The following is a 56050-nucleotide window of genomic DNA, read 5'->3' on the forward strand; positions in this document are numbered from 1 at the left end:
CCGGGTGCTCCTCGCCAGCGTCGGTGACGAGGCGGACATCATATACATAGAAGCGGAAGTCCTGCGGGGTGCCGCCGCTGCCGTCGCTGCCGAGGGCGGTGTAATTCTGGCCGCAGGCGAAGGGGAGCTCGGCGACGCGGGCCTCAAAGGCGATCTCGACCGGCTCGTCGACGAAGCCGCCGCCATGATCGTCCTCGCAGGCGAGGAGGGCGAGGGTGGAGAGGGCGAGGAGGCGGAGCGGGTGCTGCATGGCGTGCAAGGTATCGATGTTGTGTGTGGGCGTCGCTGCGACCGAGTGTCGCGCGACAATTGATACGAGGTCAGACGCAGGCGCCGCCGCCGATGGCGCTGTCGCAGGCGCCGGCCACGGCGCGGCCGAGCTCGCAGTAATGTTGGCGACACTCGAGCGATTGCCGCGGGTCGCCGGCATGCCGACGCTCGGCAGGGCCGCGGCCGCGGCGGCGCACATGGCCTCGGCGATCTCGTGGTCCTCGCCCCAGGTGCCGTGGTACTGGTCGTGGCAATTCTCGAGCATGCAGGCGCAATAGGCGTCGAGTGGCGAGGGGTCGCCGGTGGTGGCGGTGCTCGTGTGGTCGGTGGCGTGGCCCGTCGTGGCGGTGCTCGTGTGGTCGTGGGTGGCGTGGCCGGTGGTCTCGCCGCTGGTGGTCCCGGCCGACGCGTCGGTGCCGCTCGTGGGCTCGCTGGGGGAGGCGCGGGAGGCGGTGGGTTCGCTGGTGGCGTGTCCGTGCTCGCGTGCCCCGTGCTCGCGTGGTCCGTGCTCGCGTGGTCCGTGGTGTTGCAGGCCAAAGGGAGGCCGAGGAGGAGGCTGACGAGGGGCGCGGGAGGGGCATGGGACAGCGGGCGAGGTGAGCAGCCCATCGAAGCGCCCGGAGGGTGTCGCTGCGGCAGTGTGTCGCAGCGGGCCCTGCGTGGCGGAGTGTCGCAGTCGCGATTGGCGGCACCAGCCGGCCCATGGATCGGCGATCATGGGGCTGCGTCCGTGGCCGGGTTCGAGTCCAATGGTGGACTTCTGGGTTGCAAGCATCAGGTTCGGACACGGGCGCGTTTGCTGGCAGGGTATGTGATGACTTGCTCGCGGGTATCCCCGGTTATCCACGGTTATCCACGGGGTCGACGGCGGGAAGGGGTTGGGGGCCACGGGTCTCTGGCTTGTGGTCCCGGCCGGAGCCACGTATCGTGCGAGGATGCGTGCACTCGCAATTGCTCTCCTCGGCCTCGCCGCCTGCGGCGACGACGGTGCGCGCGGCACCGCGTCGGATGGCAGCAGCGTCACCCAGCAGACGGGCATCTTGACCATGTCGGGGGGGCCAGGGGGGACGGAGATGACCGGGGCCGGCACGGACGCGGGCACGGCGACCGAGGCCACGCCGACCACGGGGGCGAGCGGGGGCAGCGAGAGCGGGGTGGACCCGTCGAACGGGCCCAAGTTCGACCTGCCGCCGACGCCGGACGCGGGGATGATGATGCCCGACACCGGGTGCACCAAGGTCGACCTGCTGTTTGTGATCGACGACTCGGGGAGCATGCTCGACGAGCAGCAGACGCTGGTCCAGAGCTTCCCGGAGTTCGTGGCGGCGATGCAGGCCCAGCTGGCGGACGCAGAGAGCTACCACGTCGGCGTCGTGACCAGCGACGCGTACCCGTTCAACGAGGCGCAGTGCGTGCTCGACGGGGCGCTGGTGACCCAGACCGCGGGCGAGGGCGCGAGCAACAAGTCGTGTCTGCCGTTCACGAGCGGCAAGCGGTGGATGGACGAGACGGAGGATCTGGCGAGCAAGTTCGCGTGCGCGGGGCAGGTGGGGACCTCGGGCGACGGCGACGAGCGGCCGATGTACACCATGCTGCGGGCGGTGAACCCGGAGCTCGGCGCCCCGGGGGCCTGCAACGACGGCTTCATCCGCGAGGACGCGCTGCTGGTGGTCGTCGTGATCACCGATGAGGAGGACGATCACGAGCTGATGGCGTGTGGGTTGCCCGCGCAGCCGGGCTCCGCGGGTGAGCCTATGGACTGGTACAACGGGCTCGTGTTCGCCAAGGGCGGGGTCGAGACCAACGTCGTCGTGCTCTCGCTGGTCGGCCCGGTGAACCCGCAGTGCCCGGCGCTCGACAAGTGTAATGGTGGGATCAACGGCGCCGAGACGGCCAGCCGCATCGTTCAATTCGCCGAGATGTTCACATATGGCAGCATCGGCCAGATCTGCGCCCAGTCGTACAAGCAATTCTTCGCGGACGCGATCTCGGTGATCGACAGCGCCTGCGAGAACTTCATGCCGCCGGGCTGAGCTCGTCAGGCGCGCTCCGACCCGCGCTGCGGGCGCCTGATCGCGGTCGCCGACGATCGCAGGCTGAGATGTCGCGGCGTTCAGACCGCCGAAACGCCCGTGGGCGCCGTCCGATGCCGCCGAGACGCAGCCGGGCGATCGGCCAGCAGCCGCGGCCTTGCAAACGCAACGAACCCGTTTACAGAAGGGCCGCGCCGCCCCTTGGGCGCGCGTTTCTTCACCTCGAGCTGCCCGAACATCATGCATAACCATTGCCTCCCCTGGGTCTCCGCTGTCGCGCTCCTCGTCACCTCGGGCACCGCTCGCGCCGTGGAGCCGACGCCGGCCCCCGCGACCGACGCGCCCCCGGACAAGGCGTCGACGGGCGACCCGGCGACCGGTGGTGGTGGTATTCAGCTGGCGGATTCGTCGGTGGGCGGCAAGGTCGACACCGGTCCGAAGGCCGACAATACCCGCACCGAGCACGAGACCAGCGAGCCGTGGATCAAGCGTTATCGGCCGACCGCGCATCAGCTGGAGGGCGGCATCTATGGCGGCGTGTTGTTGGCCAACCCGAACCACGAGCTGTACGATCCGTACAAGCCGTGGGAGCCGTACAAAAAGGTCGCGGCCGATATCGGCCTGCGCCTCGGCTACTATCCCCTGTCCTTCCTCGGCCTCGAGGTCGAGGGCGGGGTGATGCCGACCAAGCTGCGTGACAGCAGCTCCAGGGCGCTGCTCGGCGCGTTCCGCGGATACGGCGTACTGCAGCTCCCCTATCGCGTCGCGCCCTTCGTCCTCGCCGGCTTCGGCATGATGGCGACCACCGGCAGCAGCCTGGGCGGGGACGCCGATGCGGCGATGCACTTCGGCGGCGGCGTGAAGTTCTACATCAACCGCCTGCTGGCTGTCCGCCTCGACGTCCGCGACAACGTGACTGCCCGGCACCTGGTCGACAGCGGTCGCACGCACCACGTCGAGGTGCTGCTCGGCTCTCGCTCCTGCTCAACCGCAAGAAGCCGATCCCCACGCTGGACGTCGATAGCGACGGCGACGGCTTCTTCGATCGCCTCGACCGCTGCGTGCAGGTCCCGGGCGTCCATCCCGACGGCTGCCCGCCCCCCCCGCCGATCGACAGCGACGGCGACGGCTTTATCGACGCCGAGGACAATTGCATCGATGTCCCCGGTACCGCGCCTGACGGCTGCCCGGACAGCGACGGCGACGGCTTCAAGGACCCGGTCGACAAGTGCCCACAGGTGCCGGGGATCGTCCCCGACGGCTGCCCGTCGCCCGACACGGACGGCGACGGCATCCTCGACAACAAGGACAAGTGCATCGAGCTCCCCGAGACGAGGAACGGCTACAAGGACAAGGACGGCTGCCCCGACGAGGTCCCGAAGGCCGTCGCCAAGTTCGCCGGTGTCATCAAGGGCATCTACTTCGACGTCGACAAGGACACGATCAAGCCCAACTCGCGGGCCACGCTCGACGCCGCCGTCAAGGTGCTCAAGGAGTTCGACGACGTGCACCTCGAGATCAGCGGGCACACGGACAGCGACGGCGACCGCGCGCACAACTCCGAGCTCTCGCGTGCCCGCGCCGAGTCCGTGCGCAACTACCTGGTCGAGAAGGGCGTCGCCCCGGGTCGCCTGGTCACCCGCGGCGCCGGTCCGGACGAGCCGATCGCGCCCAACGACACCAAGAAGAACAAGTCGCTGAACCGCCGCATCGAGTTCAAGCTGATGAACAGCCCGGGCGAGTGACGAGCCCCCCCCCGCGGGCGGGCGCCCGGGGCGCGGGGCCGCCCGCCCGCCGCCTGGGGCGCCCCCGGGCCGGGCGGCGCCCCCCCCCGGGGGGGGCCCCCGGGGCGGCCCCGCGGGCCCCGGCCCGGCGCCCGCCCGCCCGCGGCGCCCCGGGGCCCCGCGCGCCCCCGCCCCGCCCCCGCCGGCCCGCGCCCCCCCCCGGGCCGCCGCCCCCGCCCCCCCGGGCCCCGCCCCCCCCGGCCGGCCGCCGGGGGGGGGGCGGCGGGGGGGCCCCGGGCCGGCCGCCCCCCCGCCGCCCCCCGGGGCGGGGCGCCCCCGGGGCCGCCCGGGGGGCCGGGCCGCGGGCGGCGGGGCGGGCCCCGGGGCGCGGCCGGGCGCGGGCCGCGGGGCCCCCCCGGGCCCCCGGCCCGGGGGGGCCCCGGCCCCCCGCCCCCGGGGGGGGGGCCCGGGGCCCCGGCGGCCGGCCGGGCCCCCCCCCCCCCGGGGCGGGGCCCCGGGGGCCCCCCGGGCCCGGCCCCCGCCCCCCGGGCCCCGGGGGGGGCCCCCGGGCGGCCCCCCGCCGGCGGCCCCCGCCCCCCCCGGCGCCCGGCCGCCCCCCCCCGCCCCCCCCCCCCCCCCCCCGGGGCCCCGCGCCCCCCCCCGCCCCCCGCCCCCCCCCCCCCCGCCCCCCCCCCCCCCGCGGGCCCCCGCCCCCCGCGCCGGCCCCCCGGCCCCCCCCCGCCCGCCCCCCGCCGCCCCGGGCCCGGCCCCCCCCGCCCCCCCGGGGGCCCCCCCCGGGCCCCCCCCGCCCGCGGCGCCCCCGGCGCCGGGGCCCCCGGGGGGGGGGCCCCCCCGCGGGGGGGGCCGCGGGGGGGCCGGCGGGGGCCCCCCCCCGGGGGGGCCCCCCCCGGGGGCCCCCCCCGGGGGGGGGCGGGGGCCCCCCCCCCCCCCCCCCCCAGCCTGTTTGGGACGATGATCCGGCACGGGGGTTGTCGCCCACGGCGCTCGGGGCGTCCGCGGGCCGCAGGCTCCGTCCGCGCTGATCACTGAGGGATGACGGCGTTCTTGAGGCCCCAGCCGGTCATGTCGCTATAGCTATAGGGGTCGTTCAGGCCGGCGTAGGTCTGGAAGGCCTTGGTGGCGGGGTCGAGGCGTACGGCGGTGTTGCCGGCGTCGCTGACGATCCACACATAGCCGTAGAAGTCGATGCTGACGCCCTTCGACTGGCCGGTGGTCGGCACGGCGGTGGTGCTCAGGACCTGCAGGGTGTCGCCGTCGATCCGATCACCGCGTTCGACCCGTAGGCGCCGAGCCACAGCCGGCCCTTGGCGTCCTCCTGGATCCCGAGGCCCTGGGCCTGGACCAGGTCCCAGCCCTTGGAGACGGGGTCGTAGCGGCCGCTGTAGGTCTGGTAGCCGCCGATCCACACGTAGCCGCCGGAGTCGACGGCGATGCCGTAGGGGCAGACCTCGGCCGGCACGTTGATCGTCTCGTAGGTCATGTCCTGGTGGACCTCGATCATGGTGCCGCCGCAGTATGCGTTGACCATCCACACGTCATTCTCGGCGTCGACGGCGGCGCCGTAGGGGCTGCGCGTCATGTAGCCCGTGGTCCCGGGGATGACGACCGAGGCGTCCTCCTTGCCGTCGTCGCCGCCCAGGAGCATGACCTTCAGGTTGATCGCGTCCGCCGTTGCGCCGATCCATACCTTGGGGTCGGTGAATTCACAGGTCTGCAGGTCGAGGTCGCCGGTGGTCCAGGCGACCGCGCGCTCGCTGGTGAAGCTGTAATCGGTGTACCAGGCGATGCACTCTTCGACGCCCCACGCGAGCACGTCGTTCTTGCCGGTCGAGGTCTGGATCCCCGGCATGCCGTTGCTCTCCTTGCAGTCCTCGGGGCGGGCGAAGATCTTGGTGACGCCGCCGAGGCGGCTGCCGATCACGACGTCGCCGCGCAGGTTGACCGAGGTCCGCGAGGGGTCGCCGCCGCCCTGCGGGCGGACCCGGTAGCGCGCGACCTCCTTGAGGGTCTGGGTGTCGATCTTTGAGACAGTGCCCTCGGGGCTGTTGGCGATCCAGATGAAGGAGAACTCGACGTCGCCGCCGCCGATGTCGGGGCAGCCCTCGCCGGTCGTGCCGGTGCCGGTGTCGGGGTCGCCGGTGGTGTCGGGGCCGGTGGTGGTGGTGGTGGTGGTCTCGGCGTCGGTGGCGGTGACGGGCGCGGTGGTCCCGGTGGCGCTGGCGGTGGTCGCCGCGGTCCCGGTGGTCGCGCTGCCGCTGCCTGTGCCCTCGGGGCCGGTCGCCGTGGTGGTCGGCGTGTCGGTGGCGGAGCTCGTGGGCGAGCCCGTGGATGGGCCCGTGGACGGGCCCGTGGACGGGCCAGTGAGCGAGGTCGTGGACCCGCCCGACATGCTCGCCGACTCCGTGCCCGCATCGCCGCACGCGAGGGACACGGCGCACACCCACAGCCCATGATGAGGACGGATCATGGGCCCTTGTAGCATGGCGGGCGCGCCGGGTGCGAGGGTCGCCTGGTCAACGCTGGCGCAGGACCCCGCAAGTCCGTATCTCGGCATCAGGTTGATGCGGGCTTTCATCTGCAGCTTGTGTCTGGGCGAGCGCTCGAAGCGAATTTGCGGGCGATGGTCGCCAGGAGGATCTTCGCCTCCATCATGGCGAACGACTTGCCGATGCACACACGCGGGCCGGCGCCGAAGGGGAGGTACGCCGTGCGTGGCAGCTGGGCCTCGGCGCCGGCGGCGAAGCGCTCGGGGTGGAAGGCCTCCGGCTCGGGGAACCACCGCGGATCATGCTGGGTCATGTAGATCCACATGATGACCTCGGCGCCTCTGGGGACGGCATAGCCGCCGATCTCCGTATCCTCGCTGGCTCGCCGGGCGACGCTGTACGCCGGCGGATAGAGGCGCATCGACTCTGCGAGCACCTGCTCGGTGTATTTGAGGCGGGGGAGGTCGTCGTGGGTCGCGGCGCGGGCGGAGCCGTCGCTCGTCAACACCTCGCTGAGCTCCGCGGCGAGCCTGGCCTCGACCTCCGGGTGCTGCGCGAGCAGGGCGAAGGTCCAGGTGAGCATATGGGAGGTGGTATCGTGGCCGGCGAGGAACAGCGTGACGAGCTGGTCGCGGACCTCTTGCTTCGTCATGCCCTGATGGTCGCCCTCGTCGTCGACCGCGGTGACCAGCATGTGCAGAAGATCGCGTGAGCGCTCGGCTTCGCCAGCTGGGTCGCGGACCGAGGCCTCGCGCCGGCGATCGATGATCCCGTACATCATGCGGTCCATCGCGGCGATCCCGTCGCGGAGGCGCCGTCGCTGCGGCGTCGGCAGCCACCGCGGCAGGATCTCGGACGCCACGCCGAGGCTCTCCTGGAAGGCCGACATTGCGATAGCCACGGTCTCGATGTCCGCCGTGGGGTCGTGCCCGAAGAGCGTGCGGCTGACGACGCGCAGCGTGAGCGCCATCATCGCCTTGCCGAGCTCGAGCTGCTGGCCGTCCTGCCATTGCGCCGTCAGCAGCGCGGCCTCCTCCGTCATGACCGCGGCGTACGCGGCCAGACGCGCCGGGGCGAAGGCCGGCTGCAGCATTCGCCGCTGCCGCCTCCACACCTCTCCGTCGCTGTTGAACAAGCCGTCGCCGAGGAATTGTGCGATCTGCCGGAGCGCGGAGTGTTGCTTGGTGAACGAGGACGCGCGGGTGACCAGGACCTCGCGAATGTGATCGGGGTGGCGCAGGACGTAGAGCCCGGCGTCGGCGCCGGTCCGGCTCGGTACGAAATAGATGTCACCGTAGCGCTCGAAGCGACCGCGGACGAAGGCGATCGGGTCGGTGAGGAAGCCGTAGGCGTAGCGCAGCTGGTCGAGCGCTCCGTTGCTCGGGGGCCCGGGCGGACGTCCTGGTCGGGTGGGGCTCATCGAGCGCCAGGGTAGCGCGAAGCGGCCCTCTGGGGCCTCGGAGTTGATGCACCCGCCCGTCTTCCAGCGCATCGGCAGCCCTCACGGCCGCGATGGGCCCCAGGCGCTCACTATCGGGTCGAGATCGCCCGCCTTGTTCAAGGATGTGGTCCGTCACCCGCGCCTCGACGTCCTCAGGACAGCCCGACCAGGCGAGTCCACTTCCGATACACTCGCCGGATGGACACCAGCCCCGAGGCCAGCGTGGTTCTTGACTGTACGGGCCTCAATTGCCCGATGCCGATCGTCCGTCTCAGCCAGGCGATGCGCGGGCTCCCGTCGGGGGCGCAGATCGTGATCGAGGCCAACGACCCGGCGTTTCGCGCGGATCTCGAGGCGTGGGTCAGGCGCTTCGGCCACGTCATCCTCTCCTTCGACCAGGGCGCGACCAGTCGCGCCACGTTGCTCAAGAAGTGAGGGACTGACGATGAGTGATGGCACTCCACCGCCCCTCGATCCCACGCTCACGGCGATGATCGAACGAATGGTCGACGCGAGGGTCGACGCTCGCCTCGCCGGCTTTAGTGCCCAGGTAGAGGAGGCCCTCGCTCGCCTACGCGCCCAGGAGGGGCCGCAGCGCGACCAGGCGAGCATCCTCGTCTTCAGCGGTGATTTCGACCGCCTGATCTCGGCCTTCATCATCGCAACCGGCGCGGTGGCAATGGGGATCGAGGTGTCGATGTATTTCACCTTCTGGGGCCTCGTGGCGCTCAAGAAGCAGACGACCTTCGCTGGCAAGACGATCGAGGAGAAGATGCTCTCGGCGATGTTGCCCGGGGGCCCCGCGAACACGGGCACATCGAAGATGAACATGCTCGGGATGGGCCCGATCATGTTCAAGCGGGTCATGGCCCAGAACAATGTGGAGACCCTCCCCGGGTTGATCAAGCTCGCCCAGGACCTGGGAGTCAAGCTGATCGCCTGTCGCATGGCGATGGGGGTGATGGGGATCAAGGACGAGGAATTGATCGACGGCGTGCAGTACGGTGGCGTCGCCACCTACCTGGGGGACGCGATCGAGTCGAAGATCACCCTCTTTATCTGAACCGAGAGCGAGGCGTGGGGATGGCCGTGGAGGTGGAGGGTGAGCGGACGGACGAGAGCGCGGAGAACGCGGGCTTGCGTCGTCGCGTCGCCGTCCTCGAGGCCCAGGTCGCGGCCCTGGCGGACGCGAACGCCGTGGCCGCCGAGCTGATGGCCGAGCTCGATGAGGCTCATGCGGTCGAGGCTGCGCTCCGGCGGCGTACTGAGGAGCTCAGCGTCCAGCACTCGATCGATCATATCCTGGTCGGCAGCGACAACGCCGAGGAGCTCGCCCTCGCGCTCCTGCGCGGGCTCACCGGCACCGGCGCGCTCGACCTGACCGGTGAGGCCCTTCTCCTCCTTCGCGACGGCGATCGGCTCCGCGAGTGCGCCTCCATCGGCGACCCGAGCTGTTGCCGCGAGCACGTCGATGTGTGCTGGCGAGTCCTCAACAGCGAGGCGCCCGGCGAGTGGTCGGAGGACGGCCGGGTGCTCATTGTGCTCCGCGGGAGCGACCGGCGGCTCGGCGTTCTCTGCCTCAAGTGTCGCCCCGGCCTGGCCTGGCGGGACCGCTGGCTCGGCCTCCTCCTCTCATTCGGCGCCCAGATCGGCGTGGCGCTCGAGCGCCTCCAGGTCGAGGCCCACAACCGGCGCCTGGTGGTCGAGCTCGCCGCGGCCTGTGATCGCGTCGTGGCGGCGACGCGGGCGAAGGACCACTTCCTCTCGACGATGAGCCACGAGATCCGCACGCCGCTGAACGCGATCATCGGCTACGGCGAGCTGCTCCTCGAGGACCGGACCGACATTGAGGCGGATGCCCGGCGGATCATCCGCTCGGGCAGGTACCTCCTCACGCTGGTCAGCGAGGTCCTGGACCTCGCCAAGATCGAGGCCGGCAAGGTCGAGCTGTGCTGGGAGCGTTTCACGATCAGCTCGGTGATCCGTGAGATCGCCGAGATGACACAGCCGATGGTGGACAGCAGCAGCAGCGTGCTGGAGGTCGTGGTCGACGACGCGGTCGGCGCCATGGAGGCCGACGTCGGTAAGCTCCGCCAGATCCTCCTCAATTTGCTGAGCAACGCGGCGAAGTTCACGGAGCGCGGGGTGATCCGGCTCATCGTCGCGGCGCGGTCCGACGACCGCGACTCGCCCATCGTGTTCAGGGTCAGCGACACCGGCATCGGCATGACCGAGGAGCAGCTCGCGCGGGTGTTTGAGCCCTTCGTTCAGGCCGATCCGACGACCACGCGTCGCTATGGCGGCACCGGCCTCGGCCTCGCGATCTGCGGCCACTTCGCCGACCTGATGGGCGGGACGATCGCGGTCCAGTCGGTCCCTGGGCGAGGGACGACCTTCGAGCTCGTGATGCCACGATGGCGAGGCGACGGCCCCGCGATCGGGGCTGGCGAGCCGGGCCTGCCGTAGACGGATCGACCCGCTCGGCGTCATCATTCATGACCGGTCCGAGTCGCTGTCGGCGGCGATCGCCGCGAGCAGCTCGTCGTGGCGGGCGCGGCGGTCGGGGCGGGCCTTGTTGCGGGCGTGGGTGAGGGCGTCGCCGGCGAGCGGGCCGAGGCGGCGCAGGGCGGCGACGACCTCGCGGTGGAGCGGGTCGTGGTCGCGGGCGAGGCGCTCGACCAGGGGGGCGACGGCGGGGAGGTGGCCGGCGTGGGCCAGGGAGCGCATCGCCATGCGCTGGATGTCGGGCTTGGGGTCGTTGAGGAGGCGGCAGGTGCAGGCGAGGTAGCGCTCGCGCTCGCCGCTGGCGCGGAGCAGTCGATGGGCGTGCAGGCGGACCCGCGGGCTCGGGTGGTCGATGAGCTCGTCCAGGAGGTTGAGCCAGTCGGGACCTGGCGCATGGGACATGTCCGTGAGGGCATGTCGTACGGTCTCGGGGTCGGCGTGGTGGAGGCGCTCGCGCAGGGCGGTGGGGGAGCTTGAGATCGCGAGCGGCGGTGGTGCGGGCAGGGGGCGGCGCAGCTCGGCGAGGGCGGCGAGGGCGAGGTCGTGCTGTTCGGGGCCGGCGAGCGGGCCGGGGACGGTGCGGGCGTGCAGGGCGGCGGCGAGGGCCGGCGGGGCCTGGCCGAGCAGCGCGGGCCAGCCGGGGGTGGCGAGCAGTGGGCCGGTGAGCAGGCTGGCGTGGCCCCACTCGCCAGCGCGCAGCAGCGGCTCGAGGTGGGGCAGCAGGCGCATGGCGGGGAGCGTGCGCAGGGCGGCGTCGAGGTCGGGGCGGGCGGCGACGGGGCCGTGCGACCACCAGCGCAGCAGGGTCGGGGCGTGGTCGAGGCGGTCGTCGACGGGGAAGTGGCGGACCAGGGCGGCGATGCGGATCAGCAACTTCGGGTCGTGGTCGGCGCTGCTGAAGTGATGACGTGGGTTCTCGGCCAGGGCGGCGGCGAGCGGGCCCTTGAGCTCGTTGCTGAGGTACAGCCCGCCGGCGAGGTAGGTGGCGAGGACAGTGGGGCGGGCGCTGAGGTCAGGTGAACGGAGCAGCGCCTCGGCGGCGCGCTGGCGATCGCGGGGCTCGGGGAGCTCGAGGCGGGCGAGCAGGCGGCGCAGCTCGATGCGCTCGTCGGGTGGGGGGCTGTGGCGAGGCGGGGTGCTCGGTGGTGGGGGCAGGCCGAGCGGACGCAGGCGCAGGAGCAGGTCGAGCCAGGCGCCGCGCTGGGCGGTGGGGAGCTCGGGGTAGAGCTCGCAGCGGAGGGCGGGGCTGAGGTCGTGGCGGTGCAGCAGGGGCTGGCCCTCGCGCAGGGCGGTGGACAGCGGGTGGAGGAGCGCCTGCTCGTCGGCGGAGAGTGGTGCGAGCGCGAGGGCGTCGCGGACGATCTCGCGGGCGAGGCCGGCGGGGTCGGGGGTGGCGGCGCAGTCGTGGAGGGCGCGGTCGAGGTCGGCGCGGGTGAGCAGGACGCCGCAGCGGCGCAGGCGGGTCAGCCACGAGGTGCCGCCGAGGTTGGGGCGCGGCTCGCTGCTGCGGAGGCGGTCGGCGAGGCGCCAGGCGGCGAGCGGGGGGAGGCGCGGGAGGAGGAGGTCGATCAGGGCGAGGAGGGGCTCGCGGGGGCCGTCGTCCAGGCGCGCGGCGAGGGCGTCGATCGCGTCGGCGGCGAGGGCTTGCTCGGGCGCGTCGAGGCCGGCGGCGGCGAGCTCGAGGATCAGCGCGAGGGCGCCGGCGTGGGGCGAGGGCGGGGTGTGGAGATTGTCGGTAGGTGGGGTGTGGAGATTATCGGTGGGTGATGGGGTGTGGAGATTGTCGGTGGGCGGGGTGTGGAGATTGTGGGCGGGCGATGGGGTGTGGAGATTGTGGGCGGGCGATGGGTCGGAGAGGGCGGCGAGCCACTCGCGGAGGTAGGGGCGAATGGCGTGCAGCTCGTGGGGGTCGAGGTGGTGCGGGTCGGCGAGGAGCTCGGCGGCGAGGTCGTGGTCGAAGCCGTGGGCGAGGAGGCGGGCGATCGCGGGGCGCGGGGCGGGTGGTGGCTCTGGCGTGATGGTTGGGGTGGGGAGGATCGCGGCGAGGTCGGTGAGGCTGCCGCTGCGCAGGGAGATCGTTGTGTCGGCGAGGGCGGTGAGGAGGGTTGGGAGCCACGGGGCTTCGCGGCGGGCGGCGGCCAGCACGGCGGCGGGGGTGAGGGCGTGGTCGAGGGCGGCGACGAGCAGGCGGCGGCGGCGGGCGGCGTCGGGGTCGTCGCCGGGGATGGCGTCGAGGGCGGCGATCAGCGTGGTGGTGGTGGCGTCGCCGAGGATCGCGGCGAGGGCGGCCGAGAGCGCGGAGCGCAGGCCGGGGTTGTCGTGCTGGGCGAGCCAGCGGACGATCGCCGGGGTGACCTCGGGGGTGCCGGCCCGGCGCAGCGCCTCGGCGGCGGTCTTTTTTAAATTCATGTTGGGGTGGTCGAGGAAGCCGGCGATCGTGGCGGCGGCTGCGGTGGCGCCGACCTCTCCGAGGGCGTGGAGGGCCTGGCGCGCGCCGGGGAGGTCGTCGCTGTGGGCGAGGCGGGTGAGCGTGGCGCACAGGTCGTCGACGCCGTGGCGGGCGAGGCAGACGATCGCGGCGGCGCGGACCTGGGGGTCGTCGTGGCGCAGGTAGGCGTGGACGCGGCGGCCGATCTGGCGGCCGATCTGCGGGTCGTCGATCGGGGCGAGGGCGTGCAGGGCGATGGCGATGGTCTCGGGGTCATCGGCGTCGGCGGCGAGCGCGAGCAGGAGCTCGGCGAGCAGGAGGACGCCGGCTTGCGCCGGGGTGACCGCGGCGAGCAGGCAGGCGGGGCGGATCGCGTTGCGCTCGCGCAGGCGCCCGCCGAGCTGGCGGATCGCGGCGAGGGCGGGCTCGGGGATGCGTCGCTCGGCCTCGCTGGCGCGCGGGGCGGTGGGTGCACGGCGGGTGGCGACGCCGTGGTGATCGATGAGCGTGCCGGCGACGACCTCGGAGGCGATGCGGCGCAGGAGGTCGCGGACGATCGGGAGGGCGAGGCGGGAGCCGGTGTTGGCGAGGCGGGCGAGCGCGGTGACGGCGGTGGGTTCGCCGGCGTGGGTGAGGAGCAGCGGGAGCTCGGCGAGCGCGAGCTGGTGGCCGAGGTCGCGGACGATCAGTGTGGGGCAGGTGTCGTGGCGCAGGCGGACGCGCAGGTCGTTGCGCGTCGGGTCGTCCTCGGGGAGCAGCTGCCACAGCACGATGACGGCGCCGTCGAGATCGGCGCGGAGGTGGGGGCGTGGGCCGAGCTCGTCGTCGAGGCCGAGGTCGCGGCGCAGGCAGGCGATCGTGGCGGGGCCGCCGATCCACTGCAGGGTCGTGAGGCAGGCGGCGGGCTCGCGGGGGAGGAGGGCGAGGACGATCGGCTCGCTGGTGGGGTCGCGCAGGGGGCCGAGGTGGTGCAGGAGCTCGCGGCGCAGGCGGGGCGGCGGGTCGGCGGCGAGCAGCTCGCGCAGGCAGGTCGGGACCTCGGGGCTGTCGAGGGCGGCGAGCAGCGGGAGCCAGCGGTGCCAGCGGGGGTCGTCGACGGGCACGGCGCGGAGGCGGCGGACGAGCGCGTGGCGGCTGGTGAAGCACACGGCGGCGAGCGCTGCGTGGTCGATCGCGGGGTCGACCGCGGTGAGCTCGAGGATCGCGGGGAGGTCGCTGTCGCGGATGAAGATGCCGCGGCGGTGGAGGGCGCGGAGGGTCGGGAGCAGGGCCGGGCCGAACAGCGGAGCGTCGTGCACCGCGAGGGCCAGCCAGTCGGGCAGGGCGTCGCGCTCGCAGCGGGCGGCGGCGGCGATGAAGGCGGCCTGGCGCAGGCGCGGGTCGATGCTGTCGTCGCTGGCGAGGGCGCGGAGGTCGGCGTCGAGGTCGCGCAGGGCGGCGAGGTCGATCGCGGCGAGGGCTCGCTCGCGGCGGGCGGCGGGGGTGTCCTCGTCGTCGGTCGGAGGGGGGCGCGGGCCGGGGATATCGGTGTTGTGGAGATTGGTGTTAGGGAGATTGGTGTTGTGGAGATTGGTGATATCGAGTGGGGTTCGGGGGTGTCGTCGATCGCGTCGTGGAGGAGGTGGAGGAGCAGGCCGCGGGGGCAGGGGAAGCTGCGGGCCCACGGCTCGGCGAGGTGGCGGAGGGCGGCGGCCTGGGTCGTGGGGTCGCGGTGGGTGGGTTGGGGCTCGCGTGGGGTGAGCAGATCGAGGAGCAGGGCGGCGGCGCGGGCGGGGGCGAGGAGGGCGGCGTGGAGCGCCTCGACGAGCAGGCGCAGGGCTTCGCGCTGCAGCGCGGGCTCGGGGGCGGCGCAGAGGAGCGCGAGCAGGGTTTCGGGGGTGGCGAGCTGGTCGCCGTGCAGGCTGTGGAGGGCCGCGAGGGTGATCGGGTCGGGGTCGACGCGGGTGGGGGCGACGCGCAGCTCGAGCTGTTGCCAGGCGAGGGCGACGGCGGGCAGGAGGTCGGCGGGACGCCAGTCTGGAAGGACATGTCCCGGGAGCCATGTCGCGACGGACAGGTGCATGTCGGCCAGGCGGAGCTGCAGCTCGGGGCGGAGGTCCGCCAGGTCGGTCGGGAGGAGCTCGGCGAGGGCGCGGCGCTCGCTGTCGCTGGCGCGGGTGAGGCGGTCTTGCAGGTGCAGGAGCGCCGCGGTGCGGGTGGCCTTGTGTGCGAGCAGGCTGCGCAGGCGCGGGGGTGCGGGTGGATCGTGCATGTTCAGGGGCAGAAGGTGATCTCGTAGTCGACGTTCTTCTCGGGGCGGCCCTGGCAGGTGAAGGTGCTGGTCGGGTCGTCGTAGGGGAAGCTGTAGGCCGTCGGGCAGGCGTCCTTGAACACCCTGGCGTACTTCTCGGGGCTCGCGGGCAGCTGCCACTTGGGGTTGTTGTTGGTGCACGCGCCGGGCGGCGACCAGCCCGGGCAGCCGCAGCAGGTGGGCGCGGCGTTGTTTGAATAGCAGGAGCCCTGGACGTCGTTGGGGCCGCCGCCGGTGCAGCCGTAGAGGTCGTTGGTGGCGGCGCAGGCGAGGGGGGGGTTGTTCGGGTCGATCGCGCAGGCCTGGCCGGCGCTGCGGCAGCCGACCTGCTGGTTGTTCACCAGCTGCTGCAGCTCCGGTGGGCAGGTGCTGTCGATGTTCCACGGGCAAGGCGCGAGGGCGCCGCAGTCCTGCGTGCAGCCGGGGCTGGTGCAGTAGTAGGGGATGTTCGCGGCGGGCGGCGGGTCGGCGGCGAAGCTGCCGGCGACGGGGTCGATGCGCATGGCGAGGTTGGTGCCGTCGACGGCGCTGATGTCGTAGAAGTCGAGGCCGACTGGTTGGTCGGGTGGGATGAGGGTGAACTCGGCGAGGGTGGCGGGTGGCGAGCCGCCGACGCCAGCGGGGCAGCCGAGGTGACCGCCGCAGTCGCCGGTCTGGCAGGCGGGCACGCCGTTGGCGTTGAAGTCGACGCAGCCGGTGCGGCCCCAGAAGCGGCCGCCCCAGGCGGGAGGGAGCACGCTGGCGTGGGTCTGGCCGGCGGGGAGCTCGAAGCCGCCGGCGTCGGGGGCGGCCCAGGTGCACAGCATATTGCCGGGGTTGCAGACCTGGTCGGGGCCGCAGCTCTCGTCGCCGTCGCAGTTTTGGGGCGGGGCGACGGGGTTGCCGATCGACGCGACCCAGATTGTTTGCGCGCAGTTGTTGGTGAAGCGGAAGCGGCGGGCGCCGGGCGGGAGTGGGTCGCCGGTGGTCGCGGTGTCGCTGGTATCGCTGGTACTTGGGGCGGTGGTGGTGCCCGGGTCGGTGGAGTTGCTCGTGGTGGAGTTGCTCGTGGTGGCGTTGCTCGTCGTGGGGTTGCTCGTGCTGGTGGCGGCGGAGCTGCTGCTCGTCGGGGTGGCGGTGGTCTCGCCCTGGCTGGTGAGGCTGGTGCCCTGGCTGGTGTCGCCGGTGGTATTGCCGTTGCAGGCTGCGAGGGAGAGGGCGAGCGCGAGGCGGCGAGGCGCGTGCATCGTTAATGCTTGTACCAGTCCTCGAAGGGCGCGAGCGACCACAGGACGGTCTTCCAGGTGGTGTAGGTATCGACGGCCTGGGGCCCGCAGTCGCGCCCGAAGCCGGAGGACTTGACGCCGCCGAAGGGGACCTCGACCGGGGTGGGGTTGTAGTTGTTGATCCACACGTAGCCGGAGCGGAGCTCCTGCGTGCAGCGGAGGGCTCGCTTCACGTCCGCGGTCCAGACGCCCGCGGCGAGGCCGAACTCGGTGGCGTTGGCGAGCTCGATCGCCTCGTCGTCGCTGGAGAACTTGGTGACGGTGATGACCGGGCCGAAGATCTCCTCGTGGAAGGCGCGGTGGGTCGGGGCGACGTCGGTGAGCACGGTCGGGAGGAACCAGTGGCCGCGCTCGAAGTGGCCCTGACGCGGCGCAGGGCCGCCGCAGCGCAGGCTGGCGCCCTCGGCGATCGCGGCCTCGACGTGGCCGGCGACCTTGCGCGCGTGGGCGGCGGAGATGAGGGCGCCCATCTGGCTCTGCTCGTCGAGCGGGGGCAGCACGCGGATCGCCTGGGCGCGGGCGACCAGGCCGGCGACGACCTCGTCGTGGATGTCGGCGTGCACGAGCAGGCGCGAGCCGGCGTTGCAGTTCTCGCCCTGATTGTAAAAGATGCCGAACGCGGCGCCGGCGATGGCCTGGACGCGGTCGGCGTCGGCGAAGATGATGTTGGGCGACTTGCCGCCGAGCTCGAGCTGGGTCGGGCGCAGCAGGTCGGCGCGGGCGTGGAGGACCTTGCGGCCGGTGACGACGCCGCCGGTGAAGGCGAGGATGTCGACGTCGGGGTGGCTCGCGAGCGCGGCGCCAGCGGAGGCGCCGGTGCCGGAGACGACGTTGAAGACGCCGGGTGGGACGCCGGCGGCGAGGGCCAGCTCGGCGGCGGCGAGGAGGGTGAGGCTGGTGAGCTCGCTGGGCTTGAGGACGACGCTGCAGCCGCAGCACAGGGCGGGGGCGAACTTCCAGGCGCCGACGTAGAGCGGGAAGTTCCACGGGGTGATCTGGCCGACGACGCCGGCGGGCTCGCGCAGGACCATGCCGAGGTTGTTGCCGGGGACGCGGGTGGTCTGGCCGAAGAGCTGGGAGGCGAGGCCGGCGTAGTACTCGAGGATCTCGGCGGTGCCGGTGATGTCGGCGCGGGCCTCGGCGATCGGCTTGCCGCTGTCGCGGGTCTCGAGCCAGGCGAGCGCCTCGGCCTCGTCGCGGATCGATCGGGCGAGGGCCCACAGCACGCGGCCGCGGTGGGCCGGGTCGGCGCGCGACCAGGTGCCGGCGTTGAAGCTGGCGCGCGCGGCCTGGACGGCGCGGGCGACGTCGCCGGCGTCGCCCGCGGGGATGTGGCTGAAGATCTCGCCGGTCGATGGGTCCTCGACCGGCAAGGTGTCGCCGCCGATCGGCGGGACGACGCGGCCGTCGATGACGTGGCCACGCGGGCGGAGGAAGCGAGCGGCGCCGGGGGGGACGGGTGCGGTGGTCATGCGGGCGGGCGGGAGTGTAGCGGGGACGAGGCGGCGGGAGGGGATGGTGGAGGTCTTGCGAGATGGCCGTGCGCACGGCGCTGCGGCGCGATGGCCTTATGCCTGGGATGCGGCCAGCAGCGCCGCGGCCTGCTCATGCACCAATTCGAGGCCGAGCAGGCGCGCCTGCGAGGCGGTGAAGTAGCGAAACTGGGCGATGACGGCGATCAGCAGCTGGCCGGGTGTTGTCACGACGGTGACACGGCTGGCACCCAGCGGATCGGCATCCGCGAGGGTATCGAGCAACGCCCGTCGATCCGACAGGAGCGGCGGTCCGCTGGCTCTCGCGTAGGCGTCGAGCTGAAGGAGGATCCACGGTTCACCGGGCACATTGCGGGCATGGCGCGCCGCGATCTCCAGTTCATGGCGGCCCAGGAACGGCTGCAGCGTGGTGCGCAGGACCTCGAGGTATGTGGTCAGTGCGAGCTCGGTGGGCCGCTGCTGCGCGCGCTTCCTGGCGGCGGAGAACGGTGAAGCCACCGCGAGCGTGTCATGCACGACCTGCAGATCCTTGTTGCTCAGGCCATAGACCTTACAGACCCAGGCGTCGACGGAGGCCCGGGCACGAGCGGGGTCGGCGAGGAGGGCGTCGGAGAGCGGCACGATCTGGGCGGAGGCGGCTGTGGAGAGCGACTCGAGCGGGCGCAGGGGGAAATTGCGGAGGTCGTCGGCCTCGTAGATATCGCGTTCGACGCCGAATTTGCCGCTCGTGAGCAAGGCGCGATATACGGGGAGACAGCTGCCGAAGATAAGAAATATGTAGCGCGCCAGGAGCTCACTTTGGGCGTGCCAGGCGCAGCTGAAGCCGCGAAACGATTGATTGTAGGCGATGTCCTCCTCGAGCGCGAGGTACACGTTGAGCTCATCCGGGTCGCTCGCGGGCGTCTCGGCGATGAGCAGCAGCGGTGCGGTATAGATCGTTCGCTTGCGCGGGTGCTGGCAGGCGAAGCCTCTCCGGATCCGTGGCAGTTTGAGGTCGTCCAGCGCCTGTGCGGAGGGGCGCTCACGCAGCGCACGCATGCCCCACAGCTCGCGCGCTGGCTCCTGCGGCCGCGACGTGGGCGTGGTGCCGCCCACCTTGAAGCCCTGGCCGTGGTGCTGCTTGCCGCCGTGGCGATCCCAGATCTCGACGAGGGTATCGAGGTTGAGGCTCTCGATGCGCCCGAGGATCTGGGCGTCGAGCTGGGTCCCGCGAAACAGGGTCTTGAGCAGGGTGGGGCGGGCGTCCAGCTCGGCGAGTTGAACACAGCGCGTGGGGTCTCCATCGATGCGCCAGCGTGCTTTTGCGTGGAGTTGGTCCTCCAGCGTCGGGCTCACGAACCAGAACGACGAGTCCTCGGCCGCGGGCTGGTTCTGGGCGAAGAGGATGCAGAACGGCGCGGCGACGTTGGGCCAGAATTGCGACTGGCGGACCGCGGCGCCGTTCACGATGCCGGTGCAGGTCGCGGCGTGCATGAGGTCGCTGCGGCTGCGCTGGCCGGCCTCCGACTGCTTGAACAGGAACCTCCCGTGGACCACGAATGCGATGCGTCCACCCGGCCGGGCCCAGTCGAGCGCGCGCCACACGAAGGGCAGGTCGGGGACCTTGTCGAGCATTGTGTAGCGCTGCCCGGCGGCCTCGCCGAGGCGCTCGCGAACGATCGGTCGGATGGTGGCCTCGACCTCGCGGACCTGCGCGTCCACGGCCTCCGGGGGGACCTCCCGGGTCGCGCTCCAGGTGCTCCACGGCGGATTGCCGATGACGATGTCGTAGGCGTGGCGGTGCTGCGAACCGACCGTCGTGCCGAGGCTGCCGATGTATGGGTGGCGTGCGTCGGTGCTGCGGACATTGTGGAGCACGCTGCCCAGCAGCGGCTGGTCGAAGCGGCGCGAGAGGGGCTGCGGGCCGGGGTCGAGCTCGAGCGCGGTCAGGTACAGGCCGAACGAGCACAGGCGCAGGGCGGGCTCGCTGATGTCGAGGCCGCAGAGCTGGTTGTGGAGGATGCTGCGGAGCTTCGTCGTGTCAGGCGGCGCGCCGTCGGTCTGCCAGCGCGCCGCCGCGATGCGACGAAATGCCTCGACCAGGAACACCCCGCCGCCCGCGGCCGGGTCGAGGATGCGGGCGTGGGCCGCGGAGCCGTCGAGCGCGGCGAACACCTCGTCGATCATGTATGCGGCGATATGCCTGGGCGTGTAAAGCACGCTGGTCCGCCTGGCGCCGTCTGGATCGAAGTGATGTGCGTGGTGCTCGTAGACCTGGCTCAGGAGGCTCACCGGGATGTGGTCGAAGAGCAGGTCGCTCCAGCCGAGCTGCGGTGGGTCGCCCGTCGGGCTGCGTCGCAAGACCTGGCCGAGCTCGTGGAAGACGCGGTCGTCGAGCCCGCGAAACCATGCGCGCGAGCCCTTGCGCGGGAGGGGCAGGAAGTCGCCGTTGAAGGTGTCGTCGAGCCAGCGGGAGGTCCTGGTCGCGGACGCGGACGAATCGAGGCAGGTCTCGACGGGCCCGATGGTGACCGCGTCGCGGTCGCCCAGGATCTGGCGATCCGCCAGGAAGCGAATGAACAGCGCCCGACCGACCAGTGAGAGGGCATCGAGGTGGGCGATGCCATAGTTGGTGAGGGTCTCGGTCGTGCGTGTCAGCAGGCCGATGAGCAGGTCGTGCACCGCGGTCGCGGCCGATACTGGCCGGCTCGGCAGGCCCGGGTAGGGATCCGAGGGGGCGGCGATCGCGGGTATCAGTCCGGGGGCGGCCGGATCGTCGCGCTCGATCGTCCATGGGTTGGGGCGCTCCGCCGAGAGCGCGAGCGGATAGATCGTGATTCGACCGGGCTCGAGCAACGCGAGGTGATCGGCGCCGGCGCGAAGCGCCAGTACGCGGCACAGCCTGGCCAGCGGGGGCCCGTCCGGGCGAGCCTGCGAGGCGTCGACGACGTGGAGGACTGGCTGACCTGCGGCCTCGACGACGGCGTTCGGCCAGGCGAGCTCGGCATGCCGGCCACGCGTCAGATCGAGGTAGCGGAGCTGCTCCACGGGCGTGGCGGAGCCGTCGAGGAGCACGATGTCGGCGGAGCGTGCCCCGTACGGTCGGAGCTGCGCCCGAAGATCGAGGGAGTCTGTCGCCATGGCTCGGTCACGGGCGCAGGAGCGTATAGACGAGTACGTCGTCCCAGCTGTGGGTGTTGAGGTTGAGCTCGTGTTCGCGGAAGTGGGACTCCTTGATGAAGCCCAGTTTGGCGAGCACGCGGATCGAGGCGTGGTTGTCGGGGTGGACCCAGGCCTCGATGGCGTGGAGGCTCATGCGTTCGAAGCCGAATTGGAGGATCGGGGTCAGGGCCTCGGGGACCAGGCCTTGACCCCAGCGGGCGGGGTCGAGGACGTAGCCGAGCTCGGCGCGGGCGTTGAGCTGGTCCCAGTGCCACAGGCAGGCGTAACCGAGGAAGGCGCCGGTGGTGGCGTCGGCGAGGACCCAGGCGACGGCGTCGGTGTTGTCGACCATGCCGGCGACCTTCGCCTCCGTGACGGCGAGCGAGCTCGGCGGGGGCCTGCTGAGGTAGCGGCGGACCTGCAGGTCGGTGTCGTGGCGGTGGAAGTCGGGGGCGTCGGCGAGGCAGGGGGCGCGCAGGTGGAGGCGCGGGGTGTGGAGGACCGGGAAGGGGTCGAAGAGGGGCATCGCGGTGCGACGGTATCAGGTGAGGGTGAGCGTGACGGGGGCGGAGCGGGGGGCGTCGGCGGCCGGGCTCTGGACGACGATGAGGGGGAGGTCGCCGGGTTCGAGGCCGGCGGGGATGATGACGCCGAGGTTGCCGTCGGCGTCGCGGGCGGCGGCGAGGGGCTGGTCGTCGAGGAGGACCTGGGCCGTGGCGCTGAACTCCTTGCCGACGATCTTGAGCGGGCCGCCCTCGGCGGCGGGCAGGGAGCTGGGGTCGAGGGTGTCGATCACCGGGGGTTTGGGCGCGTGGAGCTTGCCGGTGAACTCGGTCTCGCGGGCGGTGCGAAACAGGATATCGAACACCTCGGCGAGCTTATCGGTGGCCTTCTTGGAGAACCATCCGGCGAGGCTGGCGATGGCGATGACGCCGTAGGGGTTGATCGCGGTGCTGGCGTCGTTGACGTTGAGGGAGAGCACGCCGCCGCGGGTCGCGACGTAGATCAGGAAGCCGAGGATCGCGCCGACGGGGGCGCGCAGGACGTACCACCAGAACCAGCTGGGCTCGAGCTTGCGGTCGCCGGCGAAGGCGGCGAAGGACTGCATCGTGTGCAGGGTGCTGCCGAGGGCGCCGGAGAACAGCGCGAGCAGCAGGAGGTTGCGGTCGAGCGACTGGGGGTCGGCGCCGATGAGCCAGCCGAAGCCGGGCGGGGCGACGTAGGCGGGCATCTGCGGGAACAGGTAGATCAGCGCGATCGCGGAGCTGACCGCCTCGAAGAGCAGGAAGGCGCCGAGCATGCGGACGAACCACGGGGAGGTGGGCTGGGGCGTGGTCATGGCTGTGCTGGTAGTGTCGGCGAGCGGGCGCTCGGTGCCCAGGGGTCGAGGGTGTTTACGGGGTGGGGTCGCGGTGCTTGCGGTGCTTGCGGCGGGGCGAGTTCGCCCGCTCGACGCCAGCGGCAGGGGGACGACGCCGGCGTTCGACGGCGGTGTGGTTGGAGGGGTACGATGCCCGCCGTTCGATGGCTGCGCAGACGCCGGACATCAGCAGCGTGGGGGATGCGCTCGAGGGGCTGGTCCACCAGTTCGCGGATCCCTGGGCCTTCTTGCGCGAGCTGATCCAGAACGCGATCGACGCGGGGAGCGAGCAGATCGACGTGCGCATCGAGCACGACGCGGAGCGCGGGCTGATGGTGATCGAGGTGGCGGACGCGGGCGAGGGGATGACGCGGGAGATCATCGACACCCGGCTGACGCGGCTGTTCTCGTCGGCGAAGGAGGGTGACTATACGAAGATCGGTCGCTTCGGCATCGGCTTCGTGTCGGTGTTTGCGATCGACCCGGAATTGGTCTGCGTCGACACCGGGCGCGCGGGCGAGTGGTGGCGGGTGGTGTTTCGCCGCGACCGCAGCTTCGAGCGCATCCGCCTGGCGAGCCCGGTGGAGGGGACGACGGTGCGGCTGTACAAGCCGGCCAGCGCGGCGGAGGTGGCGGCGGCGCGGGAGAAGGCGCGCGAGACGCTCGAGTACTGGTGTAAGCACGTGCGCATCGAGCTGCGCCTCGATGGTGAGCTGATGAGCGGGGCGATGGACGTCGCGGGGCTGTGCAAGGTGGAGCACGCGGAGGAGGGGACGCGGCTGGTGATGGCGCTGGTGCCGGAGCTCGCGGGGCTACGCGGCTACTATCACGGCGGGCTGACGCTGCACGAGGAGCACGACGAGTCGCTGCCGCACGTGGCCTTCAAGCTCGACTCGCGGTTCCTCGAGCACTCGATGACGCGGGACAACGTGATCCGCGACGAGAACTACGCGAAGGCGATGGCGATCGTCGGCGAGGTGGCGCGCACGCGGCTGGCGGGGGAGATCGTGGCGGCGCTCGAGCGCTGCGCGGCGGGTGAGGCGATCGAGGCGGAGGCGCGGGCGCTGCTGTATCGCGGCGCGGCGCGGCAGCTCGGGCGCGGGGTGGTGCAGCCGGAGTGGCTGCGGGCGGCGCTGGTGCCGATGCTGGGCGGGCCGCCGGCGTCGCTCGGGGAGCTGCGCGGGCGGCCGCGGGGGAGCAAGCTGTGGCGGGCGCGGGTGATGTCGCCGGTGGTCGAGCGGCTGGTGGCGGAGGGGCAGCGGGTGGTCGCGTGCGCTGGTGATGACGAGGTCGAGGCGCTGGTGATCGCGGGGGTGGGTGAGCGGCCGGTGGGGATCGAGGGATTTTGTACGGCGGTGGCGATCGACGCGGCGGCGGTGGCGGGCTGGGCGGCGCTGCGTGAGGCGATGGCGCGGCTGATCAAGGCGGCGGGGTGGAAAGTGCGGGAGGTCGCTGTGGGGTCGCTAAACTATGCGGATTCGGTGGTGGCCGATCGCCTGGCGATCTCGCAGGCGAGCTTCGGCGAGGTGACGCCGGTGGCCGAGGTGGGGCTGATGGTGAGCGGGTGGTTGACGAGCGCGCGGGTGCTGGTGCTGTCGGCGGAGCACCCGACCTTGCTGCACCTGCGGGCGGTGGCGGAGCGCGAGCCGGAGCTGGCGGCGTACCTGGCGATCAAGGCGTTCTTCTTACACGGCGAGCTCGGGCTGGCGACGGACGCCCGGCTGGCGACGGCGGCCGCGGAGGCGCGATGGCGACGGACGGCGACCTGAGCGACCTCCTGGGCGAGCTGCGGGCGGGGGGGGAGCTCGACTCGCGCGGGCGCTTCACGCTCGACCGGGCCCAGGCGCGGGTCAAGATGCAGAAATTTCAGCTGGTCGACGCGCGGCGCTACGTGCTCGAGCTGGTCCAGGCGGCGGTGCTGCGCGGGGCGACGGAGGTGGTGTTCGACATCGACGCGGACGACATGCGGATGCGCTTCGATGGTGCGGGCTTCGCCGCGGAGGAGCTCGGTGAGCTGTGGGCTTCGATCTTCGCGGACGGCGACGAGGCGCTGCTGCGCGGGCAGCGGCAGCTGGCGCTGGGGTTGAACGCGGCGCTGGGGCTCGGGCCGCGGCGGATCACGGTGCGCAGCGGGGGGCATCAGCTGGTGCTGCGGCCGGGGGCGGAGGAGGTGGTGACGGCGATCGAGGCGGTCGTGGGGACGACGATCCACGTCGAGCTGCGGGTGCGGCTCGGGCTGATCGTGGACTTCATGCGCAACCTCAGCGGGCGACTCGGAGAGGAGCTGCACCTGCGCGAGCGCTGCGCTCATTCGCCGCTGCCGGTCTCGCTCGATGGGGTGGCGATCTCCGCCGGGTTGAAGATTGCGGGGGCGATCGCGGCGCATGAATTTGCGACCAGCGAGATGCGCGGGGTGGTCGCGTTGACCCGCAGCGAGGGGCCGGCGAGCTTGCGGCTGATCAAGGACGGGGTGTGGATCGACACGCTGCCGCTCGAGCAGTGCGGGCCGGGGATCGTGGCGGTGGTGGCGGGGGAGCGGCTGCGCAAGGACGTGTCGCTGGCGAAGATCGTGGCCGACGAGGCGCTGGCGCAGGTGGTCGGGCAGGTCCGGGTAGAGCGCTGGGGGCTGATGGCGCGGCTGGTTGAGGCGACGCGCAGCGGGGCGCTGCCGGTGGAGCCGACGCTGGCGCGGGTGCGGGCGGAGGTGCTGCAGTTTCTTCGGCTTCGTGACCTGCGCAAGCGGCCGGACGTGATGGTGGTGGCGGAGGCGCTTCGCTGGCCGGAGGCGCGGACGGGCGGGCGCGAGGCGGCTTTCGTGTCGCTGGCGATGTTGGCGGCGGCGGCGGAGCAGCAGCGGGCGGGGGACGGCGAGGCGCGGGGGATGCTTGCGTATGCGCTGAAGGAGTATCCGGAGCTGGCGCCGGAGGGGTCGCCGGTGGCTCGCATCGACGCGGAGGCGGCGGGGCAGCTGGGGCGGATCGTCGGCTGTGCGCCGGTGGTGTGCGACGCGGAGCTCATGCAGCAGAGCGCGCGGGTGGCCGGGCACCGGAGCTGGCAGCGGCGGCGGATGCCGCTGCGTCTGCCCGACGCTCGGCGTTATCTGCTGCGGGCGCAGATCGCCGGCGAGGGGCTGCAGGGGGAGCTCGGGGTCGGCGTCGAGGCGAGCGACGTGGCGCCGCGGGCGGAGGGGACGCTGTGGTTGGTGCGCGAGGGTTGTCTGCTGACGAAGGTCGAGGTTGCGTGGGGCGTGCCGGCGCTCGACGTGGTGCTCGAAGGGGACTTCACGCCGGGGGAGCTGTACGACGACGCGGTCCGCGACGCGACGCTGGTGCGGGCGGCGTTGCAGGTGATCGCGGCGCTGCAGCTGCCGCTGGCGGCGCTGGTGGAGGGGTCGCGTGATGGGGCGCTGGCGCCGGCGGTGCGCGGGCTGGTGAAGGCGTGGTTGTTGCTGGTGCTGGACGGGCAGGCGCGCGACGAGTTGTGGGCGGCGCTTGGGGTGGCTGCGGAGGCGCGTCCGGACGCGGCGGCGGTGCTGGCGGTGTTGCCGTCGCCGGGGCAGCTGCGGGCGGGCGGCGGGGCGCTCGACGTGTTGTTGCAGATGCCGCTGTTCGAGGACTTCGACGGGACGCAGCGGTCGCTGGACGAGCTGGCGCGGCGGCAGGCGCAGGTGGGTCGGCTGGATGAGATCGATCGATCGGTGGCGCCAGACCCGTCGCTGGGTCGCGAGATCGCGTGGCTCGGTCGCGGCGATCGGAAGATCCTCGCGGGGCTGCTGGGTGGTGAGGGGGCGCTGCGCTCGTGGGTGCCGTCGCTGGCGGTGCGGCGGCGCGAGCGGAAGTTCTGGTCGGCGCCGCCGCAGACGATCGCGGAGCTGGCGGCGAGCATGCAGGTCGAGCTGCAGGCGGCGGGGCTCGAGCCGGCGCTGTGGTCTCGCACGCTGCGCGTGGGGGCGGTCGAGGCGGCGATCATGATGGCGCACGGGAGCGTGCCGCCGGGGGTCGAGCCGCGGCTCGGGCAGATCGAGCTGCGCTATCAGGAGCGGCCGCTGGTGACGCGGGCGATCGATCTGGGGATCTGGCCGATCGTGGGGGTGGCGACCTCGACGGGGCTGGAGCCGACGCCGGAGTGGAATGATGTGATCGAGGGGGAGGTGGTGACGGCGATCGTGGCGGCGCTGCGCGAGGGGGCGTGGGCGCTGGTGGCGGGGCTGCTGGCGCATCATCACGACGACCTGACGCGCTGGCGCTGGGTCGCGGCGCCGCTGCTGCTGCGGCTGGCGGAGTCGGATGGGGAGCTGTTCGCGGCGCGGCTGCCGGGGCTGACGGGGCTGGAGTTGTTGCACACGCTCGATGGTGGGGCGCTGTCGATCGACGCGGTGGAGGCGGTGCTCGCGGAGCATGGGCGCATCGAGTGGGTGCCGCCGACGACGCCGACGATGAGGCTGGCGGGGCCGCCGGTGCTGCGCGAGACGGCGCCGGTGGTTGCGGCGTTGCGGCGGCGCTTCGGTGCGGAGAGCGTCGTGGATGGTGGCGAGCGGCTGCGTGAGCGCGGGCGCGAGGAGAAGCTGGCGGGGCTGCCGGCGGTGGAGTTGGCGGAGCTCGATGCATCGCGGGTGTGGGCGACGGTGTCGCTGGCGAGCGGACAGCCGGGGGTGACGGGTGAGATCGGTCTGGCGCGCGAGGGCGAGGCCGGGCTGTCGCTGGTGCTGTGCACGCGGGGGCGGCGGGTCGGGGAGTTCACGCAGGCGGATGTGGCGGCGCCGGTGCTGGCGATCGTGGCGGATGACGAGCTGCCGATCGACGCGCAGGGGGTGGTCGACGTGAAGAGCAAGCGGTACGGGCAGCACCTGCGCCGCTGTCGGCGGGCGGTGCCGGGGCTGATCGTGGAGCTGTGTGAGCGCTTCGCGGCGCTCGGGCCGGAGGCGCAGGCGTCGGCGCGGACGCTGCTGCTTGGTTATGCGAGTGAGCTGCTGCAGCGGGTCGCGCAGGGGAGTGTGACGACGGATCGCGGGCTCGCGGCGGTGCGCGGGGTGCCGCTGTTTCGTGATGTCTGGGGGCGGGCGCACACGCTGGCGGAGATCGAGGTCGGTGGTGGCAGCGTCGACGCGGTCGGGGTGGACGCAGAGGCGCCGGAGCCGGGCCTCGAGCTCGAGCAGACGATCGTTCGCGTCGACGCGGCGGCGGAGCGTTGCCTCGCGGGGGCGGTGAAGCTGCGGCGGCTCGACGATCGCTGGGCCGCGGAGCTGGCGGCGCTGCGCGAGCTGGCGCGGGCGCCGAGCTTCGTGTTGCCCGATCTGCGGCGGGTGGCGTGGGCCCTGCGCGAGGCGACGATCGCGGGGGGCTTGCAGGCGCAGCTGTGGATCGCGCGGGCGCCCGAGGAGGCGGAGGCGCTGGTGTTCACGCGCGCGGGTCGCGAGGTCGGGCGGGTCGCGCTGCTGGCCGCGATGCCGTGCTGCGGGGTGGTGCACGGCAAGGGGCTGACGATCGGGGCGGGCGGGGTGGAGCTCGACGCGCGGCAGCGCGGCAGCCTGGCCAAGCAGATCTGCGGGCTGTACGAGGCGCTGGTGAAGCAGCTGCGGGCGGGGCGGCTGGCTGCGGGTGAGCGCGAGCGGGCGCTGGCGCGGCTCGTCGAGGTCGACGCGGCGCTGGCCGCTGCGAGCGAGCCGGAGCTGGCGGGGCTCGGGAAGCCGCTCGAGCAGCTGCGGGCGGCGCTGGTGGGGATCATTTCGCCGGCGATGCGGCAGGCGCGGGCGCAGCTCGTTGGGGCGTCGGCTGGGATATCGTCGACGACACGACCGGCGACATCGTCGGCGAAATCGTCCGCGGTACCGTCGGGTATATCGTCGGAGATACCGTCGACCGGGGCACGACCGGTGGATTCGTCGACTGGGGCCCTGCTGGCGACATCACCGGCGATATCGTCGGCGGGGGCGTCATCGGCGATATCGTCTGCGATATCGTCGGTGGATTCGTTGGCTGGGGCGTCATCGGCGATACTGTCTGCGACACCGCTGGTGGCGCCGATGGTGCCGGTGGTCGAGCGCACGGCGGAGCAGCGATTGTTGGCGGCGCTGCGGGCCGAGCTCGCGTGGGCGCGGGAGCGGCATGGTTCGCTGCTCGACGCGCTCGGGCTCGATCGCCTGATGGTCGGTGACGCGCGGGGCGGTGGGCTGGTCGCGTTCGAGCGGGGGATCGTGGTGCAGCGATCGCATCCCCTGGTGGCTCGCATGCTCGAGCGGCTGGCCGCGGGGGGAGCGGTCGATCCGATCGAGCTGTGCTTCGTGGTGTCGGCGGCGTACACCGTGATGAACGAGATCGCGGAGGAGATCGACGCCGAGGACGAGCGGGCGTTCGTGGCGCGGCTGGCCGAGAGCCTGGCGCACGGGCTCGGCGTGGGGCCACCGCCTCATCGCGTCGGCTCGGGGCCCGACGCGCCCAGTGTGATCAAGGATAGTCGCAGTTGACGATCAGCCAGTCCCCTGCATCCATGCACCCGCAGATCGGGTCGGTCTTCGGGACACAGTCGCAGGTCGGGTCATCGCCGCAGGCCTGCGGATAGAGCACACATCCGTAGTCGTAGACGCCGGCCTGGATAAATGGGCACATCCCTGACGGATGTTCGGGGGGTGGATCCATCGTGTTGCTCCATGCCACCTGGCAATAGCTGACCGCCGGATCACAGGTACATCCGTTGCACTCAATCAGCATTGTGCCGCCTGTGGTCGAGCCTGCCCCCGTGCTGCCATTCGTGGTCGTGGTCGTGTCGACCGAGTCCGTGCCCCCGGGTTCGCTCGAGCCCGAATTACCGCTGTCCGTGGCCGGCGCCCCGGTGGTTGCCGTTCCGGTCACCGGGCCTCCGCTCGGGTCGCTCCCGCTCGTGCTGTCCAACGAGCTCGTCGCGCCAGTGCTGCCGGGGCTGGTCGTGGCGCCGGTGCTCCCGACGCTGGTTGCGGCGCTGGTGCTCCCGTCGCTGGTGGTTGTGTCGCTCTCGCCGTCCTTGGTCGAGTGGCACGCCGCGAGCGTTCCGAGGACGAATATCATGCTGGTGACGGTTCGCATACTGCTGTCTCCTTATCAATCATACGATCCGGCGCGGATTGTGTTCAGAACACAGGCACATAGGCCGGTGGCATCTCGCCCGGACCGTCGCCGATGTTCTGGTAATTGCCATACCCGAGGTTGCCACCCTTGCCGAGACCCCAGCAGCGCACTTTGGTCCCGGCGAAGGTCGCGCAGCTGTATGAGTAGGCGACGGCGAGATCGAGCGCCGGGCCGCCGAGGTCGAGGTTTGGTGTGGGCATCTCGCCAGGTTCGTCGCCCAGGTTGTCGGTATGGCCATAGCCGAGGGATCCCGACGAATTCTCGCCCCAGCAGCGCACGTCGCCGGCGGCGAGGATCGCGCAGGTATGTGCGTCGCCGGGGATCAGGCGCTTCACTGCGCCGCCGACGGGGATGTCGCCGGCCTTGATCGCGTCACCGACATAGTTGGTATGGCCATATCCCTTCTGTCCATAATCATTGTAGCCGGTGCAGCGGATCGCGCCGCCAGCGAGGCGCGCGCAGACCTCGCCCGAGACCTCGACGACGAAGCCGCCGAAGTACACGCCATAGGGCAGATGGTCCGTCCCCCAGCACGCGACGGTGCCGTTCTCCCGCAGGACGCACGATTGATCGCGGTTCCCGTGGATCTGTACGACCTTGCCCGCCAGTGGGATGTCGTTCGGCGGCATCTCCCCCGGTCCGTCGCCGATCGAGGCGGGGGAGTGCGCGCCCCAGCAGCGGACCTTGCCGTTCATGAGCAGCGCGCAGGTGTTAAACTCGCCGGCGGCGATCTGTATCACCGCGCCGCCGACATCGACGTCGGGCGGCGGCATCTCGCCGGGCTCGTCGCCGATGTTCTCGGTGTTCCCATAGCCGAGGGCTCCGACCGCGCCGTAGCCCCAGCAGCGGACCGTCCCGCCCGCGAGCAACGCGCAGGTGTGCACGTCGCCGGCCGTGAGCTGCACGACGGTGCCGCCGACGTTGACATCGGGTGGTGGCATTTCGCCGGGGGCGTTGCCGATCTGCTGGGTCGACCCGTACCCGAGCTCCCCGTGTTTGGCCGAGCCGCCCCAGCAGCGGACCTTGCCCGCTGGCGACAGCGCGCACATATGCGTGGAGCCGGCGACGATCTTCGGCGGGGTGTAGGTGAAGGGATTGCCGCAGTGGTTGGGGCATTCGTCTGCGGGGTTGTCGTTCCCGTCGTCGCAGTCCTCGACGCCGACGTGGAGCAGACCGTCGCCACAGGCCGCTGCGCGACACTGGGTGGTGCATGGGCCGCCATCGTTGTTGTCCTGGCCGAGGTCGCACTGCTCGCTGCAATTGGGGTCGTCGACGAGATCGAGCACGCCGTCCCCGCAGCTCGGAGGTCCGCCGGTCGTCTCCCATCCGCACGAGTCGGCCCCGGTCGTGTCGCTCGTCGTCCCGCCCGAGCAGGTACCGGAGTCCGGGCACGTATCGGAGCCCGAGTTTGCCCCGCTGGTGGTCGCGTCCGAGGTGGCCGAGATCGCGGTCGTCGACGAGCTCCCGCCCTCCGTCGTGGCGCTTGTCGTCTCGGTCGTGGTGCTGGTCGTGCCGGTGATCGAGGTGCTCGCCGATGTCGTCACGGCGCCTGCTGTGCCGCTCATCGAGGGATCTGCCGTCGCATCGGAGGTTGTCGGGCCCGTCGTGCTCTCTCCACCGGTCCCGGGCGCATCCGAGCAGGCGGTCAGCAGCGCGATGCACAGGGACATTCGGACGATGGCGGGAGCGTGCATCCATCGCAGAATGCTGCGCGAGCCAGGTTTGCCAATGCGCAGAGATTTCGACGGCCAGCGGCGCCGCCGGCAGCAATTTCCGAGGCGATCGACTTCGAGGAAGCGCCCCGGTGCTTGCACCTTCGCGGGGTCGGGGCGGCTTGCGCGGGCGGGTGTCGATCGGGAGGCTTGCGGTGGCGATGGGGGTTGCGCTGGTGCTCGCGGGCGGGTGGCCGCGGGTCGCGGAGCGGGTTGATCGTCACCGATCGGCGCGGGTCGTGGCAGGATGAGCGGGTGGAGCAGCGCCGGTCAGGTACCCCGCGACGAGCACGTTGGCGCTGCCACGCGTCCGCTGCGGCGCGCGTTGGTCTCGTGCTCGTGGCTGGTGTGGCGCCGTGTCGGGTCGAGGCGGGGGAGGCGGTGGCGAGCGGCCCGGAGGGGCGGGCGATCGATGCGGCGGTGCCGATGGCTGTGCCATGGCGTCCGCGACCGCCATCTCCTCCGCCGCGGAGCTCGCCCGCGGAGGACGCGATTGCGCAGGTCATGGAGCGGCGGGCAGCGGAGCGGCGGGCCAGCGCGACACCCACGGCGCCCGAGGGTCCTCGGCGAGGTATTGGCATGATGATCACCGGTGGCGCGCTCATCTTCCCGGGCGGGCTCGCGTTGATCAGCTTTGGACTGCTGGTCCGGGGCTTTTCGGGCTTCGGGTGTTTTACCGAGTGTGACGGGAGCGACGCGCCCAGCGGCGACGGCGGCGGCGGGGTTGGATTGATCGCCGTCGGGGGGCTCAGCATCGCCACCGGGATCGGGCTTATCGCGCTCGGCGCCCACCGAAATTCGCAGTGGCGCAGCTGGAAGAAGCAGCAGACCGCGGCGCCGACGGTGACCCGGACGGCGCTCGGGACCTGGAGCGTCGGCGTCGCGCTGCGCTTCTGACGGCGCCTTCGCGCAAGCCTGGATTGTTCGTACATGTCCTTCAGGACATGTGGTCGGCCGCGCGGAGCTCGTGGGCGATCGCGGTGATGATGGCGAGGCGTTGTTCGGCGCGATCGGGGCCGGTGGGCAGCATGCTGCGTTTGCCGAGGGCCTCGCGGCGGAGGGCGCGGAGGTCGAGGAGGGGGGCGTGGGCCCAGCCGGGGGCGCCGCGCAGGCGGTTCAGGCCGTTGTATCCCCAGCCGCCGAGCACGGCGTCAGCGCCGAGGAAGTCGCGCCAGGCGGCCTGGGCGTGGCCGCGTTCGTCGTCGTTGCGGGCGTGGACGTGGAGGCGTTCGCCGGTGGCGGGGCGCAATGCGAGCAGCTCGACCAGGACGGGTTCACCGCCGTCCTGGGGAGATTCGTGCTCGACATAAAAGACGACGAGGCGGGGCCAGGCGGCGCGTAGGGGGGCGAGGAGGTGGGCGAGGAGGTCGGGTTTATCGCGGGTGGGGTGGCGCTTGTGGTGGCGAGATTGGCCGTGGTTGTGGGCGCGGAACTCGAGCTGGGTGTCGACCATGCGGGTGAAGGCGGCGAGCATCGGGGTGTAGCGGCCGGGTGCGTGCTCGAGGTGCTCGAGGGCGTGGGCGGTGGCCTCGATGGTGGACAGGCAGTGCTCGGCGGGTTCGCGGCGGATGCGATAGTTGCTGGTGAAGTCGGGGTGGAAGGCGACGCGCGGGAGGGCCTGCAGCAGCGCGCTGCGCTGGACGATCTTCCTGGCGTTACTCCACGTGCCGTCGACCACGACCAGGGTGCGTGGGGGTGTGGGCAGGGTCGCGATGTCGACGGCGTCGGCGGCGGGGAACAGGATGAAGGTGTCGGGGTCAGCGAGCTCGGCGGCGAACTCGGGCGATTGGTCGGGCGACCACAGCACGTGCATGCTCGAGTTGGGGAGCGAGAGGTGGGCCATGCGGCAGGTGCTGACGCCGACGCGGGCCTCGCGGGGGTGCTGCAGGAAGACCACGCGGGTGCGGCTCGGGACCGGCACGAGCTCGGCGCACCAGCACACGGAGCTGGGTCGGCGGCAGCGGGGGCAGAGCTCGCGGGTGGGGGTGTCGATGGGCGTGCTCATGGGATGGTGGGGCACGAGCCCGTGCGGGTGACGTGGTCGCGGCGAGCGGGCGGTCGCATGGGCGCGGATGGTATCAGGCCGGGGCGCGGCGCAGCGGGCGATCCCGGCGTCTGGACAGGGCTCAGGTGCGCGGCGAGACTCGAGGTCATGGCCGAGGTCGACTGGTGGCTGGGCGGCCGACTCGCAGTCCGCTGAGCTCGCCGGCGCTGTCGCTCGATCGGCTGCACACTCGCTTCGGCGAGGGGTTCTTCAAGGCGGCGATGATTTCTCGATCCTCGAGTCCGGGTCGGGGCATGGTCACCTGGTACCGGGGTATGCGTTCCTGGCCAACGCCGGGGCCGTCGTCCTCCTGGCGCATGGTGTGCACATAAAAGCCCGGCCCACGCGAACGACGGGAGTGGGGTGCGGGACCATGTTTCGCGGGTGCACGCCCGGGCAGAAGCGAGTAGCTTGGCGGAGGTGACCTCGACGAGCAGCGACGAGCAGCTGTTGACGGCCTGGCGCGCGGGCGATCGCGGCGCGGGCGAGCAGCTGTTCGAACGCTACTACGAGCCGGTCGCGCGCTTCTTCCTCAACAAGACCGACGCCGGGGCCGAGCTGATCCAGCAGACCTTCCTGGCCTGCATCGAGGGCGCGGCCAGCTTCCGCGGCGAGGGCAGCTTCCGCAGCTACGTGTTTGCGATCGCGTATCGCCAGCTGTGCCGGCACTACCGCGACCGCAAGGGCGAGCCCATCGACCTCAGCGAGGTCTCGGTCGCCGCGCTGCAGCCCTCGCCGAGCCAGGTGATGATCGCGGGCGAGGAGCTCAGGCTCCTGCTCGCCGGCCTGCGCCAGATCCCGGTCGACTGCCAGGTCGCGCTCGAACTGCTGTACTGGGAGCAGCTGACCACCGCCGAGATGGCCGCGGTGCTCGCCATCCCCGAGGGCACGGTGAAATCGCGGCTGCGACGCGGCCGCGCGCTGCTGCGCGCCGCGATCGAGACCCTGGCACGAAACCCCGAGCTGGCCGGCAGCACCCTGCTCGGCATCGAGACCTGGGCCCGCGCCCTGCGGGCCCGCGTGGGCCTCCCGCAAGAAAAGTGACGCACGAGTGATCCGGATGCGACCGGTTGGAACCACTGCGGACAGAAGGAAGCCCACCGCATGTCCCGCATCCAGGAGCACGCCATGAAGATCGTCGACATCGACGCCACCCAGCCCGATCGATCGCCGGGGACGCTCGACGTGTCGATCGGCGCCGACACCTTCGCCTCGCCCGGGCTGCGGCCCGAGGTGCTCGGCGACGCGGCCCAGCGGCAGACCAAGGCGATGATCCACGCGGCCCTCTTCAAGGCCACCGGCGAGGCCTCGCGCATCGGCCCTTACCAGGTCCAGCGCTTGCTCGGTGAGGGCGGGATGGGGGTCGTGTACGCGGCCTACGACGACAAGCTCGAGCGCACGGTCGCCCTGAAGCTGATCCGCGGCGCCGCGATGCGTCGCCCCGATGGCCGGGCCCGGACCCTGCGTGAGGCACGAGCCCTGGCGCGCGTGTCCCATCCCAACGTGGTCCACGTGTACCAGGTCGGCGAGGTCGACGACGAGATCTACGTGGCGATGGAATTGCTCACCGGCCCGACGCTGCGCGCCTGGCTCGCCGCGAGGCCGCGGGCCTGGCGCGAGGTGCTCGCGGTGTTTCGTCAGGCCGGCGAGGGGCTCGCCGCGGCCCATCGCCAGGGCGTGGTCCACCGCGACTTCAAGCCCGCCAACGTGATCGTCGGCGACGACGGGCGCGTGCGCGTCCTCGACTTCGGCCTCGCCCACTTCGGCGAGGACGGCGAAGCCAGAGCCCTCCCGCCCGCCGGCGAGATCACCGACGTGTTGCTGACCCAGACCGGCGCGGTGCTGGGCACGCCCGCCTACATGGCCGCGGAACAATTCGCGGGCGCACGCGGCGACACCAAGACCGATCAATTCAGCTTCTGCACCGCGCTCTACGAGGCGCTCTACGGCCAGCGCCCGTTTGTCGGCGACCAGCTGGGCACCCTCGCCCAGGCCGTGCAGGGCGGCCAGGTGCTCCCCGTGAAGCACCGCCACGACGTACCACCGTGGCTGCATCGGGTGGTCGTGCGCGGCCTGCAGCCGGACCCCGCGACGCGCTGGGCCTCCCTGGACGCCCTGCTGCTCGCGCTCAACCCCCCGGCGTCGCAGACCCGCCGGGGCCGGCTCGTCGCCACCGTCGCCGCCGCGTCCGCGCTGCTGATCGGCGGCGTCGGCTATGTGTACAACCGCGAGTCCACGCCGCCGCAAGCCGCGACCCCGCCCGAGACCACGGCGGACCAGCGAGCCGAAATGTTATGGTCACAGGACGCGCGCGTGCTGGTCGAGGCCCGCGCCGCGCTGATCACCGACCCCTTGCAAACGATCTGGCGCCTCGGCGTGCTCGGCAGCGACGACCCGCAGATCTGGCAGCAAGCGCGCTTCCTCGCCAACGCCGCGACGGCTCGCGGGCTCCCGGCCCAGCTGCGACGCGCAGACTGGGCGCTGGCCAGCGCGTCGCCGCTGACCGGCGGCGGCCTGCTCGCCCGCGACGTCCTCGGCGCTGTGTGGCGCTGGGAGATGTCTGAAAAGACAGGTACGAAGATTCTCCCGGTCGACGCGGCGACGCAGCTGGTGGTCGCGCGCGACGTGCCCGTGTGGGCGGCGATCACCAGCAAGGCGGTCCAGGTGTTCGGCCCGGAGCGCGCACAGACGATTCAGCTCGGCGACACGATCTACCGCGACTGGCGGCTGGCCTCCGACGGGCGCACCTTGACCGCATCGACGCAGACCTCGCCGCCGACGACCCCCTGGATCAGCACGGTGGTCCTGTGGGACCTGACCCAGCCCGGCACACCGCCGACCTCGCTTGCGCTTCCCCCCGAGACCTTCGCCGTGCTCGCCGACGACGCCTCGATCGTGCTCGTCCACGACCCGAAGGGGATCCGCGTCGTACGTCCCCACGAGGGCGGCGAGAAGCTGCTGAAGTACCGCGGCATGCCCTGGGCGCTGTCGGCCGATCGACGCTTTGTCGTCGCCCGCCCGGCCGACCGCGACGGCGCGCTCGACATCCTCGAGATCAAGACGGGCAAGTCGCGCCGCGTCGAGGCCACGGAGGTGACGGTGCTCGCGGCCGACGACGTGTTGTTCACGCGCATGGACTACGGGCGGCCGTTTGTCCGCCGGGAATCCCTGGCCACCGGCGCGGTCGCCTGGCGGCTGCCGCTGCCGAGCCAGGCCGGATCGCAGGCGAGCCGGCTGATCGTCGACCCGGCCCACGAGCAATTCGCGGCGGCGATCGGCGACGCCTGGGGCATCGGCGACCTGCGCCGCGGCGAGCTGACCACCTTTGTCACGCTCCCGAAGGACAGCACCCTGCAATGGGCCGGGCCCGGCGCGCTGATGGCCGTGACCGACAACGAGGTGCGGACCTACCGGCCCGCGACCTTCCCGGTGCAGCTGCGCCACCACGGATCGGGCTGCGGCCTGTCGCCGGGCGGACGCTGGGCGGTCGTCCAGCCCGCCGACGTGGAGACCGGCGAATACACGCGGGTCGAGCTCGCCACCCACAAGACCACGACCTTCCGCTGCCCGAGCCCGCCAAGGACCGAGGACCGCGGCGGCCAGTTCAGGAGCCACAACACCTCGGCCCGCATCGACGATAACGGGCAGATCGCCATGTTCGGAGCCGACGGCTGGAGCTGCTGGTGGGACGAGCAGCACGGGGCCCGGACGGGCGACGCCCGCCTCTCCGGGGGCCTGCTCGCCGAGATGCCCCGCGGGGTGGCGCTGGCCCAGGGCGCCGAGGTCGAGCTGTGGTCAGGGCCAGACCACCAGGCCCAGCGCTGGACGGCCGCGGCTCCCGTCGTGGAGCTGCTGGCCAGCCCCTCGGGCGCCGCCCTGGCCGTGCGCAGCGATCGGGGCGTGCAGGTGCTGCACGTCGACACCGGCGAGGTGATGGCGGTGAAGACCTGGGCGACGCCGGTAGGCCAGGCCGAGGTGCTGGCGAGCACCATGGCGTGGAGCCCCGACAGCACGCGCCTGGCCGTGCTCGACAAGGTCCTGGCCTCGCTCGAGCTGAGCGTGTGGGACGTGGTCGGGGCGCCACAGGAGGTCCTGGCGCCGAACTACGTGACCCTCAGCGGACATGTCCTCGAGGACAGCCCAGGACGGCCCCGCAATCGCATCACCTTCACGCCGGCCGGCACCGCCGTGGCCGTCACGAATCGCCCCGAATCCTTGCTGCTCGTCGACCTCGAGACCCACCAGACGCGACAGACCGCGGTGCCTGACCTGCTCAACCTGCGCATGCGCAGCGAGACCGACGCGATCGGGATCGACCTCCGCAATACCCCGTACCTGATCGACTTCACCACGCGGGAGGTGTCCCCCCTGGCGCCGGACACGGAGGCCGGCGGCAATACACGCCCGCCGATGGTCCACGACGAGAATGGTTCGCTGTGGACCTGCGCCGCCCTCGGGCCCGGTACGCTGACCGAGATCACCGCCCTCGATGGATCGCAACCGCAGGAGCTACGGGCCAGGCTCCTCGATCTCGTCGCCGCGATGTGACCCGACAAGCCACCGGGCAGCCCGGGGCAGGCCTGCCCGGGGCCGTGATTCAACGCGCCGCGAACTTCGCGATCTCGCTGCGAAACCACCCGTCCGCCTTGCCCGTGAACTGATAGTTCGCTAGGCGGGGACCAATGTGTTTCGCTCTAGTCGAGATCACAAGGTTAATGAATGCCAGCCGGACAGGGCGCTCGAGTCGCCGATCTTCGCGGCGTTCTGCGTGAAGTGAGCCGCGTGGTCAGGCTGGGGGGCGCTTGGGCGGGTCCGGGAGGCGATTGAGCAGCTCGTCGAGGGCTTCCTTGGTCTTTGTGGTGAGCCCGCCCTGGCGGTATTGTTCGACCAGGACCCGTTCGATGCGGGTGAGGTAGGCGTCGATGCCGGTGGTCGCGGAGTCGGTGGTTGCAGCGGCCTGGCCGGATGTGGGGGTGGGCTCGCTGGCGGCCGGCAACGCGGGCTGGACTGCGCCGAACATGTTGACCCACTGATCGAAGCCGAGGCCCCAGCGCAGGAGCGCGTAGAACGGGCGCCCGGGGTCCCTGGGGGAGAGGACGAGGCCGGCGAGGGCGAGGAGCAGCGCCACCGGTGCGAGGACCAAGTCCTTGAGGCCGTCGATGAGGAGCTTGAGCTGGAATATGGCGACGTCGCGGGCCAGCGTCCACCGTCGGGACGTGAGCTCGCTTGCCGGTGTCGCTTCGGAGGGGACCATTGGCGGCACTGTACTCCACCTGGGCCTGGTACCGGGCTTCGCTCGCCACGACTCAGCGCACGAAGATTTGGCCAGCCCACCAGGGATAGAGGCCCTCATGGTTCTGCCCTATCTCCCCCCAGCCAATGCGCAGCAGGTCCGACTCCTTCCCGAGCTTGAAGGCGATCTCCTGCACCGGATAGGGCAGGACCTGGCCGTCGGAGAACGACCCGAGCATCCCGCCGTCGTTGGCCCAATTGGCGAGGGGGCCATCGTCGTGTCCGTTTCCGAGGGAAAGAGCGCCGTCGGGGAAGTCATAGGCCTTCTCCCAGAGCACCTGCGGATAGTTGAGCTCGACATCGCCGAGCCCCTTGACCTCGTAGCCGCGCAGGAAGAAGGCGCCAAAGCTCGGGGGGAAGCTGATATCCCAGTAGTAGGCGAACGCATCGTTCACCTTGTCGGTGAACGGACGGCACTCGTCGTCGATGCCCTCGATCTGCGCCTTCTGGAGGGCCACGACGATGCTGTCGAGATGGCCATTGCAGGTGTCCTGGACCGAGAAGCCGGTCCACCCGCCCCCGTCCTTGTCCATGTCGCAGGTCACCTGCCAGGGCTCGCCGCTCCCCCTGGGGTCGACCTTGTAGGGCCCGCTCGGCGACATCGGCGCGAGCGCGAGGATCTCGGCGCAGCTCCTGGGAATCACGCAGCTCACGCAGCCGTCGTCGCTGGCCTGGTTGCCATCATCACACGCCTCGCCGCGATCGAGGAGGTGGTCCCCGCAAACGACGGGCGGAGGGCCCGTCGTGCCCGTGGTCTCACCGCTGGTGCCGGTCACACTCTCGCCGGCAGTCCCGGTCACGCTCTCGCCAGCAGTCCCGGTCCCCGTCGGGATCAAAGTCCCGCTGCTGCTCTCGGCGGTGCCGCTGCCCGCGAGCGTGGTCCCGCTGGCCCCGCCACCGCTCTGGCTCAGCTCGTCGTAGGCCGGGTTCAACTGGCAGCCCGCGCAGCACAGCAGCGACGAGGCCACGCGCGAGGCCCGGCCTCGCCACTCCCATTCATGCTCTGACACCCCGTCATGCTAGCAATATCGTGTCGTCCGCGATGTGGCCCGCGAACGCATACCAGCGCGGCAGCGTCAGGGTCCGCCAGCGCCGTCCCCTCGGACGACAGCAGGCATCCGCGCAGCGCCTTGCACGACCGCCAAGTTCCCCTACGCTCGGGCATGCCTCGTTTCACCCATCTGGCCGTCGCCGTTGGCATCCTCCTCGGACTCGGCGCGGTCATGGCCTCGGACGCCCTCGCAGACAGCAAGCTACTCGCCCGCGGACGCAGCGAGCAGCCCGCCTTCACCCTCGTCGAGCGCGGCGCGGGCTTCGAGCTGCGGCGCTACGAGGCCCGCCTGGTCGCCGAGGTCGAGGTGAGCGGCGACCCGGAGACCGCCAGCAACACCGGCTTTCGCCTGCTCGCCGGCTTTATCTTCGGCGGTAACACCCGCGCCGAGAAGGTCGCCATGACCAGCCCGGTCGACATGCGCGCCGCCGGCGAGCCCGAGAAGATCGCCATGACGGCCCCGGTCGATCGCCAGCGCCGCGGCGAACGCTGGGTCGTCACCTTCACCATGCCCAGCAAGTACACCCGCGAGACCCTCCCGCGCCCCAACGACGCCCGCGTCCAGATCCGCGATCTCCCGGCCGTGAGCTTCGCCGTGCGCCGCTTCTCGGGCGCCCCGGACGACGCCGAGGTGGCCAGCGAGGTCACGGCCCTGCGGGCGGCCCTCGCCCTCGCCGGCCACAGCGTCCGCGACACACCCGCGATCTTCTCGCGCTACGACCCGCCGTGGACCCCCGCCTTCATGCGCCGCAACGAGGTCATGCTCGAGCTGACGCCGGACCCGGTCGCCGCCGCAACACGCTGATGTCGCGGCCTCGGAGCGCGCTCACAGTGAGCATTGGCGTGCATCGCATGAGCCTCGTGAAGGGCAATCACACCATCGATTGTCGAATCGAGTCCTGAGACGAGTCGCCGCGGTCGAGGCCAGACGCCCGCGCAGGCGTGCCGGTGTTCTGAGCGTGCCGCGTTCGGGAAGGCGCCGGGCATGGCGGGCGATCGCGGCGTCTGGACAGGGCTCACGTGGGCGGCGAGACTGGGTCATGTCCGAGGTCTCTCGCTGGTATCCCTCGAAGGTCGACTGGTGGCTGGGCATCTTGCTGGCGATCGCGCCCGCGATGTGTGTTGTGAGCGTGGCGGTCACCGTCGCCGCCGGGGAAGGCATGGGGGCCGCGCTCGGCGGCGCAGGCTTCCTGGCGCTGATCTACCTGGGGCTGGTGTTCCCGATGCGCTACGGGATCTCTGACACGGCGATCGTCGTGCGCCACGGCCTGGTGCGCCAGAAGATCCCGCTGAAGGACATTCTCGAGGTGCGGCCGACTCGCAGTCCGCTGAGCTCGCCGGCGCTGTCGCTCGATCGGCTGCACATCCGCTTCGGCGAGGGCTTCTTCAAGGCGGCGATGATCTCTCCGGCGGACAAGCAGGAGTTTCTTAGCGAGCTGGCGGCACGCGCTGGTCTGCAGCGGGACGGCGATCGACTGGTCCGCGCGCCGTCTCGCTGATCGCGGCGTGGTTAGCCTGGCGGCTCGAATTCCTTGCAGGCGGTGTCGATGACGCTGACGGCGGCGTCGAAGAAGGGGGCGTAGTCGAGGCTGCAGATCGGCGCCCAGCTGCCGTAGGTGAAGGATTCGGCGAAGGTGCGCAGGCGGGGGGAGGCCTCGGCCTGGCCGTCGGTGCAGGTGGGGTTTGGCTGGTCGTTGTCGCCGATGAGGCCGAGGACGACGATCGAGGACTCGGCGCCCTTCTTGGCGGCGACCAGGCCGGCTTGCCAGCCCGGGGGGCTGCCCTTCGATTCGACGTCGTCCTCCTCGTCGGTGATGAAGGTGACGACCAGGAGGGCGTCGTTGCGCAGGAAGCCCTCGTTGCAGGCGGCCGGGACGTTGAGGGTGGAGACGGCGGCGATCATCGCCTCCATGGGGCGCTCGCTGCCGTCGCCGTTGGTGCCGACCTTGGCGACGCACTCGAAGGCCTTGCTGAGGTTCGGCTGGCCGTCGACCATGTAGCGGTCGTCGCCGACGATGCCGCAGGCCTCGCCCTTGGGGTTCTGGATCAGGCCGGCGCCGAGGGTCGCGTCGCAGCCCTCGGGGGTCGGCAGCATGTTGCAGGGGTAGCCCTGGCAGTTGGGCAAAAGGGTGCAGAGGACCAGGCACTCCTGCAGGAACGAGCTGCCGGCGTCGGTGTCGATCACCATGATGTGATAGTCCTTGGCCTTCACGGTGTTCTGGATCGAGGTGATGAAGCCGTCGAAGCTGGTGGCGAGGCTCTGCTGCTCGTCCTCCATCGAGCCGGAGTTGTCGACCACGAACAGGAAGTCGATCTTCTGGCAGCCCGCGACGGGCTCGCCGGTGTCGGGGTCGACGCCGCCGGTGTCCTTGCCGACGTCGAACTTCGGGCCCGCGGTCGGGTCGGCGCTGGTGTTCGCGCCCGAGTTGCTGTCGGTCGCGCTGTCGGTCACGTCGGCGCTCGAGGTCGGCGCGGCGGTGTCCGTGGTGTCGCCCGGGGCGGTCACGGTGATGCTCGCGGCGCTCGCGGCCGAGGTGGTGGTGACGGTGTCGCGGCTCCCCGAATCGCCGCAGGCGAGGAGGAGCAGCGCGGCGCAGGTGCAGGGGAGGGGGCGCATGACCATCCCACGGTACACAGGGGGGGCGCGGGATGGCAACCGGGAACGGGCGTGCTCTTCCGGTGAGGAGGCGGCCAGGCGGGACGCTCCGGGTGTAGGGTTTGCGGGATGGCCATGACGCTCGACGAGGTGGTTCGCACCTGCCATTTCGCGGCGGGCAGCGTGGCGCTGGCGACCTTCGCTATCCCGCTGGTGGCGCGCAAGGGTGGGCCGCTGCACCGGCGGGTTGGCTGGGTCTACGCGTCGGCGATGTGGCTGGCGGCGGTGAGCGCCTGGGTGACCTGCGGCTTTCGCCTCCGTGATGACGATCCGGGGAACGATCTAGGGGCGCTGTTTCTGCTGTTTGTGGGGGTGCTCGCGGCGAACGCTGCTTTCGTGGGGATCCGTGTGCTGCGGAGCAAGGGACGGACGGGGCGGCACGGCAAGGCCATCGACCTGGCGGGGCCGCTGCTGCTGCTGCTCGGCAGCGTGGGCATGGCGGGGCTCGGGGTGCAGCGCAGCGCGCTGCTGCTGGTCGCGTTCGCGGGGCTCGGCGGGCTGCTCTCGGTCGGGCAGCTGCGGTTTTGGTTGCGTCCGCCGGTGACCCGGATGGACTGGTGGTACGAGCATATGGTGAATATGCTGACGGCTTGTATTGCGACGGTCACGGCGTTTCTTGTCGTTAACATCTCGCGTCTGGGGCTGCAGGAGTATTCGCTGTATGTGTGGCTGGCGCCGGGGGTGCTCGGCGGGGTGGGGATATCGTTGTGGGAGCGGTACTATCGGCGTAAGTTCGCGGCGCGTGGCATGACAGAGCATTGAGTGATCGAACGATCGGTGGTGCGGGGGACGTCGCACGGGCCGGTGCGGTCCGGCTTGGCGCTCGCGTAGGCTCGAGAAGCCGGAGGGCTGGAGGGCCTCTCTGGTGTCGGTGCTTCACGTGGGTCGACGGCGGTGGCGGGGCGGGGCGCAGGGCGTGGGCGCTCTGCGGCGCAGGCATTTCGCAGCGAGACGTGAGGAGGGGGTGAAGGAGGGCCGGCGGGGCGACTATGATGCCGCGCATGTGCAAGCGAGCCTCGCGGGTCAGCCTCGGCGCCCTGGTGGTCTGGAGCGCCTGCGGGCCGGCGCCGGCGCCCGAGCGAGCGGCGCCTGCGGCCGCCCCGGAGGGCCCGGCATCGCCGGCCGATGCCCGGCGCTGCAAGCCCGCGCCGGGCACCACTGGATCGCCGAGCACGATCGAGGAGGCGGTCGCGCTGGCCAACGGACTCCCCTTTCCGGTGACCGCCGAGTGCTTCATCGAGGCCCTCGATCGCCCGCTGCGGATCGAGGCGACGAGCAGCCGCGAGAGCCTGCAGAGGGCCGAGGGCGAGCGCAGCCCGCGGGTGTTCATCTGGGGCGCGGACTCCCTGGTGATCTCGGTCGTCCTCGACGGTCCGGCGCGGGACCTCATCGAGTTCGGCCACTTCGTCGGGCCTCGCCGGACGATCAAGGGAGAGCTCGAGTTCCCCCTGACCGCGCCGGTGTCGACGGCGGCCGCCCTCGATCGGGTTCGCAACCCCGAGTACCCCCGGATCACCCGCTGCTTCGTCTGTCACGATCGCGAGGAGGATGAGCCGGGCGTACCTGGCGGCCGCTCCTCGCTGGCCCTGCGCCCGCGCGCGTCGACCCTCGTCGACGTCGCCACGCTGCGCGCCGAGCTGGAGCGCTGCGACGCGGGGACCGAGCCCGCGCGCTGCCGCTGGCTCGCGGCCCTCTTCACCCACGGCCCGGTCGAGCGTCGCGCCTTCGATGCCGATCTGCCGGTGTTTTAGCGGAGCTGCGATCTCGGCTTCTTGCCGAGGCGTCGGGCCAGCGACGAGTGATTCACGTGGGTCGACGGCGGCGCGGCGCGGCGAGCAGCAATACCAGCAAGCTGCTCGCGGGCCCGCCGAGGTCGCCGCTCGTGCAGCCACAGCCAGCGGTGGTGGGCGTGCTCGCCGGGGCTGCTGGCGGCGGCGCGGGCGGTGTGGCGGGCGTGGGCGGTGTGGCGGGCGTGGGCGGTGCGGCTGGCGTGGGCGGCGTGGGCGGTGCCTGGATATCCGCGGCGGTCGGGATCGTGGCCTTCGCGTCGACGACCTTGCGATCTGCGTCGAGGTACTCCGTGGTGACCAGGGTCGCCTGGCAGCCCTTGTCGGCGAAGGCGACGCGGTAGGTCCAGCGGATCTCGGCGGCGAGGAGGGTGTCGGAGATCGTGCGGATGCCGTCGAAGGTCGGGGCGCAGACCGCCCCGGACTCGACCAGCTTCTGCGCCTTCTCGCGGTCAAGCGCCTCGCGCAGCTCGGCGAGCTTGCCGGCGTCCTTGGCGGAGATCATCCGCAGCTGCATCGCCCCGGCCATCGGGTGCCACTCGATCGCCTGGTCCTCGCCGGGCTTGATGATGTCGGCGCCGCGGAAGGTGTTGGCGAGCACCAGGAGCTTGCCCGCGGGTACCTCGGCGTCGACGTGGATCGACAGCTTCACGCCCTTCTCGCCGGGGCCCAGCATGTCGGCGTGGGCGTGACCCCCGGCGAGGAACACAGCCAGGGTGACGATCAGAGGGGAGGCTCGCATCGGCCCGCACGGTAACACGGCGGGCAATTCCCATGCACGTCCCGGCGATCGCCCGGCGGACCGGATCCCGTGGGGGGCTTGTCCCGGTGCGACGGGGTGTCGCAGCCGCGCGCGCGGGGTCGGGGGCGCCGCGAACTCGGGCATGGTGGGGCCGTGCAGCGCATGCATTCGATGGTTCGCCTCCTCGCCCTGTGTCCGGTCCTGTGGTTCGCCGCGTGCGAGGAGGAGGGCGACGAGGACGGGCCGCCGTCGGGCGCGGTGTGCCCCGAGACCTCGACGCTGACCTGGGACAACTTCGGCAAGCCGTTCATGACGAACTACTGCACGCGCTGCCACAGCACGGCGCTGACGGGGTCGGCGCGGCAGGGTGCGCCGAACGATCACAACTTCGACAGCGCGGCGCTGGTGCGCGAGGAGATCGAGCACACGGACGAGCAGGCGGCGGCGGGACCGGACGCGGTCAACACGCTGATGCCGATCGGTGCGCCGACGCCGAGCGAGGACGAGCGGCGTCAGCTCGGTGAGTGGCTCGCATGCGGCGCGCCGTGATCGCGGGGCTGCGGGTGCTCGCCGGGTTGCTGGTGCTCGTGGCCCGGCCGGCGGCGGCGTCGCAGCAGTGTCATCCGCTCGCGGGCAGCGTGTGGAGAAATCCCGGGCTGCTGGCCGGGGTGCGGCTCGACGCGGCGGGGTATCGTAATACCAGCTACGAGGGCGACTACCAGGGGGTGGCGCCGACCCTGGGCTTCAATCACGCGAAGTTCGCGTTGATGGCCCTGTTGCCCGGATATCGCCTGACCCGCAATGGTCGCGTGGGCTACGGGCTCGGCGACCTGGCGCTGGCGCTGCGGGCCCCGGTGCCGGCTTTTGCGACGCAGACGGTCACGGCGGGCTTCGGCGTGGCGGTGACGCTGCCGACGGGCAAGGCCGGGGACGACCTCGGGATGGGGCACGTTATGCTGATGCCCGAGTTTTGGTTCGCGCACGAGCAGGGGCGGGTGCACGTGGTCGGGACCGTGGGCTTCGCGCGGGCGCTGGCGACGGCCGGCGGGAGTCATCACAATCACGGGCCGCGGCCGATCGTCAATCCGATGAACCTGGCCGAGATTGACGCCTCGCTCAACGCCTTCGTGCGCGTGCACGACAAGCTGTGGCTCAAGGCTGGTATGTTCGGGGCGCTGCCGGTCGGCGCGGTCAATACCAATGGTGTGACTCGCGTCATCGCTGGCAGCGGGGTGGTCGTCGCGGTCCGGGGCCTCGAGCTGAGCGCCGAGCTGCAGGCGCCGCTGACGGGGTCGCCGTTCCTGGCGCGCGGGGTGCTGCAGGTCGCGTATCGCTTCGAGATCCGGGGCAAGCGTTCGCGGCATTCGCATCAGCATGGTTCGTCGGCGCAGTGAGCGGGCCTCAACGGCGGACGAGGGCGATCGTGAGCTTCGGCGGCGCGCGGAGGCGCGCGGAGACCGAAGATCGGCGTGATGCGTCCGTTGCGGCATGTCCAGAGATACCGCGTTCATCGGGTTTGTCCTGCTCGTCGTCGGGTGCGCGGATCTTGGCGCCAGTGAGCGCTGCGATGCCGTGGACGCTGCGTCGGTCGTGAGCTCGTCGGTCGCTCCGGGGGTGGACACGCAGGCGGGGCCGGGGCGGCTCGACGCGAGCATGGGCTTCGCGGAGGCGCCGATCGGTCGGCCGCGGCCCGCGGTGCACTACAGCGAATCGACCTCGTTCGCCGACGGCATCATCAATCGCCACAGCACGGCGGACTTCCATACCTTCGCCGGCCTCCCGATCGCCGGGACGGACGTGTTCGAGGGGTGCTGCGGGGGCGTGGTGGAGCGGGTCCACGTGTACTTCGATACCGCCGCGATCGGGTCGAACGCGGCCCTGCTGGCGCGGCTGACCGAGATGTACGGGCCGGGCGCCCGCTACGAGGCGTGGGAGGGGCGCACGGGCTATCGCTTCACGGGCAAGCTGATCGAGCTGCGGTCTATCGAGTATGCCGGGCGCGACGGCTTCGTGAAGCTCGTGTTCACGCGGGTCGCGGAAGGCGACGGGCTCGACAATGCGTAGCGTCTGCGCTCAGGGGCTGCGCAGCGTGCGGGCGAGCAGGCGGGCGACAGCGGGGGTGGTGAGCAGGGCCGCGGCGACGGCGAGCAGGAGCACGGGCAGCAGGTAGGGGGCGGCGTACTGGTAGAGCGGGGCGAGGGTGTCGCCTCGCTGGAGCAGGGGCTCGGCTTGCCAGGCGAGCGGGGCGACCAGCACGGCGACGACGACGGCGGCGAGCCAGACGATGAGCAGGCCGACGGCGCGGCCGAGGCACAGCAGCGCGAGGGCCCCGACGAGCACGACCATGGCGATGCGTGGCCACCACGGGGCGGTCATGCCGTGGAGCTGCGCGGTGCGGGTGACGAGCTGGAGGGTGTGGTCGAGCAGGCCGGCGAGGGCGCCGGCGGCGTAGGCGGCCCAGCGCAGGCTGCGGGTCTCGGCGGCGGTGAAGCTGGCCCACGGGTTGGGTAGCCAGCGCAGGCGCGAGGGGGCGCGTTCGAAGCGGTCGACGAGGTCGCTGGAGGCGAGCAGGGCGATGCCGGCGAGCGGGAGCAGGGCGAGGGTCTCGAGCGTGACCTCGCCGTGGCGCAGATGCGGCCATTGCTGGACGATCGCGCCGATGCACGCGCCGACGGCGGCGGCTCGCGCGGCGAAGAAGCGGAGCAGCAGGAGCAAGGTTGCGAGCAGGTAGACCGCGAGGTTGCCGATGTCGACGGGGCCGGGGCGGACCACCTCGGCGATGACGATCGCCGTGCCGCCGGCGACGACCAGGAGTTCACGCACCGTGCGGCCGGCGCACCACGAGAGCTCGCGGTCGAGGAAGGACATGCGGGCGACGCTAGCCAATCGCAGGTCGGGCGAACAGGGGGTTGTTGGCGTCCGGGCCCGGGGGCGCAGGCGTGGACCTCGGGCATGCGTCCGGGACGACGTTGGGGTGATGATTGAGTGCCGCAGACCCCGATCGAGGTGTGCTGCGTTGAGGCTCGCACCGCGACGACGGACGGGTCGGCGGCCGCAGCTCACGGGTGCCCGTGGGCGTGGGGTCGACCTCGTGCGTGCGGATTTACGGAGACACCATGCCAGCCCCTCGAGCCCAGCGCGACAACGCCAATGCATTCGATGACCTGCTCGGCCAGCTCGTCGACGAGCTCGCCATGACGCCGACGATGGAGCCGGAGCCGGAGCTGCCGCCGGAGCCGCCGGCCCCGGTCGCGGTGGCGCCGGTGCGCTACCAGCAGCCGACCCCGGTGCCGGTGCAGCGGCGCAGCAACGTCCTCGGGTTTGCGCTGGGCGGAGGGATCGCGGTCGCTGGCATTGCGATCGCGCTGGCGGTGGCGCTGGGCGGCGGCAAGGAGCCGCCGAAGGTGGCGCAGAAGGACCCGGTGGAGGTCAAGGTCGCGGCGCCGGTGCCGGCCGCCCCGGTCGTGGTCACGCCGCCGGCGCCGGTCCCGGTGGTCGTGCCGCCGGCGGGCCTGGCCGCGGGGACAGGTCCTTTGGGACAGCCCGTCGATCCGGCCGCGCTCGTGGCCGGCGCGCCGGTGGTCGATCCCGCGGCCGGGGTGGTCGCGGGCGAGGCGAAGAAGCCGGCGAAGAAGCCGGCGAAGAAGCCCGCGGTGGCGGGGCCGAAGAAGCCGGCGCCGACCAAGACCACGGTGATCGACCCGTTCTAGCGCGCCCGTCTCGCGGCGCCGCGATCAGCGGATATACAGGCCGAGGCTCAGGGCCATGGTATGTAGCCAGTTCTCGGCGTAGCCGTCGTTGCCGTCCTTCGGGGTGCTGTCCGTGCCGCGGGCGCCGCCGCCGACGTAGCGGACATTGACGAAGACATCACCGGCGCGCGGGACCTTGAAGCCGGCGCGCAGGGAGGCGTCGAGGAGGGCGCCCTCGAAGTAGTCGCGGGTGCCGCTGATGACCTTGCCGCGGATGTATGCGCCGTCGATCTCGGCGCCGAGCCAGAAGCCCTGGCCGCGCTTCGGGGTCCAGCGCCCGCGCAGCTTGACCAGCGGGACGACGCCGATGTTGCGGTTGGTGGCCAGGAGCTCGCCGTCGCGGGAGGCGAAGTCGATGGTGGCGTTGCGGATCTGCAGCGCGAGGCCGATGCCGAGCTCCTGCTCGGGGTGCTTGAGGAGGTCGTACATATAGCCGAAGCGGTAGAAGCCGAAGTCGTACTTGAAGGCCATCGGCGTGTTGCGCGGGAACAGGGTGCGGTCGACCTGCAGGTCGCGGTCGAGGGTCGCCGTCGACTTCAGCTTGAGCGGCTGGATCAGGAAGATCAGGCTGTGGCGATCCTTGATTGCGAACTCGCCGGTGAAGCGGAAGAACGGGAACAGCACGTCCTGTCCGCCCTGGTTGCGGAAGTCGAAGTAGCTGCCGTCCTTGCCGAACTGGATGCCGTGCTTGACGACCCCGACGAAGCCGATCTCGGCGCTGGCCCGCAGCGCGTACCAGCGGCCGGGCGGGTTCAGGCGCCAGCCGCCGTCCTGCGCGGGCGCGGGCGCGGGCGCGGTGGGCGTGGTCGCGGAGGTGGTCGCGGTGGTCGTCCCGGGCTGCGGCGCGGTGCTCGTTCCGGGCTGGCTCGGCGGTGGGAGGCCGACGCCGTAGCGTGACTGGACGGTGGTCGGCGCTGCGTCCGGGGCCGCGGGCGCTGCGTCCGGGGCCGCGGGCGCTGCGTCCGGGGCCGCGGTCGCTGCGGCGGGGTCGGCTGGGGCGAGCAGGAGGGCGAGGAGGGGCAGGCTCGGGATCATCGCGCCGCAGGTTTGTGCGGGGTCGGCCGATCTGGCAAGCAAAACCCGGGTGCGGCCGTCGGCGGGGGCTCGCCGGGCGCGGGGCGTATGCGGTAGAGGTGGCGGATGTCCAGCTCCGGGACGGTGTCTTGGCGCGAGGTGCTGCGGGGCAACGTGGTGGCGGTCGGGGTTGTCAGCCTCCTGACCGACCTGGCGAGCGAGATGATGAATCCCCTGTTGCCGCTGTTCGTGGCCGGCGTGGTGCCGGCCTCGGCGGCGCCGATCGTGCTGGGGGCGATGGAGGGCGTGGCGGAGGCGACGGCGAGTCTGCTCAAGCTGGTGTCGGGGCGGCTCAGCGACCGGCTCGGGCGGCGCAAGGGGCTGGTGCTGATCGGCTACGGGCTGTCGACGCTGGCGCGCCCGCTGATGGCGCTGGTGGCCACGGGGGCGCAGGTGATCGCGGTGAAGTTCCTCGACCGGATCGGCAAGGGGCTGCGGACCAGCCCGCGTGACGCGCTGCTGGCCGAGGCTGCGCACCCGTCGCGGCGGGCGCTCGCGTTCAGCTTCCATCGGGCGATGGACCACACGGGGGCCGTGCTCGGGCCGGTGCTCGCGGCTGGCCTGTTGTATGCGCAGCTCGGCTACGGCTTCTGGCGGGGCGCGGCCGGCACACCGACGGCGGACGAGATGGCGGCGCTGCGGCTGGTGTTCGCGGTGGCGCTGGTGCCGGGGCTGGTCGCGGTCGCGGTCGTGGTGCTGGGGGTGCGGGAGTCAGCGGCGGCGGCTCCGGGGAAGGCAGAGCTCCGCCCGGGCGCGGTGCCGCGGTTGCCGCGACGATTCTATGGATTCGTCGGGGTGGCGACATTGTTCACGCTCGGGAACAGCAGCGATCTATTCCTGTTGTTATATGCGCACGAGAAATTCGGCCTCGGGATGGCCGGGTTGCTCGCCCTGTGGATCGCGCTGCACCTCGCCAAGGTGGCGGGCTCGCTGCCCGGCGGGCTGCTGGCGGACCGGGTCGGGCGGCGTCCGGCGATCCTCGCCGGCTGGCTGCTCTACGCGCTCTGTTACCTCGGCTTCGGGGCAGCGGCGGCGCTGTGGCAGCTCGTCGTGCTGCTGATCGCGTATGGGATCTACTATGGATTGACCGAGGGGGCGCTCAAGGCGATGGTCGCCGACTATACGGTGCCGGCGCAGCGCGCCACCGCGTTCGGGGTGTTTCACGGCGCGATCGGGCTGGCGGCCTTGCCGGCGAGCCTGGTCTTCGGGGTCGCGTGGGCGCAGCTCGGGCCGCAGGCGGCGTTCGCGATCGGGGCGGGGTTGGCGGTGCTGGCGACGCTCGGGTTGCTGCTGCTGAGGCCGGAGCGACGCGGATAGGCGTTCAGGGCGCGAGCAGCTCGGACTGCCAGGGCATCATCGCCGCGGCGGCGCGCTGCCAGTCCTCGGCGAGCGCGGCGATCTCGGACTTGGTGGCGATCAGCGAGGCGTCGATCGCCAGGTCGGCGGCGCGCTGGTCGCGACGGGCCCGCACGGCCTCCATGCGCAGCTGGAGCTCGCGGGCGATGCGTGGCGGGCGGGGCGACGATTCGCGGACGGGCAGCGCCTCGTCTGGCAGTGCGAGGGCCCGGGCCAGCGCCTCCTCGAGCCCGCGACGGTCGCGTGGTTTGACGACCGCGGGCAGGGTCAGGTCGCCGCGGGCGGCCCGGGCGGCGATCTCGAGCAGGACCTCGTGGCTCTGCACGAAGTAGGGCGGGCGGTCCCGCTCGAGCGCCTGGGCCTCGCGCCAGCGCCACAGCTCGCGCAGCGCCGCCAGGCCGCGGGGGTCGAGCTGGGCGCTGCCCTTGAGTCGCCAGGCCTCGGGGTTGGCGGCGGAGGGGACGGAGCAGGTCTTGACCAGGCGGGCGCAGGCTTCGCGATGCCACGATTGCCGGCCGAGCGCGTGCAGCTGGGCGTCGAGCTGGTCGCGCAGGGGGCTCAGGTAGCGGGTGTCATCGACGGCATATGTGAGCATCTGCGGGCTGAGGGGGCGTCGGGCCCAGTCGGCGCGCTGGGAGCCTTTTTGGAGTTCGACGCCGAGGAGCTCGCGGACCAGGTCACGCAGTCCGTGGCGCGGGCGACCGAGCAGCTGGGCCGCGATCGCGGTGTCGAAGATCTGCGAGGCGACGAAGCCGCGGGTGCGGCGGAGCAGGCGGAGGTCGAAGTCGGCGCCGTGGAGGATCAGCTCGCGGGCAGAGAGGTGGGCGAGGAGGGGGGCGAGCGAGGCGGGTGACAGGGGATCGACGAGCACATCGCCGCCGCTGTGGCTGATCTGGATCAGGCACAGCTTCTCGGGGTACGCGTGCAGGCTGTCGGCCTCGGTGTCGAGGGCGAGCCAGGGGGAGCGCTGCAGCGTTGCGACGAGCGCAGCGATCTCGGCGTCATCGACGATCATGCGGGCGGACGATAGCACGATCGGCTCGTGCTCCTCCGCGTCGCGGCGAATCAGTGGTCGTGGTCGTGGTCGTGATCGCAGCGGCCCTCGGCGTGGGCTTGCTCGTGCTCGGCGATCTGCTTGCGGACCTCGTCCATGTCGAGGGCCTGGACCTTGCCGACGATCTCGTCGAGGGCGCTCGCTGGCAGGGCGCCGGCCTGGCGAAACAGCAGGACGCCCTGGCGAAACACCATGACCGTGGGGATCGAGCGGATGTCGAAGGCCTGGGCGACCTCCGGCTGGGCCTCGGTGTCGAGCTTGCCCCACACGGCGGCGGGGTGGCGCTCCGAGGCGGCCTCGTAGGTCGGCGCGAAGGACCGGCAGGGGCCGCACCAGGCGGCCCAGCAGTCGAGCACGACCATATCGTTGCTGCCGAGGATGGTCTCGACGTTGTCCTGGGTGATCTCGGTCGTGCTCATGTTGTCCTCCGGGGCCCTGCATACACTGGATCGGGGCGCGGGTCAGCTGCTTCGGGCCTGGCGCTGGGCCAGGTGGCGGGTGAGGTGGGCCTCGAGGGCCGCGACCTCGCGCGGCTGGGGGGCGCCGCGGCGGCGCACGAGGTAGATCCGCTGCTGCGGCAGGTCGACGATCGGCACTGCTGTCATGCCGCGCGGGGTCGGCACGTAGGCGTTGACGACGGTGAGGCCGAGGCCCAGCGCGGCGTAGTGGGTCATCAGCTCCCAGCCCTCGACCTCGACCGCGACCTGCAGCTCGCCGCCGAGGGCCGCGGCGAGGGCGGCCCGGTGGCTGCGTTCTGGCGGCGGCAGGATCAGCGGTCGACCGGCGAGGGCCTGGACGCGGATCTGCTTGCGGCGCGCGAGCGGGTCGTCGTCCGGGACCACGGCGACCTGACCGACGCTGAGCACCAGGGTGGCGTCGAGCTCCGGGTCGGCCTCGAGCAGCGAGGTCAGCCCGAGGTGGGCCCGGCCGCTGCGGACCGCCGCGACTGTGGCGACGCGGTCCTCCGTGCGCAGCGCCAGCCGGCCTCGCCAGCCGCGCAGCGCCTGGGCCAGGAGGTACAGCTGCAGCGCCCGGCCGGCGCTCAGGACGGGCGTCGGCGCCGCGCCGCCGTCGCCCGCGACGAAGCGGTCGAGGGTGGCGAGCAGCTCGCGCGCGAGCTGCTCGACCGCCTCACCGCGGGGGGTCAGCTGGAGCTTGCGGCCCTCGAAGCGGTAGAGCGGGCCGGCCCAGGCGGACAGCTGCTTGACCTGGGTGTGCAGGGCCGGCTGGGACAGGTGCAGGCGGGCGGCGGCGGCCGTGAAGCCGCCGGTCTCGATGACGGCCAGGAAGGCGCGGAGCCAGTCGAGGCGGAGCTCCGATGAATCCATTTTTTGAATCTACCATCCAAAAGTAATCGTGTCCATGAATAGTCAGGCGGTGCACATTCGCGGCGAAAGAAACGAGGAGAGAGTCATGCATCGGATTGGAATTGACATTGGGCGGGTCATCATTGGGCCGGTCCTGAACGGGCGCGAGGACACCAGCTTCCTCGGGAAGCGGCTGGAGGACGCGCTGCACACCCCGCCGGCGCCGGGGGCGATCGAGGGGGTGGCGGAGCTGGTCGAGCGCAGCCAGGGGCAGGCGTGGCTGGTATCGAAGTGCGGGCCGGGCGTGCAGGCCAAGACGCGGGCCTGGCTCGACCACCAGCGCTTCTGGACGCGCACCGGGATGGACCGGAGCCACCTGCGCTTCTGCCTGCGTCGCCCGGACAAGGCCCTGCACGCGCGCCAGCTCCGGCTGACGGCGATGATCGACGACCGCGTCGATGTGCTCGTGCACCTCGAGGGGATCGTCGCGCAGCGCCTGCTGTTCGGCGAGCAGGACCGGCCGGCGCCGGCGTGGGCGATCGAGGTTGCAGACTGGGCGGCGGTGCGGGCCTGGGCGGCGGCGTGAGGGTCACGCGGCGGAGGTCGGGCCCGTTGGTGAATGGGCGGGCAGCCTCACGCCGCCGCGGACCACAGCTGCTGGCCGAGCGCGGCGGACAGGCGCGCCGCCTCGCGGGCCGCGGGGAGCCCGAGCGCGAGCAGCTCGGGCGCATCCGCGGCGGCGCCGAGCCGGGCGATCAGCGCGCGGGCGGCCGAGCGCCGGGCCGCGGTGAGCGTGGCCTGGGCCGCCGCGTCGAGCTGCTCGCGGAGCCAGGCGTCGATCGCCCACGCGAGCTCGGCGTGGCGCGCCTCGTCGTCGGCGATGCCGGCGAACACGGCACGCACGGCCGGGTCGCTGGCGTGGCGCGCCTGATGGGCGGCCGACAGCGCGGCCCAGGTCTCGTGGACGCAGCCCTCGACCGCGTTCTCGAGCGCGATCGCCAGCAGGTCCCGGGGCGGCAGGGTGACGCACGCGGGCGGCGTCGGCTCGGCCCCCGCGCTGCGGGCCAGGGTCGACACGAGCTCGGCGTGGCGGGTCTCGTCGTGGGTCGCCGAGTCGATGCGCGCGAGCAGCTTCGCCGGCGCGCCGAGGGCCGCGAGCTCGCGGCCCAGCGCCGCGAAGGCGTGCACGGACGCGGCCTCGTCGTGGGCGCAGCGGGCCAGCCAGACCGCGGCGGGGTCCGGCCCTGCGGCGGGCTGTGGCGGGCGGACGCACGCGTGGCCGCGGCCGCCGATGCACGCCTGGCTGAGGTTGCAGGTGACGACCACCTTGTCGGCCAGCTCCTCGACGGAGCAGGACGTCAGATTGGCGCCGGGGAAACTCTGCATGCACACGGCGGCACAGACCTCGTCGGGGGTGAGGCTCTCGCCGGTCGTGCCGCCGGAGCTCCCGGAGCTGGTGGCCTCGCCGCCGCTCGTGCCCATCGCGTCGCCGGTCGAGCCGCCGGCGCTGGTGGTCGGGGCGCCGGGCATCATGCCCTGTTGCCATTGCACATACTCGTCCGGCGTCAGGTCGACCGTCTCGGTGGAGTCGAAGGTGTCGCTGTCGCAGCCGGGGAACAGCGGGCAGGCGGAGAGCAGCGAGGCGAACAGGACGGACAGTGGGATCGCCAGGAGGGTATGGGTGTGCATGAGGGTCTCGCGTTCGACCGCCAGGGTACCTGCTCGCGGGGCGGGCGTGGAGAGCTCTGGCGCCGGGGAGCAGCGGTCGCGTGATTTCGCGCTGGCGCCTGGTGCGGGCCCGCAGGCCCGGGTGCGCATGGCGAACTCGATGTCGCAGTTGGGGAGGATTTTCCGGGCGCGGGTAGCCTGTCCTTCGGGACATGTGAAATGGCTCGCCGGGTCGCGCTTGTCTCGCGGCGGATCGGCGGTGTAGGGTGGCGCATGCGCGTGACATCGTCCCTGGTCCTCGCGCTCGTCAGTGGGCTCGCGGCCGCCTGCTTCGTGGACCCCGGGAGCGGCAGCGGAGGCGCCACGGGCGACGCGACCGGCGGCACCGGAACGACGTCGCCGACTAGCGACGCCGACGCGAGCAGCGGCGGCACCACGGGGATGACGGTGACGACGACCGTCGATCCGGTGACCAGCTCGGATGGGTCCACGGGGGGGTGCGAGGGCATGTGCTGCGGGGATGGCACGGTCGATGTGAACGAGCAGTGCGACGACGGCAACAAGGTCGACGACGACTTCTGCGCCGCGTCGTGCGTGCGCGTCGCGTATCGCGTGTTCGTGACGAAGCAGGGGTCGGTCCTGAGCGGCGGCTTGACCGAGGCCGATGAGGTCTGTCACGCGGCCGCGGCCGCGGCGGGGCTGCCGGGCGTGTACCGGGCCTGGCTCAGTACATCGACGGTCAGCGCGAAGGATCGCGTGACCCACAAGCAGGCGCTGCCGATCCGCCGCCTCGACAACCAGACCGTGGTCATGAGCGCGGCGGATCTGGTGAGCGGGAGCCTGCTCGCGCCGATCGCCGTCAGCGAGGCCGGCGAGCTGCTCCCCTTGATGCCGGCGTGCACCGAGGAGTCGGCGGTTTGGACCGGCACGCTGGCCAACGGGGAGCCGAACGCCGACACCAATTGCGGGGACTGGACCACCACGATGGGCGGTGGGGGTGC

46 protein-coding genes (2 of these 46 cut by a window edge) are annotated in these 56050 nt (G+C 72.0%); 23 read left to right on the plus strand and 23 right to left on the minus strand.

All coding sequences use genetic code 11. The annotated features are described in order from the left end of the window. Window positions 1–250, minus strand: partial view of an MbnP family copper-binding protein gene (locus tag IPJ59_RS28900; protein WP_293245985.1) — the beginning only. The gene continues 650 nt to the left of window position 1, outside the view; the window shows 250 of its 900 coding nt (coding positions 1–250); its start codon is at window positions 248–250; its stop codon lies beyond the left edge, outside the window. A gap of 139 nt (window positions 251–389) precedes the next feature. On the opposite strand from IPJ59_RS28900, the gene IPJ59_RS28905 reads away from it, so the two are divergent. From IPJ59_RS28905 to IPJ59_RS28915, 3 genes are all read left to right on the plus strand, one after another. Continuing rightward, on the plus strand, window positions 390–548 hold the full coding sequence (locus IPJ59_RS28905; RefSeq protein WP_293274176.1) for a hypothetical protein: 159 nt from the start codon (window positions 390–392) through the stop codon (window positions 546–548). 657 nt (window positions 549–1205) lie between these two features. Beyond that, complete coding sequence (locus IPJ59_RS28910) at window positions 1206–2303, plus strand: hypothetical protein (RefSeq protein WP_293245991.1); 1098 nt, start codon at window positions 1206–1208, stop codon at window positions 2301–2303. A 1061-nt stretch (window positions 2304–3364) separates the two neighbouring features. Further along, entirely contained in the window at window positions 3365–4048 is a 684-nt protein-coding gene (locus tag IPJ59_RS28915; protein WP_293274177.1) for an OmpA family protein, read from the plus strand. A 1022-nt stretch (window positions 4049–5070) separates the two neighbouring features. On the opposite strand, the gene IPJ59_RS28920 is transcribed toward IPJ59_RS28915, so the two are convergent. The 3 genes from IPJ59_RS28920 to IPJ59_RS28930 form a co-directional block, all read right to left on the minus strand. Beyond that, window positions 5071–5343: an NHL repeat-containing protein gene (locus IPJ59_RS28920; RefSeq protein ID WP_293274178.1), complete on the minus strand. Its 273-nt coding sequence runs from the start codon at window positions 5341–5343 to the stop codon at window positions 5071–5073. Next, on the minus strand, window positions 5280–6437 hold the full coding sequence (locus tag IPJ59_RS28925; protein ID WP_293274179.1) for an NHL repeat-containing protein: 1158 nt from the start codon (window positions 6435–6437) through the stop codon (window positions 5280–5282). The genes IPJ59_RS28920 and IPJ59_RS28925 overlap by 64 nt, the downstream gene beginning before the upstream one ends. A 182-nt stretch (window positions 6438–6619) precedes the next feature. Further along, window positions 6620–7954: a cytochrome P450 gene (locus IPJ59_RS28930; protein WP_293274180.1), complete on the minus strand. Its 1335-nt coding sequence runs from the start codon at window positions 7952–7954 to the stop codon at window positions 6620–6622. Between the two features lie 219 nt (window positions 7955–8173). On the opposite strand from IPJ59_RS28930, the gene IPJ59_RS28935 reads away from it, so the two are divergent. From IPJ59_RS28935 to IPJ59_RS28945, 3 genes are read left to right on the plus strand one after another with little or no spacing between them, the layout of a single operon-like run. Further along, window positions 8174–8410: a sulfurtransferase TusA family protein gene (locus IPJ59_RS28935; protein WP_293246003.1), complete on the plus strand. Its 237-nt coding sequence runs from the start codon at window positions 8174–8176 to the stop codon at window positions 8408–8410. 10 nt (window positions 8411–8420) lie between these two features. Then, entirely contained in the window at window positions 8421–9038 is a 618-nt protein-coding gene (locus IPJ59_RS28940; protein WP_293246006.1) for a DsrE/DsrF/DrsH-like family protein, read from the plus strand. 20 nt (window positions 9039–9058) lie between these two features. Further along, a complete protein-coding gene (locus IPJ59_RS28945) occupies window positions 9059–10441 on the plus strand; it encodes a sensor histidine kinase (RefSeq protein ID WP_293274181.1) in 1383 nt (460 codons plus the stop codon). A gap of 27 nt (window positions 10442–10468) precedes the next feature. Here IPJ59_RS28945 and IPJ59_RS28950 read toward each other — a convergent pair whose 3' ends face one another. Then, on the minus strand, window positions 10469–14572 hold the full coding sequence (locus IPJ59_RS28950) for a HEAT repeat domain-containing protein (protein WP_293274182.1): 4104 nt from the start codon (window positions 14570–14572) through the stop codon (window positions 10469–10471). Window positions 14573–14619: 47 nt separating this feature from the next. On the opposite strand from IPJ59_RS28950, the gene IPJ59_RS28955 reads away from it, so the two are divergent. After that, a complete protein-coding gene (locus tag IPJ59_RS28955; protein WP_293274183.1) occupies window positions 14620–15186 on the plus strand; it encodes a hypothetical protein in 567 nt (188 codons plus the stop codon). Here IPJ59_RS28955 and IPJ59_RS28960 read toward each other — a convergent pair. The 5 genes from IPJ59_RS28960 to IPJ59_RS28980 form a co-directional block, all read right to left on the minus strand. Further along, entirely contained in the window at window positions 15162–16424 is a 1263-nt protein-coding gene (locus IPJ59_RS28960; protein ID WP_293274184.1) for a thaumatin family protein, read from the minus strand. The two genes, IPJ59_RS28955 and IPJ59_RS28960, sit on opposite strands and share 25 nt — an antisense overlap. A gap of 2 nt (window positions 16425–16426) precedes the next feature. Continuing rightward, window positions 16427–17935, minus strand: a complete 1509-nt coding sequence (locus tag IPJ59_RS28965) for an aldehyde dehydrogenase family protein (RefSeq protein WP_293274185.1) — start codon at window positions 17933–17935, stop codon at window positions 16427–16429. Between the two features lie 96 nt (window positions 17936–18031). Beyond that, window positions 18032–21076: an HsdM family class I SAM-dependent methyltransferase gene (locus IPJ59_RS28970; RefSeq protein WP_293274186.1), complete on the minus strand. Its 3045-nt coding sequence runs from the start codon at window positions 21074–21076 to the stop codon at window positions 18032–18034. 7 nt (window positions 21077–21083) lie between these two features. Next, entirely contained in the window at window positions 21084–21623 is a 540-nt protein-coding gene (locus IPJ59_RS28975; RefSeq protein ID WP_293274187.1) for a GNAT family N-acetyltransferase, read from the minus strand. A 15-nt stretch (window positions 21624–21638) separates the two neighbouring features. Then, entirely contained in the window at window positions 21639–22436 is a 798-nt protein-coding gene (locus IPJ59_RS28980; RefSeq protein WP_293246024.1) for an IPT/TIG domain-containing protein, read from the minus strand. Window positions 22437–22621: 185 nt separating this feature from the next. Here IPJ59_RS28980 and IPJ59_RS28985 point away from each other — a divergent pair, with 185 nt between their 5' ends. Together IPJ59_RS28985 and IPJ59_RS28990 are read left to right on the plus strand one after the other, a co-directional pair. Next, window positions 22622–24226 (plus strand): sacsin N-terminal ATP-binding-like domain-containing protein, encoded by a 1605-nt coding sequence (locus tag IPJ59_RS28985; protein WP_293246027.1) that lies wholly within the window; start codon window positions 22622–22624, stop codon window positions 24224–24226. Beyond that, window positions 24205–28920 (plus strand): hypothetical protein, encoded by a 4716-nt coding sequence (locus tag IPJ59_RS28990; protein WP_293274188.1) that lies wholly within the window; start codon window positions 24205–24207, stop codon window positions 28918–28920. Before IPJ59_RS28985 ends, IPJ59_RS28990 begins: the two co-directional genes overlap by 22 nt. Here the strand turns inward: IPJ59_RS28990 and IPJ59_RS28995 are convergent. Together IPJ59_RS28995 and IPJ59_RS29000 are read right to left on the minus strand one after the other, a co-directional pair. Next, window positions 28901–29515 (minus strand): hypothetical protein, encoded by a 615-nt coding sequence (locus tag IPJ59_RS28995; RefSeq protein WP_293274189.1) that lies wholly within the window; start codon window positions 29513–29515, stop codon window positions 28901–28903. The genes IPJ59_RS28990 and IPJ59_RS28995 overlap by 20 nt on opposite strands. A gap of 44 nt (window positions 29516–29559) precedes the next feature. Continuing rightward, the gene (locus tag IPJ59_RS29000) at window positions 29560–31122 is read right to left on the minus strand and encodes an RCC1 domain-containing protein (RefSeq protein ID WP_293274190.1); all 1563 of its coding nucleotides are present in this window, start codon (window positions 31120–31122) and stop codon (window positions 29560–29562) included. Window positions 31123–31848: 726 nt separating this feature from the next. On the opposite strand from IPJ59_RS29000, the gene IPJ59_RS29005 reads away from it, so the two are divergent. After that, window positions 31849–32166: a hypothetical protein gene (locus IPJ59_RS29005; protein ID WP_293246039.1), complete on the plus strand. Its 318-nt coding sequence runs from the start codon at window positions 31849–31851 to the stop codon at window positions 32164–32166. Between the two features lie 40 nt (window positions 32167–32206). On the opposite strand, the gene IPJ59_RS29010 is transcribed toward IPJ59_RS29005, so the two are convergent. Then, a complete protein-coding gene (locus IPJ59_RS29010; protein ID WP_293246042.1) occupies window positions 32207–33274 on the minus strand; it encodes a tRNA-uridine aminocarboxypropyltransferase in 1068 nt (355 codons plus the stop codon). A gap of 459 nt (window positions 33275–33733) precedes the next feature. Here IPJ59_RS29010 and IPJ59_RS29015 point away from each other — a divergent pair, with 459 nt between their 5' ends. Both IPJ59_RS29015 and IPJ59_RS29020 read left to right on the plus strand, forming a co-directional pair. Next, window positions 33734–34357, plus strand: coding sequence for an RNA polymerase sigma factor (locus IPJ59_RS29015; protein WP_293246045.1), 624 nt, complete (start codon window positions 33734–33736; stop codon window positions 34355–34357). A 60-nt stretch (window positions 34358–34417) separates the two neighbouring features. Next, entirely contained in the window at window positions 34418–37861 is a 3444-nt protein-coding gene (locus tag IPJ59_RS29020; RefSeq protein ID WP_293274191.1) for a serine/threonine-protein kinase, read from the plus strand. Window positions 37862–38099: 238 nt separating this feature from the next. Here IPJ59_RS29020 and IPJ59_RS29025 read toward each other — a convergent pair whose 3' ends face one another. Beyond that, window positions 38100–38567 (minus strand): hypothetical protein, encoded by a 468-nt coding sequence (locus IPJ59_RS29025; protein WP_293246051.1) that lies wholly within the window; start codon window positions 38565–38567, stop codon window positions 38100–38102. A 52-nt stretch (window positions 38568–38619) separates the two neighbouring features. After that, on the minus strand, window positions 38620–39615 hold the full coding sequence (locus IPJ59_RS29030; RefSeq protein WP_293246053.1) for a fibrinogen-like YCDxxxxGGGW domain-containing protein: 996 nt from the start codon (window positions 39613–39615) through the stop codon (window positions 38620–38622). Between the two features lie 153 nt (window positions 39616–39768). On the opposite strand from IPJ59_RS29030, the gene IPJ59_RS29035 reads away from it, so the two are divergent. Both IPJ59_RS29035 and IPJ59_RS29040 read left to right on the plus strand, forming a co-directional pair. Further along, a complete protein-coding gene (locus IPJ59_RS29035; protein ID WP_293246055.1) occupies window positions 39769–40461 on the plus strand; it encodes an SOUL family heme-binding protein in 693 nt (230 codons plus the stop codon). 235 nt (window positions 40462–40696) lie between these two features. After that, window positions 40697–41155: a PH domain-containing protein gene (locus IPJ59_RS29040; RefSeq protein WP_293246058.1), complete on the plus strand. Its 459-nt coding sequence runs from the start codon at window positions 40697–40699 to the stop codon at window positions 41153–41155. Window positions 41156–41166: 11 nt separating this feature from the next. Here the strand turns inward: IPJ59_RS29040 and IPJ59_RS29045 are convergent, their stop codons facing one another. Beyond that, entirely contained in the window at window positions 41167–42273 is a 1107-nt protein-coding gene (locus IPJ59_RS29045; RefSeq protein WP_293274192.1) for a hypothetical protein, read from the minus strand. Between the two features lie 108 nt (window positions 42274–42381). On the opposite strand from IPJ59_RS29045, the gene IPJ59_RS29050 reads away from it, so the two are divergent. Then, window positions 42382–43074 (plus strand): DUF2306 domain-containing protein, encoded by a 693-nt coding sequence (locus tag IPJ59_RS29050; RefSeq protein WP_293246064.1) that lies wholly within the window; start codon window positions 42382–42384, stop codon window positions 43072–43074. A gap of 239 nt (window positions 43075–43313) precedes the next feature. Further along, window positions 43314–44063, plus strand: a complete 750-nt coding sequence (locus IPJ59_RS29055; RefSeq protein WP_293274193.1) for a hypothetical protein — start codon at window positions 43314–43316, stop codon at window positions 44061–44063. Between the two features lie 52 nt (window positions 44064–44115). On the opposite strand, the gene IPJ59_RS29060 is transcribed toward IPJ59_RS29055, so the two are convergent. Further along, complete coding sequence (locus IPJ59_RS29060; RefSeq protein WP_293246070.1) at window positions 44116–44841, minus strand: hypothetical protein; 726 nt, start codon at window positions 44839–44841, stop codon at window positions 44116–44118. A 171-nt stretch (window positions 44842–45012) separates the two neighbouring features. Here IPJ59_RS29060 and IPJ59_RS29065 point away from each other — a divergent pair, with 171 nt between their 5' ends. The 3 genes from IPJ59_RS29065 to IPJ59_RS29075 all read left to right on the plus strand — a co-directional run bounded on the left by IPJ59_RS29065 (window position 45013) and on the right by IPJ59_RS29075 (window position 46905). Continuing rightward, a complete protein-coding gene (locus IPJ59_RS29065; RefSeq protein WP_293246073.1) occupies window positions 45013–45390 on the plus strand; it encodes a hypothetical protein in 378 nt (125 codons plus the stop codon). Beyond that, on the plus strand, window positions 45375–46235 hold the full coding sequence (locus tag IPJ59_RS29070) for a hypothetical protein (protein WP_293246076.1): 861 nt from the start codon (window positions 45375–45377) through the stop codon (window positions 46233–46235). Before IPJ59_RS29065 ends, IPJ59_RS29070 begins: the two co-directional genes overlap by 16 nt. Window positions 46236–46431: 196 nt before the next feature. Further along, a complete protein-coding gene (locus IPJ59_RS29075; RefSeq protein ID WP_293246079.1) occupies window positions 46432–46905 on the plus strand; it encodes a hypothetical protein in 474 nt (157 codons plus the stop codon). Window positions 46906–46914: 9 nt separating this feature from the next. Here IPJ59_RS29075 and IPJ59_RS29080 read toward each other — a convergent pair whose 3' ends face one another. Then, window positions 46915–47709: a hypothetical protein gene (locus IPJ59_RS29080; protein ID WP_293274194.1), complete on the minus strand. Its 795-nt coding sequence runs from the start codon at window positions 47707–47709 to the stop codon at window positions 46915–46917. Window positions 47710–47957: 248 nt separating this feature from the next. On the opposite strand from IPJ59_RS29080, the gene IPJ59_RS29085 reads away from it, so the two are divergent. After that, entirely contained in the window at window positions 47958–48551 is a 594-nt protein-coding gene (locus IPJ59_RS29085; RefSeq protein WP_293246082.1) for a hypothetical protein, read from the plus strand. 24 nt (window positions 48552–48575) lie between these two features. On the opposite strand, the gene IPJ59_RS29090 is transcribed toward IPJ59_RS29085, so the two are convergent. Then, window positions 48576–49625: a hypothetical protein gene (locus IPJ59_RS29090; protein WP_293246085.1), complete on the minus strand. Its 1050-nt coding sequence runs from the start codon at window positions 49623–49625 to the stop codon at window positions 48576–48578. A 105-nt stretch (window positions 49626–49730) separates the two neighbouring features. On the opposite strand from IPJ59_RS29090, the gene IPJ59_RS29095 reads away from it, so the two are divergent. Further along, the gene (locus IPJ59_RS29095; RefSeq protein WP_293274195.1) at window positions 49731–50981 is read left to right on the plus strand and encodes an MFS transporter; all 1251 of its coding nucleotides are present in this window, start codon (window positions 49731–49733) and stop codon (window positions 50979–50981) included. A gap of 4 nt (window positions 50982–50985) precedes the next feature. Here the strand turns inward: IPJ59_RS29095 and IPJ59_RS29100 are convergent, their stop codons facing one another. Genes IPJ59_RS29100 through IPJ59_RS29110 form a run of 3 tightly spaced genes read right to left on the minus strand, consistent with a single transcriptional unit; the run spans window position 50986 to window position 53402 of the window. Then, window positions 50986–52035 carry a ribonuclease D gene (locus IPJ59_RS29100; protein ID WP_293274196.1) on the minus strand — a complete coding sequence of 350 codons (1050 nt, stop codon included), beginning with the start codon at window positions 52033–52035 and terminating at the stop codon, window positions 50986–50988. A gap of 50 nt (window positions 52036–52085) precedes the next feature. Further along, window positions 52086–52493 carry a thioredoxin family protein gene (locus tag IPJ59_RS29105; protein WP_293274197.1) on the minus strand — a complete coding sequence of 136 codons (408 nt, stop codon included), beginning with the start codon at window positions 52491–52493 and terminating at the stop codon, window positions 52086–52088. 42 nt (window positions 52494–52535) lie between these two features. Further along, complete coding sequence (locus IPJ59_RS29110; protein ID WP_293274198.1) at window positions 52536–53402, minus strand: LysR family transcriptional regulator; 867 nt, start codon at window positions 53400–53402, stop codon at window positions 52536–52538. A gap of 85 nt (window positions 53403–53487) precedes the next feature. Here IPJ59_RS29110 and IPJ59_RS29115 point away from each other — a divergent pair, with 85 nt between their 5' ends. Further along, a complete protein-coding gene (locus IPJ59_RS29115) occupies window positions 53488–53967 on the plus strand; it encodes a hypothetical protein (protein WP_293246094.1) in 480 nt (159 codons plus the stop codon). Window positions 53968–54014: 47 nt separating this feature from the next. On the opposite strand, the gene IPJ59_RS29120 is transcribed toward IPJ59_RS29115, so the two are convergent. Next, window positions 54015–55070 carry a ferritin-like domain-containing protein gene (locus IPJ59_RS29120; RefSeq protein WP_293246095.1) on the minus strand — a complete coding sequence of 352 codons (1056 nt, stop codon included), beginning with the start codon at window positions 55068–55070 and terminating at the stop codon, window positions 54015–54017. Between the two features lie 258 nt (window positions 55071–55328). Between IPJ59_RS29120 and IPJ59_RS29125 the strand changes: the two genes are divergently transcribed. Continuing rightward, window positions 55329–56050 carry the 5' portion of a hypothetical protein gene (locus tag IPJ59_RS29125; protein WP_293274199.1) on the plus strand. Its footprint extends 103 nt past the window's final position, so 722 of the gene's 825 nt are visible here — the first part of the coding sequence; it begins with the start codon at window positions 55329–55331; the stop codon falls past the right edge of the window.

The organism is Nannocystis sp. (assembly GCF_016714285.1).
Lineage (GTDB): Bacteria > Myxococcota_A > Polyangia > Nannocystales > Nannocystaceae > Nannocystis.

What these genes read in the sequence shown, in the direction of transcription:
- IPJ59_RS29005 (WP_293246039.1), top strand. Translation starts at nt 31,849, where the DNA reads ATGATGATCACCGGTGGCGCGCTCATCTTCCCGGGCGGGCTCGCGTTG.
- IPJ59_RS28945 (WP_293274181.1), top strand. Translation starts at nt 9,059, where the DNA reads ATGGCCGTGGAGGTGGAGGGTGAGCGGACGGACGAGAGCGCGGAGAAC.
- IPJ59_RS29095 (WP_293274195.1), top strand. Translation starts at nt 49,731, where the DNA reads ATGTCCAGCTCCGGGACGGTGTCTTGGCGCGAGGTGCTGCGGGGCAAC.
- IPJ59_RS28935 (WP_293246003.1), top strand. Translation starts at nt 8,174, where the DNA reads ATGGACACCAGCCCCGAGGCCAGCGTGGTTCTTGACTGTACGGGCCTC.
- IPJ59_RS29070 (WP_293246076.1), top strand. Translation starts at nt 45,375, where the DNA reads ATGCGGCGCGCCGTGATCGCGGGGCTGCGGGTGCTCGCCGGGTTGCTG.
- IPJ59_RS29045 (WP_293274192.1), bottom strand. Translation starts at nt 42,273, where the DNA reads ATGCGCCCCCTCCCCTGCACCTGCGCCGCGCTGCTCCTCCTCGCCTGC.
- IPJ59_RS28980 (WP_293246024.1), bottom strand. Translation starts at nt 22,436, where the DNA reads ATGACCACGCCCCAGCCCACCTCCCCGTGGTTCGTCCGCATGCTCGGC.
- IPJ59_RS29065 (WP_293246073.1), top strand. Translation starts at nt 45,013, where the DNA reads ATGGTTCGCCTCCTCGCCCTGTGTCCGGTCCTGTGGTTCGCCGCGTGC.
- IPJ59_RS28905 (WP_293274176.1), top strand. Translation starts at nt 390, where the DNA reads ATGTTGGCGACACTCGAGCGATTGCCGCGGGTCGCCGGCATGCCGACG.
- IPJ59_RS29085 (WP_293246082.1), top strand. Translation starts at nt 47,958, where the DNA reads ATGCCAGCCCCTCGAGCCCAGCGCGACAACGCCAATGCATTCGATGAC.
- IPJ59_RS29100 (WP_293274196.1), bottom strand. Translation starts at nt 52,035, where the DNA reads ATGATCGTCGATGACGCCGAGATCGCTGCGCTCGTCGCAACGCTGCAG.
- IPJ59_RS29110 (WP_293274198.1), bottom strand. Translation starts at nt 53,402, where the DNA reads ATGGATTCATCGGAGCTCCGCCTCGACTGGCTCCGCGCCTTCCTGGCC.
- IPJ59_RS29080 (WP_293274194.1), bottom strand. Translation starts at nt 47,709, where the DNA reads ATGTCCTTCCTCGACCGCGAGCTCTCGTGGTGCGCCGGCCGCACGGTG.
- IPJ59_RS28990 (WP_293274188.1), top strand. Translation starts at nt 24,205, where the DNA reads ATGGCGACGGACGGCGACCTGAGCGACCTCCTGGGCGAGCTGCGGGCG.
- IPJ59_RS29055 (WP_293274193.1), top strand. Translation starts at nt 43,314, where the DNA reads ATGTGCAAGCGAGCCTCGCGGGTCAGCCTCGGCGCCCTGGTGGTCTGG.
- IPJ59_RS28970 (WP_293274186.1), bottom strand. Translation starts at nt 21,076, where the DNA reads ATGGCGACAGACTCCCTCGATCTTCGGGCGCAGCTCCGACCGTACGGG.
- IPJ59_RS29025 (WP_293246051.1), bottom strand. Translation starts at nt 38,567, where the DNA reads ATGGTCCCCTCCGAAGCGACACCGGCAAGCGAGCTCACGTCCCGACGG.
- IPJ59_RS28925 (WP_293274179.1), bottom strand. Translation starts at nt 6,437, where the DNA reads ATGTCGGGCGGGTCCACGACCTCGCTCACTGGCCCGTCCACGGGCCCG.
- IPJ59_RS29035 (WP_293246055.1), top strand. Translation starts at nt 39,769, where the DNA reads ATGCCTCGTTTCACCCATCTGGCCGTCGCCGTTGGCATCCTCCTCGGA.
- IPJ59_RS29010 (WP_293246042.1), bottom strand. Translation starts at nt 33,274, where the DNA reads ATGAGCACGCCCATCGACACCCCCACCCGCGAGCTCTGCCCCCGCTGC.
- IPJ59_RS29020 (WP_293274191.1), top strand. Translation starts at nt 34,418, where the DNA reads ATGTCCCGCATCCAGGAGCACGCCATGAAGATCGTCGACATCGACGCC.
- IPJ59_RS28965 (WP_293274185.1), bottom strand. Translation starts at nt 17,935, where the DNA reads ATGACCACCGCACCCGTCCCCCCCGGCGCCGCTCGCTTCCTCCGCCCG.
- IPJ59_RS29120 (WP_293246095.1), bottom strand. Translation starts at nt 55,070, where the DNA reads ATGCACACCCATACCCTCCTGGCGATCCCACTGTCCGTCCTGTTCGCC.
- IPJ59_RS29050 (WP_293246064.1), top strand. Translation starts at nt 42,382, where the DNA reads ATGGCCATGACGCTCGACGAGGTGGTTCGCACCTGCCATTTCGCGGCG.
- IPJ59_RS29090 (WP_293246085.1), bottom strand. Translation starts at nt 49,625, where the DNA reads ATGATCCCGAGCCTGCCCCTCCTCGCCCTCCTGCTCGCCCCAGCCGAC.
- IPJ59_RS28995 (WP_293274189.1), bottom strand. Translation starts at nt 29,515, where the DNA reads ATGCGAACCGTCACCAGCATGATATTCGTCCTCGGAACGCTCGCGGCG.
- IPJ59_RS29105 (WP_293274197.1), bottom strand. Translation starts at nt 52,493, where the DNA reads ATGAGCACGACCGAGATCACCCAGGACAACGTCGAGACCATCCTCGGC.
- IPJ59_RS28930 (WP_293274180.1), bottom strand. Translation starts at nt 7,954, where the DNA reads ATGAGCCCCACCCGACCAGGACGTCCGCCCGGGCCCCCGAGCAACGGA.
- IPJ59_RS28985 (WP_293246027.1), top strand. Translation starts at nt 22,622, where the DNA reads ATGGCTGCGCAGACGCCGGACATCAGCAGCGTGGGGGATGCGCTCGAG.
- IPJ59_RS29000 (WP_293274190.1), bottom strand. Translation starts at nt 31,122, where the DNA reads ATGAGCGGCACAGCAGGCGCCGTGACGACATCGGCGAGCACCTCGATC.
- IPJ59_RS29040 (WP_293246058.1), top strand. Translation starts at nt 40,697, where the DNA reads ATGTCCGAGGTCTCTCGCTGGTATCCCTCGAAGGTCGACTGGTGGCTG.
- IPJ59_RS28975 (WP_293274187.1), bottom strand. Translation starts at nt 21,623, where the DNA reads ATGCCCCTCTTCGACCCCTTCCCGGTCCTCCACACCCCGCGCCTCCAC.
- IPJ59_RS29115 (WP_293246094.1), top strand. Translation starts at nt 53,488, where the DNA reads ATGCATCGGATTGGAATTGACATTGGGCGGGTCATCATTGGGCCGGTC.
- IPJ59_RS28910 (WP_293245991.1), top strand. Translation starts at nt 1,206, where the DNA reads ATGCGTGCACTCGCAATTGCTCTCCTCGGCCTCGCCGCCTGCGGCGAC.
- IPJ59_RS28960 (WP_293274184.1), bottom strand. Translation starts at nt 16,424, where the DNA reads ATGCACGCGCCTCGCCGCCTCGCGCTCGCCCTCTCCCTCGCAGCCTGC.
- IPJ59_RS28940 (WP_293246006.1), top strand. Translation starts at nt 8,421, where the DNA reads ATGAGTGATGGCACTCCACCGCCCCTCGATCCCACGCTCACGGCGATG.
- IPJ59_RS29060 (WP_293246070.1), bottom strand. Translation starts at nt 44,841, where the DNA reads ATGCGAGCCTCCCCTCTGATCGTCACCCTGGCTGTGTTCCTCGCCGGG.